At 66.4% G+C, this 57,671-nt stretch carries 48 protein-coding genes and 2 pseudogenes (1 of these 50 cut by a window edge); 33 read left to right on the top strand and 17 right to left on the bottom strand.

Features of this window, described 5'->3' with window-relative positions:
* Positions 1–1,754, bottom strand: partial view of a phosphoenolpyruvate carboxylase gene (gene ppc / locus QFZ23_RS04525; protein ID WP_306920789.1) — the 5' portion only. It extends 1,057 nt beyond the left edge of the window; the window shows 1,754 of its 2,811 coding nt (coding positions 1–1,754); it begins with the start codon at positions 1,752–1,754; its stop codon lies off the left edge, out of view.
* Positions 1,755–2,078: 324 nt separating this feature from the next.
* Here ppc and QFZ23_RS04520 point away from each other — a divergent pair, with 324 nt between their 5' ends.
* Positions 2,079–2,897, top strand: coding sequence for a DUF1684 domain-containing protein (locus tag QFZ23_RS04520; RefSeq protein ID WP_306920788.1), 819 nt, complete (start codon positions 2,079–2,081; stop codon positions 2,895–2,897).
* 62 nt (positions 2,898–2,959) lie between these two features.
* On the opposite strand, the gene QFZ23_RS04515 is transcribed toward QFZ23_RS04520, so the two are convergent.
* Entirely contained in the window at positions 2,960–4,156 is a 1,197-nt protein-coding gene (locus tag QFZ23_RS04515; RefSeq protein WP_306926660.1) for an acyl-CoA dehydrogenase family protein, read from the bottom strand.
* Positions 4,157–4,233: 77 nt separating this feature from the next.
* On the bottom strand, positions 4,234–5,052 hold the full coding sequence (locus QFZ23_RS04510; protein ID WP_306920786.1) for an SDR family NAD(P)-dependent oxidoreductase: 819 nt from the start codon (positions 5,050–5,052) through the stop codon (positions 4,234–4,236).
* A 175-nt stretch (positions 5,053–5,227) separates the two neighbouring features.
* On the opposite strand from QFZ23_RS04510, the pseudogene QFZ23_RS04505 reads away from it, so the two are divergent.
* The 4 genes and pseudogenes from QFZ23_RS04505 (at position 5,228) to QFZ23_RS04490 (ending at position 10,452) form a co-directional block, all read left to right on the top strand.
* Positions 5,228–6,485: pseudogene (locus QFZ23_RS04505) on the top strand (glycoside hydrolase family 76 protein).
* A 163-nt stretch (positions 6,486–6,648) separates the two neighbouring features.
* The gene (locus QFZ23_RS04500; RefSeq protein WP_306920783.1) at positions 6,649–7,695 is read left to right on the top strand and encodes an iron ABC transporter substrate-binding protein; all 1,047 of its coding nucleotides are present in this window, start codon (positions 6,649–6,651) and stop codon (positions 7,693–7,695) included.
* A 4-nt stretch (positions 7,696–7,699) separates the two neighbouring features.
* Positions 7,700–9,292 (top strand): ABC transporter permease, encoded by a 1,593-nt coding sequence (locus tag QFZ23_RS04495; RefSeq protein WP_306920780.1) that lies wholly within the window; start codon positions 7,700–7,702, stop codon positions 9,290–9,292.
* Entirely contained in the window at positions 9,289–10,452 is a 1,164-nt protein-coding gene (locus QFZ23_RS04490; protein ID WP_306920779.1) for an ABC transporter ATP-binding protein, read from the top strand. Before QFZ23_RS04495 ends, QFZ23_RS04490 begins: the two co-directional genes overlap by 4 nt.
* 47 nt (positions 10,453–10,499) lie before the next feature.
* Here QFZ23_RS04490 and QFZ23_RS04485 read toward each other — a convergent pair whose 3' ends face one another.
* Positions 10,500–12,206, bottom strand: a complete 1,707-nt coding sequence (locus tag QFZ23_RS04485; RefSeq protein ID WP_306920777.1) for a glycoside hydrolase family 32 protein — start codon at positions 12,204–12,206, stop codon at positions 10,500–10,502.
* A 133-nt stretch (positions 12,207–12,339) separates the two neighbouring features.
* On the bottom strand, positions 12,340–12,942 hold the full coding sequence (locus QFZ23_RS04480; RefSeq protein WP_306920775.1) for a YdeI/OmpD-associated family protein: 603 nt from the start codon (positions 12,940–12,942) through the stop codon (positions 12,340–12,342).
* Between the two features lie 120 nt (positions 12,943–13,062).
* On the opposite strand from QFZ23_RS04480, the gene QFZ23_RS04475 reads away from it, so the two are divergent.
* The 6 genes from QFZ23_RS04475 to QFZ23_RS04450 all read left to right on the top strand — a co-directional run bounded on the left by QFZ23_RS04475 (position 13,063) and on the right by QFZ23_RS04450 (position 18,922).
* Positions 13,063–13,791 (top strand): VOC family protein, encoded by a 729-nt coding sequence (locus QFZ23_RS04475; protein ID WP_306920773.1) that lies wholly within the window; start codon positions 13,063–13,065, stop codon positions 13,789–13,791.
* 118 nt (positions 13,792–13,909) lie between these two features.
* Positions 13,910–14,449, top strand: coding sequence for an NUDIX hydrolase family protein (locus QFZ23_RS04470; protein WP_003798527.1), 540 nt, complete (start codon positions 13,910–13,912; stop codon positions 14,447–14,449).
* Between the two features lie 85 nt (positions 14,450–14,534).
* Positions 14,535–15,638: a DUF6707 family protein gene (locus tag QFZ23_RS04465; protein ID WP_306920770.1), complete on the top strand. Its 1,104-nt coding sequence runs from the start codon at positions 14,535–14,537 to the stop codon at positions 15,636–15,638.
* A gap of 81 nt (positions 15,639–15,719) precedes the next feature.
* Positions 15,720–16,445 carry an SRPBCC domain-containing protein gene (locus QFZ23_RS04460; RefSeq protein ID WP_306920768.1) on the top strand — a complete coding sequence of 242 codons (726 nt, stop codon included), beginning with the start codon at positions 15,720–15,722 and terminating at the stop codon, positions 16,443–16,445.
* A 33-nt stretch (positions 16,446–16,478) separates the two neighbouring features.
* Entirely contained in the window at positions 16,479–17,792 is a 1,314-nt protein-coding gene (gene tgt / locus QFZ23_RS04455; protein WP_306920766.1) for a tRNA guanosine(34) transglycosylase Tgt, read from the top strand.
* 185 nt (positions 17,793–17,977) lie between these two features.
* Entirely contained in the window at positions 17,978–18,922 is a 945-nt protein-coding gene (locus QFZ23_RS04450) for a hypothetical protein (protein WP_306920765.1), read from the top strand.
* A 97-nt stretch (positions 18,923–19,019) separates the two neighbouring features.
* Here QFZ23_RS04450 and QFZ23_RS04445 read toward each other — a convergent pair whose 3' ends face one another.
* The gene (locus QFZ23_RS04445) at positions 19,020–19,715 is read right to left on the bottom strand and encodes a queuosine precursor transporter (protein WP_306920763.1); all 696 of its coding nucleotides are present in this window, start codon (positions 19,713–19,715) and stop codon (positions 19,020–19,022) included.
* A 180-nt stretch (positions 19,716–19,895) separates the two neighbouring features.
* On the opposite strand from QFZ23_RS04445, the gene QFZ23_RS04440 reads away from it, so the two are divergent.
* The gene (locus QFZ23_RS04440) at positions 19,896–20,777 is read left to right on the top strand and encodes a hydroxymethylpyrimidine/phosphomethylpyrimidine kinase (protein WP_306920761.1); all 882 of its coding nucleotides are present in this window, start codon (positions 19,896–19,898) and stop codon (positions 20,775–20,777) included.
* Positions 20,778–20,916: 139 nt separating this feature from the next.
* On the opposite strand, the gene QFZ23_RS04435 is transcribed toward QFZ23_RS04440, so the two are convergent.
* On the bottom strand, positions 20,917–22,191 hold the full coding sequence (locus QFZ23_RS04435; protein WP_306920759.1) for a serpin family protein: 1,275 nt from the start codon (positions 22,189–22,191) through the stop codon (positions 20,917–20,919).
* Positions 22,192–22,315: 124 nt separating this feature from the next.
* Here QFZ23_RS04435 and QFZ23_RS04430 point away from each other — a divergent pair, with 124 nt between their 5' ends.
* On the top strand, positions 22,316–22,723 hold the full coding sequence (locus QFZ23_RS04430; RefSeq protein WP_306920757.1) for an iron chaperone: 408 nt from the start codon (positions 22,316–22,318) through the stop codon (positions 22,721–22,723).
* Positions 22,724–22,833: 110 nt separating this feature from the next.
* On the opposite strand, the gene QFZ23_RS04425 is transcribed toward QFZ23_RS04430, so the two are convergent.
* Together QFZ23_RS04425 and QFZ23_RS04420 are read right to left on the bottom strand one after the other, a co-directional pair.
* Positions 22,834–24,582, bottom strand: coding sequence for a pyruvate dehydrogenase (locus tag QFZ23_RS04425; protein ID WP_306920755.1), 1,749 nt, complete (start codon positions 24,580–24,582; stop codon positions 22,834–22,836).
* A 225-nt stretch (positions 24,583–24,807) separates the two neighbouring features.
* Positions 24,808–26,199 carry an MFS transporter gene (locus QFZ23_RS04420; RefSeq protein WP_306920754.1) on the bottom strand — a complete coding sequence of 464 codons (1,392 nt, stop codon included), beginning with the start codon at positions 26,197–26,199 and terminating at the stop codon, positions 24,808–24,810.
* A gap of 297 nt (positions 26,200–26,496) precedes the next feature.
* On the opposite strand from QFZ23_RS04420, the gene QFZ23_RS04415 reads away from it, so the two are divergent.
* From QFZ23_RS04415 to QFZ23_RS04405, 3 genes are read left to right on the top strand one after another with little or no spacing between them, the layout of a single operon-like run.
* The gene (locus QFZ23_RS04415; protein ID WP_306926658.1) at positions 26,497–27,165 is read left to right on the top strand and encodes a response regulator transcription factor; all 669 of its coding nucleotides are present in this window, start codon (positions 26,497–26,499) and stop codon (positions 27,163–27,165) included.
* Positions 27,162–28,604, top strand: coding sequence for a sensor histidine kinase (locus QFZ23_RS04410; RefSeq protein ID WP_306920753.1), 1,443 nt, complete (start codon positions 27,162–27,164; stop codon positions 28,602–28,604). Before QFZ23_RS04415 ends, QFZ23_RS04410 begins: the two co-directional genes overlap by 4 nt.
* A complete protein-coding gene (locus QFZ23_RS04405) occupies positions 28,597–29,607 on the top strand; it encodes a TAXI family TRAP transporter solute-binding subunit (RefSeq protein WP_306920752.1) in 1,011 nt (336 codons plus the stop codon). Before QFZ23_RS04410 ends, QFZ23_RS04405 begins: the two co-directional genes overlap by 8 nt.
* Positions 29,608–29,681: 74 nt before the next feature.
* On the opposite strand, the gene QFZ23_RS04400 is transcribed toward QFZ23_RS04405, so the two are convergent.
* A complete protein-coding gene (locus QFZ23_RS04400; protein WP_306920751.1) occupies positions 29,682–31,196 on the bottom strand; it encodes a helix-turn-helix transcriptional regulator in 1,515 nt (504 codons plus the stop codon).
* A gap of 160 nt (positions 31,197–31,356) precedes the next feature.
* On the opposite strand from QFZ23_RS04400, the gene aceA reads away from it, so the two are divergent.
* The gene (gene aceA, locus QFZ23_RS04395; RefSeq protein WP_306920749.1) at positions 31,357–32,688 is read left to right on the top strand and encodes an isocitrate lyase; all 1,332 of its coding nucleotides are present in this window, start codon (positions 31,357–31,359) and stop codon (positions 32,686–32,688) included.
* 96 nt (positions 32,689–32,784) lie between these two features.
* Complete coding sequence (gene aceB / locus QFZ23_RS04390; RefSeq protein ID WP_306920747.1) at positions 32,785–34,455, top strand: malate synthase A; 1,671 nt, start codon at positions 32,785–32,787, stop codon at positions 34,453–34,455.
* A gap of 190 nt (positions 34,456–34,645) precedes the next feature.
* On the opposite strand, the gene QFZ23_RS04385 is transcribed toward aceB, so the two are convergent.
* The 4 genes and pseudogenes from QFZ23_RS04385 to QFZ23_RS04370 form a co-directional block, all read right to left on the bottom strand.
* Positions 34,646–35,839: an MFS transporter gene (locus QFZ23_RS04385; RefSeq protein WP_306920745.1), complete on the bottom strand. Its 1,194-nt coding sequence runs from the start codon at positions 35,837–35,839 to the stop codon at positions 34,646–34,648.
* 163 nt (positions 35,840–36,002) lie between these two features.
* A complete protein-coding gene (locus QFZ23_RS04380) occupies positions 36,003–36,752 on the bottom strand; it encodes a ThuA domain-containing protein (protein WP_306920743.1) in 750 nt (249 codons plus the stop codon).
* Position 36,753: 1 nt separating this feature from the next.
* On the bottom strand, positions 36,754–37,848 hold the full coding sequence (locus QFZ23_RS04375) for a Gfo/Idh/MocA family protein (RefSeq protein WP_306920741.1): 1,095 nt from the start codon (positions 37,846–37,848) through the stop codon (positions 36,754–36,756).
* A 106-nt stretch (positions 37,849–37,954) separates the two neighbouring features.
* A pseudogene (locus QFZ23_RS04370) lies at positions 37,955–39,179 on the bottom strand (ROK family transcriptional regulator).
* Between the two features lie 175 nt (positions 39,180–39,354).
* Between QFZ23_RS04370 and QFZ23_RS04365 the strand changes: the two are divergent.
* The 11 genes from QFZ23_RS04365 (at position 39,355) to QFZ23_RS04315 (ending at position 51,053) form a co-directional block, all read left to right on the top strand.
* Positions 39,355–40,440, top strand: a complete 1,086-nt coding sequence (locus QFZ23_RS04365; protein ID WP_306920738.1) for a Gfo/Idh/MocA family protein — start codon at positions 39,355–39,357, stop codon at positions 40,438–40,440.
* Positions 40,437–41,267 carry a hypothetical protein gene (locus QFZ23_RS04360; RefSeq protein WP_306920736.1) on the top strand — a complete coding sequence of 277 codons (831 nt, stop codon included), beginning with the start codon at positions 40,437–40,439 and terminating at the stop codon, positions 41,265–41,267. The genes QFZ23_RS04365 and QFZ23_RS04360 overlap by 4 nt, the downstream gene beginning before the upstream one ends.
* Positions 41,268–41,361: 94 nt before the next feature.
* Positions 41,362–42,690 carry an ABC transporter substrate-binding protein gene (locus QFZ23_RS04355; protein ID WP_306920734.1) on the top strand — a complete coding sequence of 443 codons (1,329 nt, stop codon included), beginning with the start codon at positions 41,362–41,364 and terminating at the stop codon, positions 42,688–42,690.
* A 10-nt stretch (positions 42,691–42,700) separates the two neighbouring features.
* Entirely contained in the window at positions 42,701–43,675 is a 975-nt protein-coding gene (locus tag QFZ23_RS04350) for a carbohydrate ABC transporter permease (protein ID WP_306920732.1), read from the top strand.
* Entirely contained in the window at positions 43,675–44,568 is an 894-nt protein-coding gene (locus QFZ23_RS04345) for a carbohydrate ABC transporter permease (protein WP_306920730.1), read from the top strand. The genes QFZ23_RS04350 and QFZ23_RS04345 overlap by 1 nt, the downstream gene beginning before the upstream one ends.
* Before the next feature lie 58 nt (positions 44,569–44,626).
* Entirely contained in the window at positions 44,627–45,379 is a 753-nt protein-coding gene (locus tag QFZ23_RS04340; protein WP_306920728.1) for a sugar phosphate isomerase/epimerase family protein, read from the top strand.
* Entirely contained in the window at positions 45,376–46,503 is a 1,128-nt protein-coding gene (locus tag QFZ23_RS04335; RefSeq protein ID WP_306920727.1) for a Gfo/Idh/MocA family protein, read from the top strand. The genes QFZ23_RS04340 and QFZ23_RS04335 overlap by 4 nt, the downstream gene beginning before the upstream one ends.
* Before the next feature lie 8 nt (positions 46,504–46,511).
* Positions 46,512–47,720 (top strand): Gfo/Idh/MocA family protein, encoded by a 1,209-nt coding sequence (locus tag QFZ23_RS04330; RefSeq protein WP_306920725.1) that lies wholly within the window; start codon positions 46,512–46,514, stop codon positions 47,718–47,720.
* Between the two features lies 1 nt (position 47,721).
* Positions 47,722–48,723, top strand: coding sequence for a sugar phosphate isomerase/epimerase family protein (locus tag QFZ23_RS04325; protein WP_306920723.1), 1,002 nt, complete (start codon positions 47,722–47,724; stop codon positions 48,721–48,723).
* A gap of 28 nt (positions 48,724–48,751) precedes the next feature.
* Positions 48,752–50,029: a family 16 glycoside hydrolase gene (locus QFZ23_RS04320; protein WP_306920721.1), complete on the top strand. Its 1,278-nt coding sequence runs from the start codon at positions 48,752–48,754 to the stop codon at positions 50,027–50,029.
* A gap of 1 nt (position 50,030) precedes the next feature.
* Positions 50,031–51,053 carry a Gfo/Idh/MocA family protein gene (locus QFZ23_RS04315; RefSeq protein ID WP_306920720.1) on the top strand — a complete coding sequence of 341 codons (1,023 nt, stop codon included), beginning with the start codon at positions 50,031–50,033 and terminating at the stop codon, positions 51,051–51,053.
* Between the two features lie 99 nt (positions 51,054–51,152).
* Here QFZ23_RS04315 and QFZ23_RS04310 read toward each other — a convergent pair whose 3' ends face one another.
* The gene (locus QFZ23_RS04310; RefSeq protein ID WP_306920717.1) at positions 51,153–52,193 is read right to left on the bottom strand and encodes a glycosyltransferase family 4 protein; all 1,041 of its coding nucleotides are present in this window, start codon (positions 52,191–52,193) and stop codon (positions 51,153–51,155) included.
* 180 nt (positions 52,194–52,373) lie between these two features.
* On the opposite strand from QFZ23_RS04310, the gene QFZ23_RS04305 reads away from it, so the two are divergent.
* Entirely contained in the window at positions 52,374–53,093 is a 720-nt protein-coding gene (locus QFZ23_RS04305; RefSeq protein WP_306920715.1) for a DsbA family oxidoreductase, read from the top strand.
* Between the two features lie 69 nt (positions 53,094–53,162).
* The gene (locus tag QFZ23_RS04300; protein WP_306920713.1) at positions 53,163–53,813 is read left to right on the top strand and encodes a TetR/AcrR family transcriptional regulator; all 651 of its coding nucleotides are present in this window, start codon (positions 53,163–53,165) and stop codon (positions 53,811–53,813) included.
* A 19-nt stretch (positions 53,814–53,832) separates the two neighbouring features.
* Here QFZ23_RS04300 and QFZ23_RS04295 read toward each other — a convergent pair whose 3' ends face one another.
* Both QFZ23_RS04295 and QFZ23_RS04290 read right to left on the bottom strand, forming a co-directional pair.
* Positions 53,833–54,507, bottom strand: coding sequence for a LytR C-terminal domain-containing protein (locus QFZ23_RS04295; RefSeq protein ID WP_306920710.1), 675 nt, complete (start codon positions 54,505–54,507; stop codon positions 53,833–53,835).
* Positions 54,500–54,799 (bottom strand): type II toxin-antitoxin system VapB family antitoxin, encoded by a 300-nt coding sequence (locus QFZ23_RS04290; protein ID WP_043417724.1) that lies wholly within the window; start codon positions 54,797–54,799, stop codon positions 54,500–54,502. Before QFZ23_RS04290 ends, QFZ23_RS04295 begins: the two co-directional genes overlap by 8 nt.
* 148 nt (positions 54,800–54,947) lie before the next feature.
* On the opposite strand from QFZ23_RS04290, the gene QFZ23_RS04285 reads away from it, so the two are divergent.
* Positions 54,948–55,877, top strand: coding sequence for a hypothetical protein (locus QFZ23_RS04285; protein WP_306920706.1), 930 nt, complete (start codon positions 54,948–54,950; stop codon positions 55,875–55,877).
* Between the two features lie 144 nt (positions 55,878–56,021).
* On the top strand, positions 56,022–57,608 hold the full coding sequence (locus QFZ23_RS04280; RefSeq protein WP_306920704.1) for a stealth conserved region 3 domain-containing protein: 1,587 nt from the start codon (positions 56,022–56,024) through the stop codon (positions 57,606–57,608).
* Positions 57,609–57,671 lie beyond the last annotated feature (63 nt).

Here is a 57,671-nt window from a genome sequence, read left to right as displayed (position 1 = left end):
AGCATGACTTCCTGGACGTCCCCGCGCAGGCGGACCAGCTCGCGGTAGGACGGGTCGGACAGCAGCTCATCCACGATTTCCGCCGAGGCCCGCAGCTCCTCAACCGTTTCCAGCAGTGGCGCGAAGCCGATCTTGGCGTACGGAGCATCACCGAAGAGGCTGACCAGGCCGGCCTCGCGCGCCAGGACCGCGGCGGCCAGGACGTCGTCGGCGCCGCGGGTCATGGAGATGATGTAGGTCTCGATGACGTCCGGGCCGTAGGTGCGCAGGGCACGGCGGATCTCCCGGAAGACGTCGTACGTGCCGTCAGCGGCGCCGTCGAGCTTGATCGGGTGGCCGGACAGCGGACGGCGGGAGGCGAGCTCCGCGCTCAGCACCTCGAGACGCTCGCCCCGGGTCAGCTCGGCATAGCGGATGCCGGGACCACCGAGGCGGTCCATGAGCTGCCCGACGGCGTCATGGTGGTGGTCTGCGTGCTCGCGGATGTCGAGGGTGGCGAGGTGGAGGCCGAAGGAGGCGATGGCCCGGCGGACACGTGCCAGCGCGCCGTCCGCGGCGAGGGACGCCGAATGGTTGCGCAGAGACAGTTCCAGCAGCTCGAGTTCGCCGATGAGCTCCTCGGTGGAGGTGTAGTCGCGCCCTGCCTCATGCTTGGATCCGGCGGCGACCCGCTTGCCGGTGTTAATGAGCTTGGCCTTGATGCAGGTCAGCTTCAGCCGGTAGGGCTCCTGGGCGTTGAGCTCCAGGATGCGGCTGTCCAGTCCGGGCAGCTTCTCCAGGTCGGCGTCGATCGAATCGAGCAGTGCCTGGTCGGCGCCGGCGAGGGCCGTGGAGTTGGACAGGATCGAGATGAGCTCATCGATCATGGAGATGCTGATGCGCACCGCGTTCTGGTTCTGGAGCTGCAGGATCTCATGGGTCACCGCCGCGGTGACGTTCGGGTTGCCGTCGCGGTCACCGCCGATCCAGGAACCAAACCGAATCGGGGCGTTGTGGGCCGGCAACGCAACGCCGTGCTCGCCGAGGAGTTCCGAGAAATCCGTGAGCATCTCCGGCAGCGCGTCCGTCAGGATGCTGTTCAGGTAGTAGATGGCGTTGCGGGCCTCGTCCACGGGTGTTGGCCGGACCTGGCGCAGCTCGTCCGTCTGCCACATCTGGTCGATCATCTCCGACAGCTGGCGGTCCTGCCGGCGCCGGGCGCTGGTGCCCTCCTCCGTGGGCTGGGCCAGGACGTCCGAGAGCTTGCGGATCTTGTCCAGCACGGAACGGCGGGAGGCCTCGGTGGGGTGCGCGGTGAAGATCGGCCGCACGTCCAGTTCGTTGACGACTTCCTGCAGCACCGCCGGGCCGGCCTGCCCCGCGATATCCTCGACGGCCTTGGCCAGCCAGCCGTCCTTCTCCTGCCGGTTGCGCAGCCGCCGGACCCGGTGGACCTGCTCGGCGGCGTTGGCGAGGTGGAAGTAGAAGGCGAAAGCGCGGACCAGGTCGGTCGCCTGCCCGAGCGGCAGGGAGGCGAGCAGCTCCCGGACCTGGGCAACGACGTCGTGCGCGCTCCACGGGCCGGTGGCGTCCGCGCCGCCCCGGGCGGCTTCCTTGGACTCCTTGGTGAGCAGGCGCACCTGCTCCACGAGGTCAAGGAGTTCGGGGCCGTGCTGGCGGACCAGCGATTCACCCAGCAGGGTGGAGACCCGGCGTACGTCCGCGCGGAGTTCGGCGGCGAGATCTGTTTCTGAATTCATTGCAGTGTCAGCCATGGAAACTATCTTTCGAGTGTTTGACTTTGGCTCGTACACTGCGCTGGATACTGTGAGCCTGGTTACTGTTCCTATGGGATGTTACCCGGAGCCGGCCGCAGCCTGGGAATATGTCTCAGATGCTGTCCTGCCCTTGAACTCCGCCCGCCGGGCGCGGTAAAGGGCCACGTTCAACCCCATCGTGAGCGGGTAAAAGCCCAATTCCAAGGCTACGCCGGCCGCCCGCAGTCCGGCAGTCAAAAGGAGGCAGCAGCTGCGGAATGAAGTCCCGCCGCGGCGGGTTGACCCCTAAGCTGGCCAGACCGACACCCACCTGGAGGAACCATGAGCACCGCACCAGACGCCCAGCTGGAGCGCTGGCGCCGCTTCCGCAGCAGCCGCAACACCGCCCTCGCTGCGGACTACGGCTGGCTGACGCTCACGTCGTTCCAGTGGTTGGAAAGCCAGCCGTCCGCCGTCGACCTCGCTCCCGGGTTGTGGTCAACCGACGGCACGACGGCGGCGCTCACCGCCGCGGCGTCGGACGGGCTCACGCTGGTCGAAACGGGAGAGCCCGTGGACGGCACCATCACGGCGCAGCTCGCCGACGAGGAGTCCCTGATGTGGGTGCAGTTCGGCGGCGCGAACGGCAAACAGGTGGTGGTGGAGCTGGCCATGCGGGCCGATAAATATGCCATCCGCACCCGTGATTCGACGTCGCCGGTGTTCACCGAGTTCGACGGCGTGCCTACCTTTGACTACCGCCCGGACCTGGTGGTTGAGGCGCGGTTTGAGGCGTTTCCCGAGCCTGAGGACGTTCCGATCGCCACCGCAAACCCGCTGGTGGACGGGGTGCACCGGAGTGTCGGCGAACTGGTGTTCCGGTTGCCGGGGAAGGACCACGAGTACCGGCTTCACGCCGAAGAGGAGAAGCTCGGGGCCCTGACCGTCACGTTCCACGACGAAACCAACGGCGAAATGACCGACGAGTGGCGCAAGGTCTCCACTGCGCGCCCCAGGCCCGACGGAACCGTCATCCTGGATTTCAACCGCGCCATTAACTACCCCAGCGCCTTCACGCCCTACGGCACCTGCCCCATGCCGGTGAAGAACAACAGCCTGGACGCCCGGATCGAAGCCGGCGAAAAACAGCCCGCTCTCTGAGCGAGCCACAGCGCGAACGTACACTTAAGCCCACCCGTGAGTGCGAGGGCGGACACGAAGGCTCAGGCGATCGCGGAGACGCCGGTGACTGCGCGGCCCACGATCAGCGTGTTGATCTCGTACGAGCCCTCGTAGGTGTAGATGGCCTCGGCGTCGGCGAAAATCTTGGCCATCCGGTAATCCGTGACGATGCCGTTGCCGCCCAGGATGGACCGGCCCATCGCCACGGTTTCGCGCATCCTCGCCGACGTGTAGGACTTGGCCAGTGCCACCTGCGCCATTCCGGCACCCTCTTCCTGCAGCTGCGCGATCCGGACCATCATGCCCATGCTCGCCACGGCGTTGCCCAGCATGGACACCAGCTGCTGCTGGATGAGCTGGAACCTCGCCAGCGGACGGCCGAACTGCTGGCGTTCTACGGCGTACTTCCGGGCGACGTCGAACGCGGCCAGCTGCTGCCCCACCGCCTGCCACGCCACCATGATGCGTGAACCGCGGAGCAGCTCATTGGTGTCTTCGAAACTGCCGATGCCGGCGAAACGGTCGGCCTCGGCAACCCGGACGTCCTCGAAAACGATGTCCGCGTTCTGCACGGTGCGCAGGGCGATCTTGTTCTCGATCCGGCTCCGGCTCACCCCGGGCAAGCTGGCGTCCACAATGAAGCCGCGGACCGCACCGTCGGCTTCATCCCGCGCCCACACCAGCATGTAGTCGCAGAACGTCCCGTTGCCGATCCACCGCTTGGCGCCGTTCAGCACCCAGCAGTCCCCGCCGGCGTCGGCCTCTCCGGTACGGCTCGATATCCGGTGCGCCCGCGTCTCCATGCCGCCGGCGACGTCCGACCCGTGATCCGGTTCGGTCAGGGCAAACGCGCCGGTCGTCTTGAGGTTCGAGGCGTCGTCGAGGTACCGGCGGCGCTGGTCCTCGGAGCCGAAGCGGTAGAGCGACTCCACGAAAAGGTCGTGGTGGACCAGGAAAAATGTGGCGATCGAGGTGTCCACACGCGTCATCTCCGCGATCACCAGCCCGGCGAACAGGTGGCTGTAGCCGCGCTGGGCCGGCGTGCTCAGCTCCAGGGCGGCCAGCTTGGGGAGGAGATGCGCCGGAAATTCGGCCTTGTTCCACCAGTCCCCCGCGAACGGCGCGATCTCCGCGGCCAGGAACTCCCGCAGCTCGCTCAGCTTCCGTTGCTCGGCGGCGCTGAGCAGCGACTCGTAGCCGAAAAAGTCAGCGGTGGGCAGGGTGTCGACGGCGGGCATCGCCTGCCCGGCCCCGCCGGGTTTGCTGCCGCCCACGTCCGCGCCGCTCACGTCGGTGGCGCGAAGTCCGGTCCCGCTCACTTCGGGCCCATCCGGATGGCGCCATCGAGGCGGATGGTTTCACCGTTGAGCATGGCGTTCTCCACGATGTGCGCGGCGAGGTTGGCGTACTCGGCGGGCCGGCCCAGGCGGGACGGGTGCGGTACCTGCCGGCCCAGTGACTCCTGGGCATCCTGGGGCAGTCCGGCCATCATCGGGGTCTCGAAAATCCCGGGCGCGATCGTCACCACACGGATGAGGGACCGGGCCAGTTCGCGGGCCAGCGGCAGGGTCATGGCGGCCACGCCGCCCTTGGACGCGGCGTAGGCTGGCTGGCCGATCTGCCCGTCGAACGCGGCCACTGAGGCGGTGTTGATAATGACTCCGCGTTCCTCCCCGCCGAGCTCGGTAGCTGCAGGCTCGGTGGCGGCCATCGCGGCGGCGGCCAGCCGGACCACGTTGAAGGTCCCGACCAGGTTGATCTGGATGACGCGCTGGAAGGTCTCCAGCGGCAGTACGCCGTCGCGCCCCAGGACCTTGCCCGGCGTGGCGATGCCGGCGCAGTTCACCACGATCCGCAGCGGTCCCAGGCCGACGGCGGCGTCGACGGCGGCCTGCACCTGCTCCTCGCTGGTCACATCCGCAGCAACGAAAACCGCCTTGGGGGCTGCCGACTGGTGGCCCGCAAGCTTCCGCGGGCCGGCCGCGTTCAGCTCGTCGGCGTACGCGGCACCGGCCGAGGAGCCGAGGTCAGCGAGCACCAGGGAAGCGCCGGCGTCGAACAGCCGCCGGGCCGTGGCGGCGCCCAGGCCGGATGCACCGCCCGTGATGAGCGCGACGGAACCCTCGATTTCCATACATCCTCCTTGATGCGGAACCCTGTCGATGCGGATCCGGATCCCGGCCGCGAACGTTAGTTAGTGAATGTTAACTGAAATGGGCGGCGGATGCATCCCGCAGCGCACGGTTCGTCAGGCTACCAGCGCCCCACGCCGCACGGTCGGCGGGCTGGCAATTCGTTAGGCTGGCCGCATGACCCAGCCCGATGCTGATGCCACCCCGGATGCCACCCCCGCCCCCGCAACGGCCTGGGCAGAGCGGGCCGACGAGGCTGCACGGTCGGTAACGCACCTGTTCGGCCAGCGGCTAGCCTTCCTGCCCGGGACGCACATCGCCGCCACTGCCCGGCCCCGCCGGCCGCATCGAGAACCTCCGCCGCCCATGGCACTACTGGTGGCAGGCGCATTACCTGGACTGCCTGGCGGACGCGGGTTTCCGCGAACTTGGGAGGGCGGGTCGGCCGCCGAAAAAGTTCGACGGCGATACCCGCCCCAGCGCCGGCCAGCTCGCGTCGCGTCTGGTCAGCGGCATCCGGCTGCGGAATTTCCTGACGTTCGTCAACCACTACTACGACGACATGGCATGGCTGGCACTGTCTACACTCCGGCTGGAGCGGCTGGCCGAAGAGAGCAGCATGCCCAGCCCCCGGCGGCAGGAGAGAATCCGCAAGAGTCTCACGCTGCAGTTCGACTCGGCGTCCACCGACGACCTGGGCGGCGGCACGTTCTGGAGCACCAAACGGGACTTCAAGAACACCCCGGCCACGGCGCCGGTGGCGCTTTACTTTGCACGCACGGGCAAAACCGCCAAGGCGCAGGCCCTGCTCGACTGGCTGGATGCCCGGCTGTTCGACCCCACCCGCGGGCTCTACCTGGACGGGATCCGGGTCCGCAGCACCGGTGAAACCGTGCTGGAGGACGCAATCTACACCTACAACCAGGGGCCCGTCCTGGGCGCCCTGCTGGAGCTCGGAGGCGCCGCCAACCTGGAACGCGCCTCAACTGTGGTCCGCGCGGTGGCAACACACCTCACCCTGCCGGAGCCCACCGCCGGCCCCGGCAACCCCGCCAACAGCATGGTTCTCCGCTGCGACGGAACCGGCGACGGCGGGCTGTTCACCGGCATCCTCACCCGATACCTGGCCCTGGCCGCCAACGACCAGCGGCTGCCGCGGGACGTCCGGACCGCCGCCGCCGGGCTGGTCACCGGCACCGCCGGCGCCTTCTGGTCCGGCCGCCGGCTGATTACGGCAGGCGAGCCGCTGGCCCGGCATGGCCGGGCCGGGGACCCCATATTCTCTTTCGAACCGAAGCGGCCGGCGGGCGGCACCTATCCGCCGGGTACCGCCGTCGAACTTTCCACCCAGCTTCAGGCCTGGACGGCCCTGGAGGCCGCAGCGTCAGTAGCAGCCGCGTCGGTGGCAGCGGGCATCACGGAAAACGGCAATTAGGACACGCAACAGTATCGTAATTGATGTGATCCTCATCACTTAAACCCCTTTGTGGCTTGGTGCTTAGGTTTGGCTAACCTACAGTTTTTCGAGTGAGCTTCACCTAACTTCCCCAGCTCACGAAGGGCCTCGCCCACGAGACTTTGCAGAAAGAAGCACCCCGATGAAGATCCGCATCAACGCGCTGGCCGGCATCGCGATCGCCGCCACCGCAGCCCTCGGCCTGTCGGCCTGCGGCTCCAGCACCTCTCCCGCAGCCTCGTCCTCCGCTGACCCCGCCAAGGGCGAGATCACGGTCTACAACGCCCAGCACGAAAGCCTCACCAAGGAATGGGCGGACGCGTTCACGGCGGAAACCGGCATCAAGGTGACGCTGCGCCAGGGTGACGACACCGAGATGTCCAACCAGATCGTCCAGGAAGGCGCGGCCTCGCCGGCGGACGTCTTCCTCACCGAAAACTCCCCCGCAATGGCGCAGGTGGAGAACGCCGGCCTGTTCGCCGACGTCGATAAGGACACGGTGGCCCAGGTTCCGGCGGAGTTCCGCCCGAGCACGAACAAGTGGACCGGGATTGCCGCCCGCTCCACCGTCCTGGTCTACGACAAGAATAAGATCTCCGAGGACAAGCTGCCGAAGTCCATGCTGGACCTGGCCAAGCCGGAATGGAAGGGCAAGTGGGCCGCTTCCCCCAGCGGCGCCGACTTCCAGGCCATCGTCTCCGCCCTGGTAGAGCTCAAGGGCGAAGCCGCCGCCGAGGAATGGCTGAAGGGCATGAAGGAAAACTTCACCGCCTACAAGGGCAACAACACCGCAATGAAGGCAGTGAACGCCGGCGAGGTTGATGCCGCGCTGATCTACCACTATTACTACTACGGCGACCAGGCCAAGACCGGCGAGAACTCCAAGAACGTCACGCCGTACTACTTCAAGAACCAGGACCCAGGCGCGTTCCTCTCCATCTCGGGTGGCGGCGTCCTGAAGTCATCGAAGAACGCTGAGAAGGCCCAGGCTTTCCTGAAGTTCATCACTGGCAAGAAGGGCCAGGAAATCCTGCAGAAGGGCACCTCCTTCGAGTACGCCATCGCTTCCGGCGTTCCGGCCAACGAGAAGCTGGTTCCCGTCAAGGAACTGCAGGCTCCCACGGTGGATCCGGCCAAGCTCAACTCCAAGAAGGTCACCGAGCTGATGACCAAGGCAGGACTGCTCTAATTCTGTGATCTCGCAAGTATCGGCGCCGGAGACATCCGGTGGCACGACGACGGCGGGCCGGGGCAAGCGCCCCCGCCCGCCTTTCGGCGTTTCAACAGTGGCCATCCTGGCCGTGCTGATCGCCCTGTTTTCCCTCCTGCCGCTGGGCTACGTCGTGTTCATGACCGTGGCCACGGGCTGGGACACCGCCATTGAACTGATTGTCCGCCCGCGGGTCGGCGAGCTCCTGCTCAACACCGTGCTCCTGATTCTGCTCACGGTGCCGCTCTGCCTCATCCTGGGTGTGGGCGGCGCATGGCTTGTGGAACGGACCACCCTGCGCGGGAAGAAGGTCTGGGCCGTGCTGCTCGCGGCTCCGCTGGCCATCCCGGCGTTCGTCAACAGCTATGCGTGGGTTTCCGCCGTGCCGTCACTGCACGGCTTGTTTTCGGGCGTGCTCATTGCCACGCTCTCCTACTTCCCGCTCGTCTACATCCCCGCCGCGGCGACGCTGAGCCGGCTGGATCCTGCCGTGGAACAGTCGGCTGCGTCCTTGGGCCTGGGCGCCTGGCGGTCCTTTTTCCGGGTGGTCCTGCCGCAGCTGCGGATCGCGATGACGGGCGGCGCGCTGCTGGTGGCACTGCACCTGCTGGCCGAGTACGGCGCCTTCGCGATGATCCGCTTCGACACGTTCACCACCGCCATCATGGTGCAGTACCAGTCCACGTTCAACGGCACGGCCGGCACCATGCTGGCCAGCGTGCTGGTGTTCTTCTGCCTCCTTCTGCTCCTGGTCGAGGTGCGCAGCCGCGGCACGGCGCGGTACGCCCGGGTGGGATCCGGTGTCCAGGCCAAGGCCCTGCGCCTGCCCCTGCACGTCTACCAGGTGCCGGCCCAGCTGGCCCTCCTCGCCCTGACCCTGCTTGCCTTCGGGCTGCCGCTGCTGTTCGTGCTGCGCTGGATCATTGCCGGAGGGGCGGACATCTGGGCCGCCGACGAATTCGTTCCGGCACTGTGGCAGACCCTCGTCTATGGGCTGGCCGGAGCCGGGGCGACCACCGTCGTCGCCTTCCCCATGGCGTACCTCGCCGTCCGGCACGCCAGCTGGTTCAGCAAAGCGCTGGAGCTCTCCAATTACGTCACCAGCTCCATGCCGGGCATCGTGGTGGCCCTGGCCTTCGTCACCGTCAGCATCCGGCTGGTCCCGGACGTCTACCAGACGGCGGGAGTCCTGGTGGCCGCCTACGTCCTCCTCTTCGTGCCGCGCGCGCTGGTGAACATCCGTGCTGGCCTGGCCCAGGCACCCAAGGAACTTGATGAGGCGGCGCAGGCCTTGGGAACCCCTCCGCTGCTGTCCTTCATCCGCGTGACGCTGCGGCTGACCGCCCCGGCTGCAGCCGGCGGCGCGGCGCTGGTCTTCCTCGGCATCGCCAACGAACTGACCGCCACGCTGCTCCTCTCCCCCAACGGGACCCGGACCCTGGCCACCGCGTTCTGGAGCAAGAGCAGCGAAATCGACTATGCCGGCGCGGCGCCCTACGCCCTGCTCATGATCGTGATCTCGGCGCCCATGACCTATTTGCTCTTCCAGCAGTCCAAGAAAGTAGCGGGACAGTGACCGAACAATCCCCGTCCAGGCTTCCGGAACCGCGGATCTCACCATCCGTGGCGCCAAGCACCAACAGCCACCTGGAGATCGACGCCGTCACCAAGAACTTCGGCTCGCAGGCCGTCCTCAAGGGTGTAAACCTGTCGGTGGCCAGGGGTGGAACCACCGCGATCGTGGGCCCCTCGGGTTCGGGCAAGACCACCCTGCTCCGGCTCATCGCCGGCTTTGAACACCCGGGCACCGGCAGTATCTCCCTGAACGGCTCCCCGGTGGCGGGCGACGGCGTGTGGAAGCCGGCGCACAAGCGCCATGTCGGCTATGTGGCGCAGGACGGCGCCCTGTTCCCGCACCTGACCGTGGGGCAGAACATCGCCTTCGGGCTCAGTGCCGCAAAGCTGGACGGCGGCCGGCGCGCGGTTAATGCGCGGGTCAACGAATTGCTCGAGATGGTGTCCCTGGACACCGCCATGGCCAAGCGCCGGCCGCACCAGCTCTCCGGCGGCCAGCAGCAGCGCGTCGCCCTGGCCCGGGCACTCGCCCGCGAGCCGGAGCTCATGCTGCTGGACGAGCCGTTCTCCGCCCTGGACGCCGGGCTGCGCGTCGCCACCCGGCGGGCGGTGGCAAAGGTCCTCAATGAGGCCGGGGTGACCACAATCCTCGTCACCCACGACCAGGCCGAGGCGCTGTCCTTCGCGGACCAGGTGGCCGTCATGCGGGGCGGCAAGCTGGCACAGATCGGCAACCCGTTCGTGGTGTACACCCGGCCGGCGGACCGTGCCACTGCCGAGTTCCTGGGCGACGCCGTGATCCTGGATGCCTGGATGGAGGGCTCACTGGCCACCTGCTCACTGGGCGGGATCCCCGTCCGGCGTCCGCCCGCGCAGGGCCGCGTCCAGCTCATGCTGCGTCCGGAGCAGATCCGGATCGCCGAGGACGGGCCCATCCGCGGCGTGGTGGTGGATACCGACTACTTCGGCCCCGAAACCACCGTGCGGCTCAAGCTCGCCGTGCCGCCCAAGCTGGCCGGCGCCATGCCCGACCACCGCTATCCCGGCGGCGGTGAAGTGATCACGATCCGGCACTGGAACGCCTCCATCGCCCAGCCAGGCACGGAACTATGCCTGCGCGTGGTGGGGGAAGCCGTGGCCTTCCCGCCCGAGTCCGAGTGACGTTCGCCTGAGGTTCGCCTGCGGCCAGCGCATCCGTTCTGGCCTGCCTATCGCGCGTCCAGCACGGTGGCCAGCGGGGTGTATTTGAACGACTTCAGCGTCAGCTTCCCGCCGGATGTGGCGGCGTTGACCGCAGGCTGCCCGGACCGCGGCAGCACCACGGAGGTCAGGGTCTGCTCCCCGCCGTTCACGAAGACCTCCACTGAGGAATAGTCCACGAAAATTGTCAGGTCCACGCTGCCCCTGGCCGGCGCACTGCCGTTGCGTGGCGGGCTCTGCGCGCTCCTCCGGTCAGTAAAGAGCGGTCCGAGGGCCTCCGCGCCCGGCACCACTGCCGCCCTGCCTACCCACGCCGTGCCTGCGTCAAAGTCATAGCCAACCGTGGCGTAGTCTTCCCCGCCGCTGCCGAGTTTCAGCAGGGCCTCCGTGCCGTCGTCGTCCGGTCCACGTTCCAGGGTGACATCCAGCCGGTAGGCGCCGCCTGCGGGCGCGGGAAGCTCTCCGGCGCCCTCCGGGGTGAGCGCCCTGCTGCCGGCCGCCTTGGCCTCGCCGTCCAGCGCGGAGAGGGCGGCGGTGGGCGTGGACACGAGCCTGGGCCGGCCCTGCACGGTCTTCAGGCGGATGTCCCGGACGATGGAGTCAGCACCGCCCTGCCAGTCCGTGGTGGGCAACTGCCGGGCGTACGTCCAGTTGTTCATCCAGCCGATCGCGTGGCGGGACGCCAGCCGTTCGTTTTCGGGCAGACGTGGATCGTCCCAGGTGACGGCGGCATAGAAGTCGGCGCCGGCGTCGAGCCACTGGTGTTGGTCCTCCGTGGGGGTGAACGTGGTTCCGTCAAAGGTCCCGGTCCAGTAGGCCACTCCGGTGGTTCGCCTTTCCCCGGTGCCATTCGCGCTGGCGGCCAGGACCCAGGTGCGCTTGGCGGGGTCGCCGTCGACATCCAGCTGGAAGAGGTCGGGGCATTCGAGGATCCCTAGGCCCTTTCGCTCGAAGCCGGACACGTAACGCCAGTCCTTCAGGTCCTTTGAGGTGTATAGGCCGATCTTTTCCCCTTCGGCCAACGCCATGACCCACTGTCCGCGGGCCTCGTCACGGATGATCTTCGGATCACGCCAGTGCTGCGCGCCGGGGTTGTCCATGACCGGATTCCCGTCGGCGGCCTTGAACGTGTAGCCCTTGTCCTTGGAGTAGAACAGGGACTGCCGCTGCACGCCCTTGTCCTGCTGGGTCAGAATGGCGACGACCGCGTCCTTGCCGAAGCCGGCGGTGTTGTCCCGGTCCACCACGGCGCTGCCGGTCTCAATGTCCCCGAGCCCGTTCTTGAACTTCTCAATGGCAACGCCCTCGTCCTTCCAGTGCACCAGGTCCGTGCTGGTGACGTGGAACCATTCGGTGCCGTTCCCCTCGGGGTGGTCCGCGTTGTAGAGGTAGTAGTAGTGCCACACCCCGTCCAGCAGGAACGGCCGCTGCGGATCGTTCATCCACTCTTTGGCAGGAGTGAGGTGGTAAGAGGGCCGGAACTGTGAAGCGCCCTCCGGCCGGCTGAACGATTTCGGGGCTGCCGGGGATTCACTCTGCGTTCCACCGCCTTGGGGTCCGCTGCTTTGGGGTCCGGCACCGCCCTGCGTTCCGCCGTCTCCCGAACGCCCGGCCAGGCCGATCACTGCGGCCGCGGCCAGCACCAGAGCCAGGGCCACCGCCACCGCAATCCACCGCCCGCGGGGTCCGAGCGTGCGTAGGGAAAACCGCTGCATGTTCGCCGTTCGTGTTGGGAGTTGGCACCAATTTTAGCGCGGGCGGCCTTTTCGATGCCCCGCACTGGATTGCTCGGGGCCACGCACACCTGCTTTCGACAGGCTCAACCAGAGGAATTCTGCCCGGTGATACTCAGTCCCGGACGGCCGGGCGCTTCTTCTGCGGATACGGCGTCTCGCCGCGGGCCAGCATCTCCACAAATCCGGCAATCTTCCGCTCCCGGGTGGCGGCCTGCTTGACCGAATTGGTGCGGTAGATGAGCGCATAGCGGTTCACCGAGGTCAGCACGTCGAACATGGCCTGCGCCTCGGGCACCGCGGCGATGGCAGCGGCCAGATCCGCCGGGACCTCCGCCGTCGCCTGTCCTGAATAGGCGGCCTCCCAGCGCCCGTCGGCCTTGGCGGCGTCGACGGCGGCCCTGCCGGGAGCGGTCATCTTTCCTTCCGCTTCGAGACGGGCCACGTGGCCGACATTCCGCTCCGACCAGGGGCTCTTGGCACCCCGGCGGGTCATTCGCTGGAGATAACTCCCGTCGTCGCGCTTCTTGACCTGGCCGTCGATCCAGCCGAAGCAAAGCGCCTCGTCCAGGGCGGCGTCGTAGTCGAGTTCGGTGACGTTGCCGCCCTTCTTGTGCAGGACCAGCCAGACGCCGGGACTGTCGCTGTGGTGGGATTCCAGCCACGTACGCCACGCGGCGGCATCGGCCACCAGCAGTTCCTCGAGTTCCACAGCCATGCGCCTATTCTGCCCCCAGCGCTGGGTGATTCAACCCGGTGCCACGCGATTCAAGACGTGGCATCATGGCCATGTCGGCGCCGTTTCGGGATCCAGGTGTTTCGAGTTCGAGGAGAGAGCATGCTTCGTGTCCGCCCCATCCACTTCACGTCCCGGGTTGACCCCTGGGAGCGGCTCCTCACCGACCTGGGGATGATCAAGACCACCGACCAGGGTTCCTGGCGGGAGTACGACGCCGGGGCGGGCCGGCTGGCGCTGCACCAGGCCGAGCCGGGCGCTGCGGAGGACGGCGTCACGCACTTTGGCGTGGAGGTCGGCGACCTCGAGGAGTTTGCCCGGCGCACCAACCAGTCCGGCGCGGAATCCGACTCCTCCTCCGCCGAACTCGTCCGGGCGGACCACGGCGATTCCTGCCGGATCACCGGCGCGGACGGCTTCAGCTTCTTCGCCGACAAGGCCGCCCACGGTGCCAACTGTGCGGATGCGGATCCGGCGCTGGCCGTGGTCGAGGTGTGGTTCAGCGAGGACGTGACAGCCGCTGCCCAGGCGCTGCGGGACATCGGAGCGCGGTTCCGGCCCGTCCCGGACGACGACGAAACCGCCGACTTCACCGCCAAGAACGGCGGCGTGCTGATGGCAAGGCCCGGCACCGGCCCGGCGCACGCAGGACTGGGATTCGAGTACGCCGGGGACCTTGACGCCCTGCGGGACCGCCTCACCGCCGCGGGACACGACGCGACGCTGACCGAGGAGGCCTTCGGACGCACCCTGCATGTGCCGCACCCGGACAACGACAGCGCGGCGGCGCAGCGGGCACCGCTCTGGATCTCCGCCCGGCGCCCTTCCTAGCCCCAAGCGGCGCGGAGCGCTAAATCGAATGGCGAGATCTCGTCGCTTTGCCCTCCGCCAAGCGTCGGGATCCCACGCCTCGGCGGCCGGACCTGTGCTGATGGGGTAAAAATGATTCATGAACGTGCGCACCCCTGACCCCAACCCCGGCTGGCTCTCGGACGAGGATCTCTTCGAAGCCAGAGGCCGGCTTCCGATGGTCTACGTGGAGGCGGTGCCGGTCCGGCTGGATCCACTCGGGTTCGTGAATGAGGTGGGCACGCTCCTGCAGGCGGACGAGGACGGCACCATGGTCCGGTCCCTCGTCTCGGGCCGTGTGCTCTACCGCGAGACCATCCGCGCCGCCCTGCTGCGCCACATGGAAAAGGACCTCGGCCCGCTGGCATTCCCCCAGCTCCCCATCAGCCCGGTGCCGTTCACCGTGGCCGAATACTTCCCCGCACCCTCCCACACAGGGTTCACCGACGACCGCCAGCACGCTGTGTCACTGGCCTACATCATCCCCGTGACCGGCGAATGCGAACCCCGCCAGGACGCGCTGGAGCTGACCTGGATGACGCCGCAGGAAGTGCTCAGCGACGGCGTGCAGCTCGAGTTCACCGGCGGACGCGGTGCCCTGGTCCGGCAGGCCCTGGCCTACGCCGGCGTCGGCAGCTGACGCCCGGACGCCCGCGCCTCCCCGACTTCGCACCCTCTCCTTTGTAGACTGTTGGGCGGACCGCAAGAGAACTTAAGGACTCCCGATGAACCACCCTGCAGCTGCCAAGACCTATCGTGAACAGCAGGCGGGCTCTCTGCGGGCGGGCGACCACCTTCTCCTGCCGGACGGCGAGCGGTCTGCGGAAATCCACTCCGTGGAAGTCGAAACCGATGATTTCGGCAGCCCTGCCATCATCCTTGCGACCCTCACCGGCGGAGGCACGCTGCGCATCGCTGCCGGCTCGTCCGTCCGGATCCCGGGGCCCGCAGTTGACGACTTTCCGTCCCCGGAAGCTGCCGCCAATGCCGCTGTAAAGACTGCTGCTGTCGTCGAAGATGCTGCCATCGCAGACGGCGCCGGAACGGCGGACGGTGGTGCCCAAATGGCGGACGCCCAGGCGTCCGACGCCGGCACTCCCCTTTCCGTAGTGGGGAACGAAGCAGCTGGGGAGCCTGCGCGGACGGCGCCTGCCGCCGTCGTCGTCCCTCCGCTGCCGTCCACCACCCCGGTGGTGATCGGCCCCAGCGCGGACGACCTGGCCCTCATCCCGGAGCCCTCCGGGACGCCTGAATCCGTGGTGGAAGCCGTGGCGGAGGCCCATCCGGACTCCGTCGGGGTGCAGCTGCTGGCCGACAAGCTGGTCAAGGGCATCAACACCAAGTCCGGCAGCTGCCTGAAGGACCTGAGCGACCTCGCCCACGAGCTGTTCATCATGCTCAAGGACGCCGAGGCGTCGCTGACGGTGGCCGACCTGCTGAACGTGCTGCCCTTCGACGGCAACCCGGGGCGCTGGGGGTCGGTGGAGGCGTCCCTCGCGCTGTCCAGCTACGTGTGCCGGCAGACGGGACGCAAGGACCGCGCCGCCGTGTATGAGAAGCTGCTCCGGGCGCCGGACAACCAGGAGACGGATCCCTTCAAGGCACGGATGCAGGCCCGGGTCCGGCAGCGCTCACTGAACGAGCCGAACCTGTACGACAAAGAGATTTTCCGCTCCATCGACAACTCCAACCATGAGGCCGAGCGCGAGTGGCGGCTGCTGCGGCTGGAATCGCTGCTGTTCCTGCGCGCCCACGGCGGATCACAGACCATCAGCCCGTCCGAGCTCGAGCGGCGGATCGCGAACGAACTGGAGTCCGTGCGGGGCTAAGGGGCCCTCCGGTACCGATGCCGCGTTTTCCACCGGAAGTTCCCCTAGCCCGGGTTGCGGCCCTAGTTGTAGATTCAGGCCATGACGAACAATCTCAGCGTTGTGATCAATTCGGACGCGCCACAGGTTTGGACGATGCTGCGTGAACCCTCGAAAGTCGCGCAATGGCATGGCTGGGAGGCCGACGAGCTGGCGGCGGAAATCAACGAGATCTACTTCAGCAAGAACGTGGTTGAAGGGCCGGACCACACCACGCTGACGGTCAACAACGGCGACGTCTTCACGCTAAAGCCCGTGCCCACCGGAACCGAGGTCAGCGTCACCCGCGCCGGTGTGGACCACAACTCCGAATGGGCCGCGTGGGACGAGGACATCACCCAGGGGTGGCTGATCTTCCTGCAGCAGCTGCGGTTCGCGCTGGAGCGCCATCCCCACGGCAAGCGCCGCACCTGCTACTTCTCCGTCCCCGGCGCGGACGGCTCCGCCATCGAGAAACTCGGCCTGAAGGATATCCCCGCCGCCGGCGAAGAATATTCGCTGACCTTGGGCACCGGCGAGGAGGTCTCGGGCAGGGTCTGGCACAAGACCAACCACCAGGTGGGGCTCACCGTACACAGCTACGCGGAGCACGGAGAAGGCCTGCTGATTGTGGCTGACCAGCCCGTGATCCCCGAGAAAAGGCCCGACGGCGGCTCGATGGTGATCCTCTCGCTGTACGATCTGGGCGCCGGCAGCATGGAAACGATCCGTTCCCTCTGGGACGACTGGCGCTCTGAGAACTACCCCACATCAGAGCCCATCCAGTGAAGGTTCGCCGCTGTTAGCTGGCACACTTGAACCGTGTCAGCCAATCCTGAACCGCCTTCCCCTTCTGTACCGGTGCCGGCCGCCCGCCAGTCGGAGTTCTCCTTCCGGGTGGGCAAGCGCCTCAATGAAACATGCCGCCCTGCCCCCGAGCAGGCGACCGCCAACGGAGGCGGGTTCCTGGGCCGGACCGGTACCATCACCACGCCGCACGGCGAGATCCAGACGCCGGCATTCATCGCCGTCGGCACCAAGGCCACCGTGAAGTCCGTACTTCCCGAGTCGATGGCTGAACTCGGCGCCCAGGCCCTGCTGGCCAACGCCTACCACCTTTACTTGCAGCCCGGCCCCGAGATCCTGGACGAGGCCGGCGGCCTGGGCGCCTTCATGAACTGGCCGGGCCCCACCTTCACTGACTCCGGCGGTTTCCAGGTGATGAGCCTGGGCTCGGGGTTCAAGAAGGTCATCGACATGAAGACTGCGCCATCCCCAGACCAGGCCCTGCCGGATGACGCCGTAGCCGCCGGAAAGGAACGCCTGGCCCACGTGGACGACGACGGCGTGTGGTTCAAGAGCCACCTCAACGGGGACCGCCACCGCTTCTCCCCCGAGATCTCCATGCAGGTCCAGCACCAGATCGGCGCGGACATCATGTTCGCATTCGACGAGCTCACCACGCTGCAGAACTCCCGCGGATATCAGGAGGAGTCGCTGGAACGCACACGGCTGTGGGCGGTCCGCTGCCTGGAGGAGCACTTCCGGCTCACTGACGAACGCGCGGGCAAGCCATACCAGGCCCTGTTCGGCGTGATCCAGGGCGCCCAGTACGAGGACCTGCGCCGCAAGGCCTGCCGTGATCTCGGTGCCATGGCCTTCGACGGCTACGGGATCGGCGGAGCCCTTGAGAAGGAGAACCTGGGCACCATTGTGCGCTGGTGCAACGAGGAACTGCCCGAGAACAAGCCGCGGCACCTGCTGGGCATCTCCGAGCCGGACGACATCTTTACGGCCATCGAGAACGGGGCCGACACCTTCGACTGCGTATCCCCCACCCGCGTGGCCCGCAACTCGGCGTTCTACACGCCCGACGGCCGCTTCAACCTCTCCGGTGCCAGGTACAAGCGCGACTTCGGTCCGCTGCAGGACGGCTGCGACTGCTACGCCTGCCGGAACTACTCGAGGGCCTACATCCACCACCTGTTCAAGGCCAAGGAGATGCTCTCCGCCACGCTTATTTCCATCCACAACGAGCGCTTCGTGGTGAAGATGGTGGACGACGCCCGGCTGGCGATCGAGTCCGGCGACTTCTTCGAGTTCAAAGCCGAGACGCTGGGCCGGTACTACTCCTAGAGTTGGCCCCCAGCCGCGCCGCGCCGGTTCGAGCCCGCCCACGTCGGGCCGCCGTCGAACTCGCCGGAAACGAGCCAGATCGCCGGAAGGTTACGGCGACCTCGCACGATTCCGGCGAAGTCGCGTTTTCCACATAACGACGGCGGTGCCTCCCCGGATCTTCGGCGGCACCGGAAGCTGGTTGCATGCCGAAGAACAACACTCCCGTGCTCCCGCCCACCGGAAACCTCTGGCGCACGGACCAGCTCATCGATCTCGGCTTTGGCTCCCGGTCGATCAAGTCCTTGCTGGATTCGAGTTCCCTCGTCCGGCTGCGCTACGGCTGCTATCTACGTGCCAGCGTGTGGGATGCCCAGTCCGCCCGTGTCCGGAGCCGCCAGCTGATTTACGCGCATGCGCACGGAACGCGCACGACGTCGACCGGCGCCTTCGTCTACAGCCACACTTCCGCCGCCCGCCTGCACCGCCTCTATCTCTGGAACGTGGACGACGCAATCCATGTTCTGCAGCACGTCCGCCCGTCGAGTGAGCGCCACGGCAAGGATGTGCGGTGCCATACGCGCCCGTTCTCCGACTACGACGTGACCGTAGTGGGCGGCCTGCGGACCACGTCGCTGGAGAGGACGGCCGCAGATTGCGCCATGATGCTCAACTACAGGCAAGCGCTGATCGTGATGGACCATTCGCTGCGCCGCGGCGCCGACCGCTTCCTCCTGCAGGCGATGGCAGATTCATTGGACGGGCAGCGGGGTGTCCGGACTTTCCGCCGGGTACTCGAAACGGCCGACGCCCGTTCGGAATCGCCCGGCGAGACGCTGACACGGGAGCTGATCCTCCGCCTGAAGATGCGGCTTCCCGAGCCGCAGGTTGAGGTGCTGAGCCGAGCGGGGAAGCACCGTCTGGACTTCGCTTGGAAGGAGGAGAAGGTCGCCCTCGAGTTTGATGGCAAGGCTAAATACTTCGACTTCCAACCCACCAACGAGGTGCTCTTCCAGGAACGTCTCCGCGAAAAGGCCCTGACGGAGGAAGGATGGCTCTTCGTCCGGGTCGAGTGGAAGGACCTGTTCAACGAGGCACAGTTCAAGAACCGTGTGCTCCACGCCCTGGCTGGCCGCCCCCGCAAGTTCTGAGCCCGGGTTCGCGGGCAGCGAGGTCGCCGGAAACCTGCGAGTTCGCCGGAACCTTCCGGCGACCTCGCACGGTTCCGGCGACCTCGGCGCCGCAGGACTACGCCCCGTAGCTCGGTTCGCGCTTCTTGACCCAGCCGATGACCAGGGTGGTGACGGGAACGAAGAGGAACTCCACGAGGGTCTTGTAGAGGAAGCCCACCAGCACGTAGTTCACAAACATGCCAAAATCGCTGATGCCGATCACCGAGGCCGCGATGCTGCAGAAAATCAGCGTGTCCACGAATTCCCCGGCCACCGACGAGCTCATGATGCGGGCCCACAGCGACTTCTCCCCTGTGCGGGCCTTCATCCTGACCAGGATCCAGGAGTTGATGGTCTGTCCGGCGAAGAACGCAAGGAGCGAGGCCAGCACGATCTGTGGAACCGGGCCGATGGCGCCTTCGAGGGCGGCCTGCTTGGCGGTGCCGAAGTCGTCGTCGAAGCCAGGCAGCGCAATGATCACCCAGTAGCAAAGCGAGGCGAAGACGGACAGGGCAAACGTGGTGACGATGGCTTTCCGGGCAACCTTCAAGCCGTAGACCTCACTGATAACGTCGCCCAGGATGTACGCCAGCGGGAACAGGAAGAAGCCGCCGTCCGTAACGATTGGACCCAGCGCCACACCCTTGGAAGCACCAATGTTGGACAGGATCAGCACCACGGCCATGACCGCAAGCATGGTGCCGAAGTAGGGGGAACCGACCGAGGCGAATTTCGGCGCTGCTTTCGGCACGGAGGACTGGGCGGTGGTCATGGGTTTTCCATTCGTAGTGGTTCGCTCGGCTGCCTGTCCCCACGAAGGGAGATGGCAGCCGGCTGTATTAGCACTGGACGGGTCCCGCGGCTGGCCGCCGAAACCGCCCTCCATTCTCGCATCATCAAACTGTTCATGAGCACAATGCCTGCGCTGCACGGCCGGTGGCAGGTTGGGGGCATGACTTCCACCGCGTTCGACTCTTCTGCTCTGGCGTCCGACGCCGTTTCCGCCACCACCGCCGCGCCCGCGGTCGTCCTGACCATCGCCGGTTCGGAGGCGACCGGCGGCGCCGGAGCCCAGGCCGACCTGAAGACGTTCCAGGAACTCGGCGTTTTCGGCATCGCCAACCTCACCTGCATCGTCTCTTTCGATCCGAAGAATGGCTGGAACCACCGCTTCGTGCCCGTGGATCAGGAAGTCGTCGCGCACCAGCTGGAGGCGACGACGGCGGCCTACGGTGCCGCTTCGGGCGCACCTTCCGTGCTGGACACTGTGAAGATCGGCATGCTGGGCAGCCCTGCCACCATTTCGACCGTCGCCTCCGCGCTGGCGTCCGGCGCGTTCAGCAACGTTGTCCTGGACCCGGTGCTGATCTGCAAGGGCCAGGAGCCGGGTCATGCCCTGGACACGGACCAGGCACTGAAGGCTCAGATCCTGCCGCTGGCCTCGTTCGTCACGCCCAACCACTTCGAGGCCGAGTCGCTGTCCGGCCTGGAGATCACCGACGTCGAATCCCTCAAGGCTGCGGCAGTCCGGATCCACGAGCTGAGAGGAGCCGCGGTGCTGGCCAAGGGCGGCGTGCGCCTGTCCGGTCCCGACGCCGTCGATGTCTTCTACGACGGCGAAACCCTCGAGGTCCTGAGTGCCCCGAAGGTGGGCGAGGTGGCGGTCTCCGGCGCCGGCTGCTCGCTCGCTGCGGCGGTGACGGCTGAGCTGGCCAAGGGTGCATCGCCGCTGGAGGCAGCCCGGACGGCGAAGGACTTCGTGACCGCAGGCATCCGCAACCGCGTGGCCTCCGGCGCCCCGTTCGACGCCCTCTGGCAGGGCGGCCCGCGCTAGGCCTTGGCCGGAATGCTTCCTCACCTTCGCACGAAAAACCCCAACCCTTCCTCACCTTTCGCACGAAAAACCCCAACCCTTCCTAATGCGTTGGGGAAGGGTCCCGGTTTTCGCTGCAGGACCTGAGGAAGGGTTTTGGTTAGGAGCGGGGGTCGGCCACTGTTCCCATGAAAAGAGGCAACCCGCTTTCAACGTGCACGATCTGGTAGTGGAACGGCCGGTCGAAGTCGATGGTGTGCTCGGGCTGGGGTGGCGCGCTCGTCACCCTGCCGTTGATCTGGGTTACTGCAGCGGCCACGGTTCCCTTCTCGGCGACCGTGATGTTGGCGGTCTGCGCCGCCTGCGTAATGGTCATTTTCGGCTGGATCGCGTTGAAGTCCTCAGTGGTGGTGAGGGTCTTTTGCAGGCCGGCGGCTTCCAGAACCGCGCGTAGGTCGAAGCTGCATTTGTGGTCCCAGCGAGGCAGCTGAATCTGCACGGTCTCCAGAGGCGCGGTGTCCAAGGCACTCGCGATTTCCGTGAGCTGTGGCCCACTGAATAAGGCATCCGCCCCGGCGTCCGGCAGGACCAGACGCATCACGAACCCCTCAGCATACGGAAGGTCCGCACCCCGCCAGCCGGCCCCTTCGGCGTACTTCATCTTCAGCAGGTTATGCATGGCCGGGACGTCGATTTGCTCGCCGCCGGCGAGGGTGAAGGGCAAATCCGACGTTGAGCCCGGGTCAAACGGGAACTGCCAGGCCGCCGCAAAGTACAGGGCGTTGAGCAGGCTGAACGTGTTCCGGGGGTCGTACTTTGCGGGCGCTTCCTTGATTCGGCCGCCCGTGTTCCTGTCCACCCAGGCATCGATCGCGGGCTTGGTGGCGCCCTCGTCGCTGAAGTCCACCGGATATACGCCAGTTCCATAGTGCCTTGCCAGCGTGGTGAGGAATGGCTCGCCTGTTGGCACCGCCTTGTCCACGAACAATCCGTTGGCGGCATGCATGACAGGCCTCCGCGGCGGGTTGTCCTCGTCCACGGCGCCGGGGTCGCCGTCGAACTTCGCCAGGGAGGCGAGCACCGCGTTCATGGCCTCATCCCGTCTTTCCTCCGGGAAACCCACAACACTGTCCAACTCGGCAGCTGTTTCCCCGGACGCGCCGGCCCGAAGCATCGCCAGCGCAACCAGCAAGCTTCCGGGCGAGGACACCACGTTCCCTCCTGAACCATTGCCGCCGCCGGCCAGCAGTGCCTGGCCAAGCCCCAGGGCGGAGTCCCGGAACGCGCGGAACTCAGCGGCATAGGCCGTGCCATCCACCGATACCCGCTCCACGTCGTCGGCCTTCAGCATTCCAGGCACCGGCGCCGAACACGCCGTTGCGAGTACGACCGCGGCCGAGGCCGCCACCATCTTGGCCATTCGAATCCTGTTCATTGCAGTCCTCGGCTCATCCGGAGAACACCGTATGTCCACAGTCAACCAGCGGGCGCTGACAGTATCGATGCCTGGCCGGTCACGGCTTGTCGTCGGTTTGGTCTCATCTCTGACGCTCACATTCGTGCCCGGGCGTATCCTCAGGGCATCCCGGCTGATCGTGGAGGAGCGCGGCATGGCCCAGCATTTCGACAGCGTTGACGAGTACATCGCGCAGTTTCCCGCCGATGTGCAGGATGTCCTTCAGGAGGTTCGGCGCAGGTGCCGTGCGGCTGTGCCGGGTTCCGGCGAAATGATCAGCTACGGCATCCCCACGGTCACGCTCGGCGGCAAGTATGTGGTGTATTTCGCGGGCTGGGCGCACCATATTTCGGTCTACCCGGTGCCATCCGGCGACGACGCTTTCCAGGCTGAGATCGCGCCCTTCCGGGCCGCCAAGGGCACGCTCAAATTCCCGCTAGGCAGGCCGCTCCCCTACGGGCTCATCGAACGGACGGCGGCGCTTCTCGCCGCTGAGCGCCGGGGGCAGTGACTGCCGTCTGCGCCGCCCGCCGTCGAACGCGGACGACGGCGGAAGCGGACGACGGCGGGCAGGCCCGCCGTCGCCCTCGGGAACCTGCCGGCAACTATCGCCCCCACACACTACCGCCGCGGAATGTTCCGAAGGTTGCTGCGCGCCATACTCACGGCCTCCCCGGCGCCACGGTTCAGGACCACCTTGGACATCGCAGTTGCGAACCCCAGGACCTGGGAGCTCTTGATCTTCGGCGGAATGGAGAGCGCCTTCGGATCCGTGATGAGTTCCACGAGCGACGGCCCCGGATGGGCGAAGGCCTCCCGGTAGGCACCTTCGATCCGGGCAGGATCGGTGACCCGGACAGCGTGGAAGCCGAGCGCGCGGGCAAGGGCGGCGTAGTCGGCGTCGGGCACGTCCACACCGAAGTCCGGCAGGCCGTCCACCAACATCTCCAGCTTGACCATGCCCAGGGTGGAGTTGTTGAAGACCACCACGTTGACCGGCAACCGGTGCGCGGCCACCGTGATGAGCTCGCCGAGCAGCATGGACAGGCCGCCGTCGCCCGAGACCGAAATAACCTGCCGTCCGGGGTAGGCCAGCTGCGCGCCGATCGCGTGCGGCAGCGCGTTGGCCATGGAGCCGTGAAGGTACGAGCCAATCAGCCGGCGGGTGCCCAGCGGGTTGATGTAGCGGGCGGTCCAGACGTTGCACATGCCGGTGTCCGCGGTGAAGACGGCGTCCTCCGCCGCCGCCTGGTCCAGCAGGGACGCCGCGTATTCCGGGTGGATCGGCTGCTTCTTCTCCACCTTGCGGGTGTAGGCGCCCACGGCCTTATTCATCAGCCGGTCATGCTTCTTGAGCATCTGGTTGAGGAAGCGGCGGCTCTTCTTCGGAGCCAGCAGGGGCATCAGCGCGGCGAGCGTGGGCAGCACGTCGCCGTGGACGGCGATGTCGACGTCGGTCCGCCGGCCCAGCCGGTGGGCGGCACGGTCAACCTGCGCCGTGCGCGTTCCGGGCAGGAACTGGTCGTAGGGAAAATCGGTTCCAAGAAGCAACAGCAGGTCCGCGTCCTCGATGCCCTCCGCCGCGGCGCCATACCCCAGCAGCCCGGTCATGCCGATGTCGTAGGGATTGTCGTACTGCAGGAAGTCCTTGCCGCGCAGGGTGTGGCCGACCGGCGCACCGATCAGTTCCGCGAGCGCGATCACCTCGTCATGGGCGCCCTGCGTGCCCGCCCCGGCGAAGATGGCAACCTTGTCCGCCGCATTGATGGCATCAGCGAGCTCACTGATGCTTTCGGCGGCCGGGACGAGCGTTGCGGGTCGGAAGGCCGCAGGCAGCGGCGTCTCCCCCGTTGCCTCCAGCCCGGCTATATCGCCGGGAAGGGTGACGACGGCGACACCGCCCAAAGCGACGGCGTGCTGGATGGCGCTGTGCATCACCCGCGGCGCCTGTTCCGCCGTGCTGATGAGCTCCGAGTAGACGGAGCATTCGTTGAAGATCCGGTCGGGATGGGTTTCCTGGAAGAAGCTGCTGCCGATCTGCTTGCTCGGGATGTGCGAGGCGATGGCCAGAACAGGCGCGCCCGAGCGGTTCGCATCGTACAGGCCGTTGATGAGGTGCAGGTTGCCGGGGCCGCAGGAGCCGGCGCAGACGGCAAGCTTTCCTGTCAGCTGGGCCTCGGCTGCGGCGGCGAAGGCTGCGGCTTCCTCGTGCCGGACATGGATCCAGTCAATGCCGCCTTTGGCCGCTCCGCCGGTCTGCCGTACTGCGTCGACGATGGGGTTCAGGCTGTCCCCCACAATGCCGTATATCCGCTGCACGCCGGCAGCCTGGAGTTGTTCTATGAGCTGGATTGCGAGTTCCTTGGCCATGCGTACACTCCCGGGTCGGATCCTTGCGCTGACATGGCCCAATATAGCCCGCACCCCCGGGCCCTGCCTGGGAGCTCCCAGCTCGTCCGGAAGCCCCGGCTCTGCTTGGCAGCGTGGCAGGGCAGCACCCACGGACGACGGCGGCGGCAGGCTGCAGCCCCTAGGGTCACCGCCCGGGCCGGCCAGCCGCCGTCCTCCTTTGGGGGACGCTCAGCGAACTAACCGCTAGGCGTCCAGTAGGTCCTTGTCCCGCTCGCCGTCTTTGCGGTCCGGCGACCAGGCGTGGCCCTGCTCGTGGTCCAGGTGGGTGGACTTCTTGTTCCGCAGGCAGAAAATGTAGACCACCAGCGATACGGCGATGGCCACGGTGACGTAGGTGAAGAAGAGGTCCACCTGGTCGGACTTCTGCAATGCGGCGCCGATCAGCGGGACGGTGCCGCCGAACAGGGAGTTGGCAATGGCGTAGCCCAGGCCTACTCCGAGCGCGCGGATGGAAGCCGGGAACAGCTCGGCCTTCACGAGCGCGTTGATGGACGTGTAGCCGCCCACGATCAGCAGGCCGCCCATCATCAGCAGGAAGGCGGTGAAGGGATCCTTGGTACCGGCCAGGGAGGAGAGCAGCGGCCACGTGAAGAGCACACCGGTGATGCCGAACCAGAGGAGCAGCGGCTTGCGGCCAACCTTGTCGGAAATGATGCCGTAGACGGGCTGGAGCAGCATGAAGATGAACAGCGCCCAGAAGTTGATCACAGACGTGTCCGTCTTGGCGATGCCTGAGGTGTCATTCATGAACTTCAGGATGAAGTTGGTGTAGGTGTAGAACGCAACCGTGCCGCCCAGAGTGATGCCGATGCAGACCAGCAGAGGCTTCCAGTGCCGGGTGAAAAGCAGCTTCATGGTGCCCGGCTGTGCTTCGCCCGTGGCCGGAACCCGGGCGGCCCGAATCTGGTCTGCGGAGACGGTCTCTTCCATGGACCGGCGGAGCCAGAGAACAACCAGTGCAGCAACGCCGCCCACCGCGAACGGGATGCGCCACCCCCACTCGTTGAGCATCTCCTTGCCCAGGACGTTCTGCAGGATCACGAGGATGAGCAGTGCCAGCATCTGGCCGCCCACCAGGGTCACGTACTGGAAGCTGGAGAAGAAGCCACGGCGCTTGGAGGTGGCCGCCTCCGACATGTACGTGGCACTGGTACCGTACTCGCCGCCCACCGAGAATCCCTGGAGAATCCGGATCAGAACCAGCAGGACCATGGCCCAGATGCCGATGACGTCCTGGGTGGGCAGCACGGCGATGGCAAAGGATCCGGCGGACATCAGCGTCACGCTGAGGGTCAGGGCCGCTTTCCGGCCGTTGCGGTCGGCGTACCGGCCGAAGAACCAAGCGCCGATGGGACGCATCAGGAACGACGTCGAGAACACCGCCATCGCTTCCAGGCCAGCTTGGAGTTCATCCTTGGAGTTGAAGAAGTGGGCCTGGAAGTAGGCGGCGAAGACGGTGTAAACGTAGAGGTCGTACCACTCCACGAGGTTTCCGGCGGAGCCTTTGAGGACGTTGCCGACGGCTCGTCGGGTTTGTGCTGCCTCATTGAGCGGCGCGGCGTGCTGGGTGCTCATCGATGAACCTTCCTTAGCATGAACGGCCTCCCGGAAGCGCGGAGGACCCTATCCAAAGTAGGGGTGATCCAGCGCACAACCAACGCAAACGGGATTTCCTAACACTTCCTTAGGTTTCGGGAAGGGTCTGTTGTTGTGGCGGGCGGCTCTGCTCCTGCGGCGGGCGAAAAAGCCGGCAAAGCGGTAATCTCCAGAAGCGGGACTGCGCAGCCGGGCTCAGTGGCCGGATCTTGCAGCGGGACTGCACCGGTCGGGTTCAGCAGCCGGGTTTTGCATCAACGGACAAGGGACATGGCCATGGAAGTGCTCATCGTCGAGGACGACGACGCCATGGCCGGCGCCCTGACCGCTGCCGTCGCCACCGCCGGCCATAAGACCACGCGGGTGTCCCGCGGAGCTGATGCGCTCCTGACACACCGCAGATTCGAGGTGATCCTCCTGGACCTGGGGCTGCCCGACATGGACGGGCTGGAGGTGCTGCGGAAGCTTCGTCAGGTCACCGACTGCCCCATCCTGATCCTCACTGCGCGCGACGACGAGCGCAGCGTGGTGCTCGGGCTGCGCTCCGGTGCTGATGACTATCTGGTCAAGCCGGTCAAGCTCGTGGAACTGCTGGCGCGGATCGAAGCTGTCACCCGGCGTGCCGGGCGCAGCAGCGGGAACACGCCGCACACCGTCGTCGTGGACGACCTGGAAATCGACCTGGACCGGCGGACAGCCACCAAGGCAGGGGAAATGGTGCCGCTGACCGCCACCGAATTCGAGCTCCTGGCCCTTCTGGCCCGCCATGCAGGCTCCGTGGTCACCCGGGAGCAGATCCTTGACGCTCTGTGGGGCGATGCTTTCCTGGCTTCCTCACGGTCACTTGACGTGCACCTGACGGGGCTGCGGGCGAAACTGCAAAAACCCGGCTTAATCATCAATGTCCGCGGCGTGGGCTACCGGATCGAAGCGGATCCGGTGTGAGGCTTCGTGTTCTCGGCATCCTCAGCGTGCTCTGCCTGCTGCTGGTCTTCCTGGTGTCCGGCACCATACTGACCTCCGCTGCCAGGGAACTCACCCAGGAACTCCAGATCAACCGGGTGGCCTCGCTGAACCGGCTGGCGCAGGTGGCCTATGACGCCGCCGGCGACGGTGACACATCGCGGCTGCAACGAGAGATGGACACCTACTCCGGACTGTACGGAGAAGGCATTGTGGTCCGGCTCCAGCAGGGCACCGTGCGTTCGGGCGGACTCAGGGAAGACCGGGCTGATGTACAGGAGGCGCTGACCCGGGCGCAGCTCAACCTCAATGACACGTCCTTGGCCACGCTGCAGCCCTTCAGCGCCGGCTCAGAAGTCATTTCCCGCTCCTTCGGCAGTGCCAGCCAGGTTCTGGGCGCCGTGGTCATGGACGTGGACCTCCATACGGCCCGGCAGAAGCTGCTGGAACGGTGGGTGGTGGTGGCTGCTGCCGCTGCTGTCCTCGCGGCCGTCCTGCTGCTTGGTGCCGCCCGCGTAACGGGCTGGGTGCTGCGCCCTGTGCACCGGCTGAACGCGGCCGTCACAGAACTTGAGGAAACCGGACGGGCCGGGCGGCTGCCGGAGGAGGGGCCGCCCGAGCTGCGGGAACTGAGCAGGTCGTTCACTGCAATGGCGCAGACCATGAGTGCCAGCATCGAATCGCAGCGCCAGCTGATAGCCGACACGTCCCACCAGCTGCGCAACCCGATAGCGGCCCTGCGGCTGCGCCTGGACGTTCTTCAGCTTGAGCTGAAGACGGCCCGGGAGCATGACGCCGCGGCCAGCGCCCTCGCAGAGCTGGAACGCGTGGAGGAGATCCTGGACGGAGTGCTGAAACTGGCCGCAGCCGAACACCGGGTATCTGAAGACTCGGCCCGGCCGTTCAGCAGTTCACCCTCCGGAAAAGCTCCCGAGCCGGTGGACCCCTATCCCGTCCTGCAGGGGGAAGCGGAGCGGGCAGGGGCCGCCGCACAGCGAGCCGGTTCACGGCTCGTCCTGGCAGAACCGCCCCAGCCGCCTGTGTTGGTGGCCTGCCACCCCGCGGAGCTGGCGCAAATGGTTGCGGAACTCCTCAACAACGCGATTAAGTACGCCCCCGCGGCCACAGTGACGGCAGCGGTCCGAGTACACCCGGACACCGTAACAGTGGAGATTTCCGACGACGGGCCAGGACTTTCCGCCGAAGAACGCACCGCCGCAACCACCAGGTTCTGGCGGGCACAGCGGCATTCCACCGTCCGCGGCACCGGCCTGGGAATGACGATTGTGGGCAAGCTCGCCGCTGCCAACGGCGGACGGCTCGTGTTGGCCGAAGCCGAACCGCGGGGCTTGGCGGCCCGGATCGAATTCCCTGCCCCCGCTCACGCGGCCGAGCCCTGGAAGGACCGTCCCGATGCCTGAGGCTGTTGGGCTGCCGGCTGCCCTGCCGCGGCGGGCTGTCCTTAAGGCCGGCCTGACAAGTGGATTTCTGGCGCTCCTGCCGCCTGCCCTGAATTCATGCACGGGCAAGAACCGTCCCGGCCTGCTGACCGTCGCGGGCGGCGAGTCGGGCGGGTTCTATCTGGAGTTTTCCACCCTCCTCGCAGCGTCGCTGGAACGGCACGGCGTGGCCGACCACGCCAAGGCGCTCACCACCGGCGGCAGCCTGGATAACCTGGCTGAGGTGCTGGCTGGCAGAGCCACCTTTGCGGTGGCTCTTGCCGATTCCGCCGCCCAGCAGAACAGCCTGCCGGATCGCCCTGCAAAGGTGGCGGCGCTCGGGAAGGTCTACGAAAACTACGTGCACTGCGTGGTGCGGAAAGACAGCGGGATCCGCAACTTTTCGCAGCTCGCCGGCCGCCGGGTCGCCGTAGGGCAGCCCGGATCCGGAACGTCGCTGACGACTCCCCGGCTCATCGAAGCGGCCGGCCTGAACACATCTCCGGAGGGTGCGGCACCCACGGCAGGCGCCGTCGTCGTCGTGAGCCTGGGGCTGAATGATGGCCTTGCCGCGCTGAAGGCGGGGTCGGTGGATGCACTGTTCTGGTCGGGCGGCGTGCCCACGGCCGCCATTGCCGCCGCTCAGCAGGACGTGCCGCTGGCGCTGCTGGACCTGTCAGCCCTGCTGCCAAGGCTGCGGCAGCGCTATGGCGCCTACTATGACCGGGTACTCATTCCCGCGGGCAGCTACTCCGGAGTTCCCGCGGTGTGGACGGTGGGTGCAGCCAACCTCCTCCTCTGCCGCGAGGACCTGGACCACGACACGGTGAAGCGGACCGTGGACCTGCTGGTGCACTATGCCGGAGAACTGATACCGGAATCCAGCCTTGGCGTGCAGTTCCTCAGCCCCGAGACCCTCATCAACACTGCCGGCATACCGCTGCATCCCGCAGCGGCCGCGGCATACCGGGAACTGCACGGGTAAGGGAGCGTCCTGCCCCAGCCGACCACGCGTGATAGGCGTCGCGGGAAAGCCTGCGGGATCTGCGGGAGCGTTGGTCAGCTCCCCGAGTGGGCCTGCAGGAACGTGTACACCTCGGTCTCGTCCACGCCGGGGAAGGCACCCGGGGGCATGGCAGCCAGCAGGTGGGAGTGGGCCCGGGCGGACGGCCAGGCGTTGCCCGCCCACTCGGATGTCAGCGCCGCGGGCGGCCGTTTGCAGCAGTTGGGGTCGGGGCAGTTGGACGTTGCCCGGGCCGTCGTTTCCCGTCCGCGGAACCACTTCACGTGCTGGTACGGGACCCCGATGCTCAGCGAGAACTGCCCGCTGGCCGACCGGTCCGTGCGTGCGGTGCACCAATACGTGCCCGACGGCGTGTCCGTGTACTGGCTGTACGCGCTGAACTTGTCCGGCACATCGAACACGGCGCGGGAGGTCCAGGCCTTGCAGGACGGCTGCCCCTCGATAGCCCCTGTGTGGTCCTGCGGGAAGTTCACGCCGTCGTTTTCGTAGGCCTTGTAAATGATCCCGCTCTGGTGGGTCTTCTGGAAGTGCGTGGTGATGCCCAGGTGCTTGGTGGCCAGGTTGGTGAAACGGTGGGCGGCGGTCTCGTACGACACGGCGAAGGCGTCGCGGATGTCCTCCACCGCGATCTCTTTCGCCGCCTTGGCTTTTTGCAAAAATTCCACGGTGGCCTGCTCCGGCAGCAGGAGCGCCGCCGCGAAATAGTTCGTGGCCACCCGCTGGGCCAGGAAATCACCGTAGTTTCGGGGCGTCTCATGTCCCAGGACGTAGTGGCCCAAGGCCTGCAGCAGCACGGAGCGGGGGTCGTGGTCCTGCCGCTCACTCTGCGTCAGATAAATTTTGCGGTTCTTCAAGTCGGTCACCGAACGGGTGGAATGCGGCAGGTCGCCCACGTGGTGGAGGGTGAATCCGAGGTGCTCCGCGATGTCTGCGATGACGTGCTGGCTCAACGGCCCGGTTGTGTAACCGACCTCCTTGAGCACCTTCTGCGCCTCGGCCTCGTACTCCGGGAAGTAGTTGCCGCGTTCACGCATCATGGCCCGCAGTTCACCGTTCGCGCGGCGGGCTTCTTCCGGCGTGGCCACCTGCTCATTCATCTTGCGTTCGAGCTCCTGAAGCAGCCCCACCTGGGCCTCCAGGACATCCATCGGCAACCGCGAGCTGATGCGGATTTTGGGCAGGTTCAGGGACTCGTACAGAGGTCCGCGCTGGTAGCGTTCGAGCTCGATTTCCAGGCCTGCCCGGCGGCTGGGCGGCTCGGCTCCCAGCAGCTGGTCGATGCCGACGCCGAGCGCCCCGGCCAGGTGCTGCAGCAGCCCGAGTTTTGGTTCCCGCTTGCCGTTCTCAATGAGGCTCAGCTGGCTCGGCGCGGTCCCGACGGCGGCACTCAGGTCGTCGAGCGTCAGGCCGGCCTGCTTGCGCAGGTGGCGCACCCGGCGGCCCAGCGCAATTACGTCCAGTTCGGCCGTCGGCGGTGACGACGGCGGCTGCGAAACTTCCCTGTTCCAGCTTGAAGGCGACATTTCTGAAGAATACGTGAAGAAGTGCATTTCTTTCCAGCTTTCTCCTCTAGAAAGCGCTTCGGAAGTGCAGAAAAGTAGGTGTCACGAAGGAAAACCCTCCGGAAACTGGCCGGACCTGCAAAGGCGCAGGGACGGTCAGCCCGGAAAAACTTCCCGGAATGGCCCGGGAGCTAACAAGGAGACAAAGATGACTGCAGCATTTGAGCCCACCCAGCAGACGCCCGAACAGCAGGCCGCCGCACTGGAGCTCGAGTGGGCTGCCAACCCGCGCTGGGAAGGCGTCACTCGGGACTACTCGGCTTCCGACGTCGTCCGTCTCCGGGGCCGGGTCTCCGAAGAGCACACCCTGGCCCGCCGCGGGTCCGAGAAGCTGTGGAAGCAGCTCACCGAGGAGCACAAGGAAGGCAAGTACACCAACGCCCTTGGTGCCCTGACCGGCAACCAGGCCGTCCAGCAGGTCAAGGCGGGCCTGCGCGCCATCTACCTTTCCGGCTGGCAGGTTGCCGCCGATGCCAACAACTCCGGCCACACCTACCCTGACCAGTCGCTGTACCCGGCGAACTCGGTCCCCACGGTGGTCCGCCGCATTAACAACGCCCTGCTCCGCGCCGACCAGATCGAGTTCTCCGAGGGGATCCAGACCGTTGAGGACTGGCTGGTACCGATTGTCGCCGATGCCGAGGCCGGCTTCGGCGGACCGCTGAACGCCTATGAGCTGATGAAGTCCATGATCCAGGCCGGCGCGTCGGGCGTTCACTGGGAGGACCAGCTCGCTTCGGAGAAGAAGTGCGGCCACCTCGGCGGCAAGGTCCTGATCCCCACCCAGCAGCACGTCCGGACCCTGAACGCGGCCCGCCTGGCCGCTGACGTCGCCGGCACCCCGTCCGTCGTCATCGCCCGCACCGACGCCGAGGCGGCCACCCTGATCACGTCAGACGTCGACGAGAGGGACCAGGAATTCATCCTCCGCGAAGGCGGACAGCCGGTCCGTACCCCGGAGGGCTTCTACAAGGTCCGCAACGGCATCGAACCCTGCATCGCCCGTGCCAAGGCCTATGCCCCGTACTCGGACCTCATCTGGATGGAAACCGGCACCCCGGACCTTGAGCTGGCCCGCAAGTTCGCCGAAGCCGTCAAGGCCGAGTTCCCGGACCAGATGCTCTCCTACAACTGCTCCCCCTCGTTCAACTGGCGCAAGCACCTGGACGACGCCACCATCGCCAAGTTCCAGCGTGAACTCGGCGCCATGGGCTTCACGTTCCAGTTCATCACCCTGGCCGGATTCCACGCCCTGAACTACTCGATGTTCGACCTCGCCCACGGCTACGCCCGCGAAGGCATGAGCGCCTACGTCGAACTCCAGGAAAAGGAATTCGCCTCCGAGTCCCGCGGCTACACCGCAACCAAGCACCAGCGCGAAGTCGGCACCGGCTACTTCGACGACATCTCCACTGCGCTCAACCCGAACGCATCCACCCTGGCTCTCGTGGGATCCACAGAAGAAGGCCAGTTCCACTAAGACTCTCCCCAACTAGATGGCAGTAGTTGCCGTTTTGGACCCTCAAAACGGCAACTACTGCGAGTCAGTTGGGGAACCACTCAAGGAGCCACTCCAATGAACAGCTTCACTGACAACTTCACCATCAATGGCATTACTTTGACCGCGCAGCCCATCTGCCGGCAGGGCGAGGTGCTGACGCCGGATGCTTTGGCCTTCATGGCGCAGCTGCACAAGGCAACCGCCGGGCGGCGTGCAGAACTGCTGCGGGCGCGTCGTGCCCGTCGGGAGGACATCGCCCGGGGCCAGGACCCCCGCTTCCTGCGGGAGACCGAGTCCGTCCGGAACGATCCGAACTGGCGTGTCGCTCCCCCGGCTCCCGGCCTGGAGGACCGGCGGGTGGAAATCACCGGACCCGTGGATAAGAAGATGACCATCAATGCCCTGAACTCTGGCGCCAAGGTGTGGCTGGCGGACATGGAAGACGCCTCCACGCCGTCGTGGCGGAATGTCATCCAGGGCCAGCTGAACCTCACGGACGCGCTGGAGCGCCGGATCGACTTCACCTCCCCCGAGGGCAAGGAATACAAGCTCCGCCCGGCCAGCGAACTGCCCACCATCGTGGTCCGTCCCCGCGGCTGGCACCTGCCCGAAAAGCACATGCTGATTAACGGCGAACCGATCGCCGGCGGCCTCGTGGACTTCGGCCTGTACTTCTTCCACAACGCCCGCCGCCTCCTGGCCCAGGGCAAGGGCCCCTACTTCTACCTGCCGAAGATCGAAAACCACCTCGAAGCCCGGCTCTGGAACGACATCTTCATCCTCGCCCAGGACCTGCTCGGCATCCCGCAGGGCACCATCCGCGCCACGGTGCTGATCGAAACCATCACCGCCTCGTTCGAGATGGAGGAAATCCTGTACGAACTCCGGGACCACGCCGCAGGCCTAAACGCCGGCCGCTGGGACTACATCTTCTCCCTCATCAAGAACTTCCGCACCCGCGGCCCGCGCTTCGTCCTGCCGGACCGCGGACAGGTGACCATGACGGCCCCGTTCATGCGCGCCTACACCGAACAGCTGGTCCGGGCCTGCCACAAACGCGGCGCCATGGCCATCGGGGGCATGGCCGCCGCCGTTCCGAACCGCAAGGACGAAGCCGCCAACGCCAACGCCTTCGAAAAGGTCCGCGCCGACAAGACCCGCGAGGCAGCCGACGGCTTCGACGGCTCCTGGGTGGCCCACCCCGACCTGGTGCCCGTCTGCCGCGAAGTGTTCGACTCCATCCTCGGCGATAAGCCGAACCAGCTGGACCGCCTCCGCGAGGATGTCACGCCGGACGACCGGGCCCTCATCAACGTCGCGGCCACAACCGGCACCATCACCGAACAGGGCATCCGGAACAACATCGAAGTGGGCATCCGCTACATCGAGTCCTGGCTGCGCGGCAACGGCGCGGTCGCCATCCACAACCTCATGGAGGACGCCGCCACCGCCGAAATCTCCCGCTCGCAGCTGTGGCAGTGGATCTACTCCCGCGCCATCACGGACCACGGCGAGATCATTAGCCGGGAATGGGTGGAGGAGATGCTGGACGAGGAGTTCGCCCGGCTGGAGCGCTTCGACGGTGACCGCTTTGCCGATGCCCGCGACATCTTCGAGGAGGTCACGCTGAGCGACAAGTTCCCCAGCTTCCTGACGGTTCCCGCCTACGCCCGGTACCTGCACGAAGCCCGCGAGGGCATCGACGCCACGGCCGAGGCCATCGAGGACGAGCTCGTCGCCGCCTAGAGCCGGCACAGATTTCCGTCTGCCGGGCTGCCCCGCCTTCGCAACAGCACCCCCGAAATCCGGGGAGGCAGCCCGGCAACGGAACCCACCATTTCATGATCGCGAACTGGCAGCTAACAACCCACATTTGAGGGCGTTAGCTGCCAGTTCGCGCTTGGGTTCAAGAGAATGTACGACGGCGGGACGGCGGCTAGCGCTGGCGGGGCACCTGCCGTACGGACAGCGTTATTGAAATGACGAACGCCAGCACGGACCCGAGGATCACCAGGAGGGGCGTGGACCAGGTGCCCGAGGTGCTGTGGACGTAGCCCACCACAGTCGGAGCCAGCGCCGCCACGCCGTAGCCCACACCCTGGACGATCGCCGACATCCGGCCCGCGGACGCCTGGTCCCGGGCGAGCTTAATGATGGCGATGAAGATGAGTGTGATGCCGCCGCCCTGCGCCACTCCCCCGAGCGAGGACCACAGCCACCACAGCTGGGGAACGAACAGCAGCCCCAGCGGAACGGTCAGCCACATGGCACCCAAGGTGACCGCAACCGCCGTCGTACTCATGAACCGGGCCGCAAGCGGCACACCCAGGCTGCCCGCGATGGCCATGATCTGGAACAGGGAGGAGCCTGCCCCAGCGGCTGCCGACGTCATGCCGAGTTCATCGGACAGCAGGGAGGGCAGCCAGGCGGTCACGCCGTAATAGGAGATGGCCTGGCCAGCGAAACCGACCGTCAAACCCACCGTGATCCATCGCGACGCCGGGCGGCCGGCCGCCTTTGGGCCGCCGGAGCCGTCGTCCGCAGCGGGGATGAAGGCACGGCGCCCGGAGGCGAAAATCCAGAAGCCGAGGGCCGCGATGGCGAAGGCCGCAGAGCCCGCAATGGCAGCCCGCCAGCCCGCCAGCTCGGCCAGCGGCGCCGTGACCACGGAAGTAGCAAACGAGCCGACGTTCAGGGCACCCGTATAGATGCCCATGGCGGTCCCCTGGCGCCGCGGTGAGAAATCCCGCCGGATGATCAGCGGCACCGCGATGTTGCCCACGGTGATGGCCAGGCCGAGGATGACCGTACCTGCCATCACCATCGCCCCGCCGCCGGCCGAACGGACCGCCACGCCGGCGAGGACGCCCGCGAGCGTGAGGGTGATGGCCATTTCAGCGCCGAGCCGGCGCCCCGCGAGTGAGGCAAGGGGCGCCGCGAGGGAGAAGCACAGCACCGGGATGCCGGTCAGCAGGCCGAGCTCAACGGGCGAGAATCCCAGCTCCTGCTGCATCGGGCCCAACACCGGGGCCACGGCCACGAAGGGGCCGCGCATGTTGAGGGCAATGAGGCCGATGCACGCGAGCAGGATCCAGCTGCGGGGAACCGCGGTTCCGACGGTGCCTCTCATGGGGCGCAGAGGGCAGGGTGCCGGGAGCCGAAAAGGGGTTTCATCTCCTCATTGCTATCACGCGGGGCCTAAAACGTTGGAAAAACGGCGCCCGCGGGGCCAGAAGTGTCCGTTCGCGCTTGACCGCGGGGCCTTAAGTGTCTGTGCGCGCTTAGAGGGGTTCTTAGGGAGCCTGCAGGAACCACTCCCGCGGGGCGTTGCTGACGCCCGGTGCCTCGCGGAACCGGCCCGGCTGCGCCACCCATCCCACGCCGTTGGCGATTACCTGCTGGATCTGCGGCTGGTGGTACACGGGGTACTCCTGGTCGCCCGGGCTGAAGTAGAAGATCCGGCCCCTCCCCCGCGTAAACGTCACGCCCGAGCGGAACACCTCGCCACCTTCGAAGGAGCTGATGAAGATGAGGTCGTCGGGCTCGGGAATGTCGAAGAGCTCGCCGTACATCTCCTGCTTCGGAATGACGATGGGGCTTTCCACGCCGGCGGCGATCGGATGCGACGGCTTCACCGTCCAGACGAGTTCCCGCTCGCCCTCGTTCCGCCATTTCAGCGAGCACGTGGTGCCAAGCAGCCTGGTGAAGATCTTGGCGAAGTGCCCGGAGTGCAGGACGATCAGGCCCATGCCGCCCAGGACGTGCCGCTGCACCCGGTCCACAACCTCGTCCCTGACGTCGCCATGGGCCACGTGCCCCCACCACAGGAGAACGTCCGTGGCAGCAAGGGTCTCTTCGGACAGCCCGTGTTCCGGATCAGCCAGCGTGGCCGTGGAGATGCCGGAATCCGGGTAGAAGGCCCTCAGTCCGTCCGCGACGGCGCCGTGAATGCCGTTGGGGTACATCTCGGCCATGGTTTCCGGCTGGTTGTTCGCCTCATGGACGCCTTCGTTCCATACCAGGATGTTGAGTTTTTCGGTCATGTCAGAGCCTCACTTCGCGCTGTTCGAGGGCGGATTTGTAGCAGGCGTCGAGCACCAGGGCCCGGGTCAGGGCGAGTGAGCCGTCGTGGGCTCCCCATACGGTTTCGCCGCCGCGGACGGCGTCCACAAAGTCCTCCACCACGGCCTGGTGCGCCCGGCCCGGCTCCGCCACCACGACGTAGTCGGCGTTCTCGCCGTCCTTTTCCTTGAAGATCCGGACATCTGCGACCGGGACGTTGGAGGCCCCGACGGCGCGGAGTTCCGCTCCGCCGTCGGTCCCGTAAACGGTGAAGTCCATCAGGTCCTCCTCGTCCCGGTAGGCTGCCCAGCCGGCTTCGAGGATCAGCGTGCGGCCGCCTTCAAGACGGATGAACGCCGACGCGAAGTCCTCCACCTCAAACTTGTGGGAGGACTTCATGGCGGTGTAGCGGGCGTTGCCGCCCAGGCCGCGGGGGCCCAGCTCGGAATGCGTCGACGCCGAGACGGAGAGGACCCTGGGTTCGCCCAGCAGGTGCAGGGCATAGTCCAGGACGTGGACGCCGATGTCGGCCAGCGGGCCGCCGCCTGCCAGGGCAGGGTTGGTGAACCAGCTGCCCAGCATTGGGATCCCCTGCCGGCGGAGCCACGAAGCCTTGGCGTAGTACGGCCGGCCGAGTTCGCCGTCGTCGATAATGCCTTTCAGCTTTTGGATGTCACCACGGCGGCGGTGGTTAAAGGCCACGTCCAGCACGCGGCCGGCTTTGCGCGCCGCTTCCACCATCTGGAGGCCTTCCTCGCCGTTGCGTGCCAGGGGCTTTTCGCTCAGGACGTGCAGCCCGCGTTCAAGCGCTGCGATGGCAATCGGGGCGTGCAGGAAGGTTGGCACGGCCACGCTGACTGCGTCGAGCCCGTCGAGTTCGATCAGGTCCTCCCAACGGGCAAACGTGTGGGGGACGCTGTACTCGTCCTTGATGCTCTTAAGCAGGTCCTCTTCCATCGCGGCGACCGCAACCAGCTCCACGCCGTCGATGTTCTTGTAGGCCCCGATGTGCTGCTGGCCGGCCCAGCCGATCCCGATGACGCCAACCCTCAGGGGAGCGTTCTTCTGCTTGCTCACTTTTCAAGACTCCGTTTTCGCTTGGATGTGAAAGTTGGTCTCCCTGTGTCCGTAAACCCATGGGCCTGCGGGCATTGGGCTGCGGCCACCGGCCCGCGTGCGCTGGCTACCCCGTGGCCTGCAGCGTGGCTTCAATGACCGTCGGGGACAGCACGTGCTGGGTGACCATCTGGCTCGCGCCCAGCACGGCAGCCTGGCCGCCCGCCATGGACAGGCCGATGCGCAGGTGCGTGGTGGCGAGCGGGAGCGACCTGCGATAGACCACTTCGCGCACGCCCGCCATGAGGTGTTCGCCCGCCTGGCCGAGGCTTCCGCCCACGACAATGACCGAGGGATTCAGGAGGTTCACCACCGTGGCAAGCACATCGCCCACGTCCCGGCCGGCCTGGCGAAGGGCCTGAATGGCCTGCAGGTTACCCCCAGCCACCAGGCGGAGGACGTCGGCCCCGCTCTCTGCCTCAACTCCTTGTGCCGCCAGTGCCCGTGCCACGGCAGGACCTGACGCCAGTGCCTCGAGGCAGCCGTAGTTGCCGCACGCGGCACAGGACGTCGTCGCCCCGGGGCACCCGGACGTGGCCCAGGTCCCCGGCGGTGCCGTTGGCGCCGCGCTGCAGTTCACCGTTGCTGATGATGCCGGCCCCGATGCCTGTGGCCACCTTGATGAAGAGGAAGTTGTCGTGCTCGGGCCAGTGGGCTGTGCGTTCGCCCAGGGCCATGATGTTGACGTCGTTGTCCACCAGCACCGGGACAGGGAACGAGCGCTGGACGTGGCTGACCACGTCGAACCCGTCCCAGCCCGGCATGATCGGCGGCTTCACGGGCATGCCGGTGGCGTGCTCCACGGGCCCCGGCAGGCCGATCCCGACGCCGGCAAGATCCTGCGTGGTCCGTCCCGTCTCCACGAGCAGCGACGTCGCCTCGGCCACGAGCCGGCCCAGCACTGCCTCCGGCCCCTCGGCCACGTCCTGGGCCAGACGCCGTTCACTAAGGATGTTTCCACCCAGGTCAGTGACCGCGATGATCACGTGGGTGGCACCGACGTCGACGGCCAGCACTGCCCGGGCGGCAGGTTTGAAGGCAAAGCGCGACGGCGGCCTGCCGCCGCTCGATGTTGCCTCGCCGGCGGGGCCCACCAGCCCTGAGGCAATCAGCGCATCGATGCGGGAAGCCACCGTTGAGCGGGCAAGCCCGGTGGTCAGCGCCAGTTCGGCGCGGGTTCGGGCCTTGCCGTCGCGGAGCAGCTGAAACAGGTCGCCGGCGCGGGACAGGCTGCCCGTGCCGTCGGCGGAAACCGGCTCCGCAGTCTGGCCATTACCCGTTCGTGGACTCATGGCTTCAGTGATAGCACGAATGCTTCTGAGTGTCACAGGACACAAAGAATGTCGATAACTTTCTGACTTTTGCTTGACGCTCGTCAAAAGTGGACCTAGGTTGAGCTGTGAGCCGCATCACCGTGGAATACCGGTCGCGGCGGGCAGAGCTTTTTCCGGCGATTACAAAGAGGTAATGACCTTGTCGAGCCAGCACCTACCAGGGGCGCCTCTTGGCGTCGGCATCCTGGGCGCGGGGCCTGTCACCCAGGCAATCCACCTTCCGTCCCTTGCCAGACTCACCGACATTCTCGAGGTACGGCACATCATGGACGTGGATCCGGCCGTGGCCGAATCCGTTGCCGGCAGGGTGGGCGCCCGCTTCAGCACCAGCATGGAGGAACTGCTGGCCGATCCGGACGTGGACATCGTTGCCATCTGCAGCCCGCACCAGTTCCATGCCGCCCAGGTCATCGCCAGCTGCCGGGCGGGCAAGAAGGCGGTGCTGTGCGAGAAGCCGTTCGCAATGACCGGGGAGGAAGCAGCGGGCATCTCCGCCATCTCGGCCGAGACCGGCGTCCCCATCATCGTCGGCGCGATGCACACCTTCGATCCGGGCTGGCTGGCAGCCGAAGCAGCCTGGGGGGATCTGCCGGAGCAGGTCCACACCGTCCGCTCCTCCATCGTCCTTCCGCCCAACCCGCGCTTTGAGGACTTCGCCACCGAGATCGTGGGCCGGGTTTCCATGCCGGAGCGGGACGCCACAGACCCCGAGGTCATCAAGGCCATGCTCCGGGGCGGCGTGATGGGCCTGGCCATCCACGATCTGCCCCTGGTCCGCCGTTTCGCCCCCGACTTTGCGTCCGTGGAGGTCCTGCACGCCGAAATCGCGCAGCCGTTCGGCTATGTTATTTCGCTGCGCGCCGGGGCTGTGGCCATCGAGCTGCGCGCCGCCATGAACGCCACCTGGGAACCGGCATGGGTGTTCGAGGCCATCGGCGACGACGCTGCGCTGAAGATCAACTTCACCCCCTCGTATGTCCACGCCGGGTCGGCCACCGCCCAGCTCCGGAAGGCGGGGCAGACCCTGTTCCTCGGCCCCTACGGCCACAACGGCTACGAAGGGGAATGGCGCACACTGGCCGAGCTGGCCAGCGGTGCTGCTCAGCCACCGTCGGCCGAAACGCTGATCCATGACCTTGAGTTCGCCCTGTCCATCGCCGACGGCGCAGTCGGCCTCGTGGACGCCGGCGCCACCGCAGCCGAGGAGGTCAGCGCATGACCGCGCAGCTGTCCCTGTACGCGGACCCGCAGGCCGAGGCAGCCGGGTCCGTGGCCGCCGTCGCCGCTTCCCTCCCCCTGTCCTTCGGTCCGGCCCCGGCCGAAGGGCCCGCTCAGGCCAGTTCGCCCGATGTCATCGCCATCGCCGGCCACGCCGGCTGGACGCAGCGCGCGGCCGACGCGATCCGTAGCGGCGCCAGGGGTGTGGTTGTCTCCTCGCCGGTACCCGAGGACGTGGAGCTGCTGGCCGCTGCCGCAGCCGAGACTGGGTCGGCAGTGGTCCTGGACCAGCGCTGGGCCGGGAACCCGGCCATCGCCGGGTCCGGCGAAAAGGTTCACGGCGTTATTGCCGACGCGGTCCAAGACGCCATGCTGCTGGACTCGGTTGCCGTGGCACCGCCGGGGACCGAGCCCCTGCAGCTGCTGACGGAACAACTCTCCGTCATCGTGCAATGTGGAATTGAGCTGCGGAACCTTCGAATGATCCAGCGCAGCCCCAACGGCTACACAGTGGCCGCCATCCTTCCCAACGGAGCACCTGCAGCGCTGCAGGGCATCATGAGCTCGGCGTTGCCGGCCACCGCCAGCGTCTCTGTCCTGACGTCCGCCGGGAGCGCCGACGTCGTGCTCCCGGACCCCGCAGCAGCGTGGCCGGCGGAAGTCCGCGCCGTCACCGCGGAGGGAGCGACGACGCTTCCCACGCTCTACGAATCGGCTCACCGGACCAGCTGGTCAAGGGTCCACTCGCACATCTCATCCGGCAACACCGCCAACGATCTGGCGCAGTTCACCGCGGCCACGTCCCTCCTCAGCCAGCTCATAGGCTAGACAGTTTTCCCAGCAATCCAGCGTCACCTTCACCATCCACTCATCGTCGAGAAGGGACCGGGCATTGAGCAGCCCGGGCCTGAAAGGAAACACCGTGTCTGCTAAACCCTCCATCGCATCTTCCGCTTTTTCCCGCCGTGGATTCCTCGGCTTCGCTGCCGCTGCTGCGTCCGCTCCCCTCCTGGCCGCGTGCGGCGGCGGTTCGGCAACCCAGGGCGGTGGAGGCGGAGCCGGCGGGACAGTCAAGTTCTGGGACATGCCCTGGGCCACCCCCGCCTACAACGACGCCGCCAAGAAGATCGTTGAGGGCTTCTCCGGAGCCAACAGCAGCAAGGCCAGCTACCAGCTGATCCAGTGGAACAACTTCTACCAGACGTTCTCTTCGGCTGTTGCGTCCAAGACCGGCCCGGCGGTGTCCACCGGCGGCGGCTTCCAGGCCTTCCAGTTCGAGCAGCAGGGACAGATCGCGTACGCCGACAAGGTGGTCGATGAACTGAAGAAGAACGGCCAGTTCGATGACTTCCTCCCGGGTGTCCTCGAGCCGTTCAAGACGGACAAGGGCTACGTGGCGGTTCCGTGGCAGCTGGACATCCGGCCGCTCTGGTACCGCAAGTCCCTGTTCGAAAAGGCCGGCGTGGATGTGCCCAAGGACTGGGCAACCCTCCTCGAGGCCGGTAAGGCGATGAAGAACATCGGTGCCGTGGGCTTCGCCACCGGCTCGGGCGCCGGAAACAACATCGGCAACCACCTGATGATCATGATGATGCTCAACAACGGCGGCGGTGTCTTCACCACGGACGGACAGCTGGACGTCATGAACGACCGCAACGTCGAGGCCGTCGAATTCCTGCTGGAGCTCGTCTCCAACGGCGTCATCGACCCGGCGGCGGTCAGCTACACCACGGACAACCTCAACGCCCAGTGGAAGGACAAGAAGGCCGCGTACGGCATGCTGACCCTGGGTGTTCCGGAGCGCGTGGGCGACACCTCCGGCGACATCGTGGTGGCCAGCCCCATCGCCGGTCCCCACGGGGACAAGGCAGCCTTGATCTTCCCGAACAACATCATGATGTACACCAACACCCCCTCGCAGGAGGCCTCCGAGGCGTTCCTGGTGTACTACCTCGGCCAGATCAAGGAACTGTGGCGCCAGAAGCTGATGAACGCGCTTCCGGTGTTCAAGTCCATCACCGAACTGCCCGAGTTCAAGCAGGACCCGAACAACGTCAAGATCGTCAAGGAATACCAGCCCATCGGAAAGACCTTCGCGGCGCAGGGCAACACGCTCAGCGCCGACCTGGCAGTCCTCGACGGCGGCCAGGCCCTGAACCAGCTGACGCAGACCATCCTCACGGGCAAGACCGACGCCAAGTCCGCCCTGCAGGCCTTTGAGTCCGGGCTCCGGTCCACCATCAAGAAGTAGGCCTGCCGCCATGACGTCCACCACTACACAGTCCGGCCTCGCCCGGGCCCGGCGGGGCCTTGCCCCCGGCGGGCCCGGAGGCGGCGGATCCCCCAGCACCACCAACCGCAAGAGCAGACTCTCGGCACAAACCACCCGGACCTTCTTCTGGCTCCTGATTCCCTCCGTGGTCCTGCTCGTCCTCATCCACGGCTACCCCCTCGTGTACGCCGGGGTCCAGGCCACCCACGACGGCAACCTCATCCAAACCGGCAACTTCGTCGGCGCCGACAACTTCGCCACCGTCCTGTCCTCGCCCGCGTTCTGGAAAGCAGCCCAGTTCACCCTGTGGTTCACCATCGTCGGCGTCTTCGGTTCCTGGCTGGTCGGCCTGGGCCTGGCCCTGCTGCTGCGCACCAAAATCCCCGCCGGCGGCACCTTCAAGGTCCTGCTGCTCCTGCCCTGGGTGGTGCCGATCGTGGTGTCCTCCACCGCGTGGAACTGGCTGGTCGCCACCCCGGACAGCCTCATCCCTTCCCTGTTCCGCAACCTCGGCCTGGGCACCCCGCTCTTCCTCGCCGACCCCACCCTGGCCGCCCTCATGGTCATGGTTTTCAAGGTCTGGGTTAGCTTCCCGTTCATGATGATGATGATCTCCGCCGCCCTGGCCTCCGTGGACACCACCGTCTACGAGGCCGCCAGCATGGACGGGGCCACCCGCTTCCAACAGTTCAGCCAGATCACCCTGCCGCTGATCGCCCGCTCCACCTACATCAGCTGGATCCTGATGACGATCTTCTGCGTCAACGACTTCCCCACCATCTACCTGCTCACCGGCGGCGGGCCCGTGGATGCCACCACCTCCCTCGTCGTCCTGGCCTACCGCACCGTCTTCCAGGACTTCGCCACCGGTCCCGGTGTCGCCATCGCCTTCCTCATGACCCTCACCCTCGTGGTCGTCTCCGTTCTCCTCTACCGCCAGATCCGAAAGTCGAGCGTCGAATAATGAGCGCAGTACTCCACGCCCACCCCGAAACCGGCCCTGCCCTCGGAGTCACCACCGCCGGCAAGCCCCGCCGCGCCCTCTCCGAAGCCGGCATGCGCGGCCGCTGGTGGCGCTTCACCGCGATCCTCGCCATCACCGCCGTCGTCCTGGTGCCCATCATGGTCACCGTGCTCCTCGCCTTCACCCCCGGGCCCAACAGCACCGCCACCGGACTGACCTTCGAGAACATCAGCAACGTGTTCTCGAAGACCCTGGCCGGCACCTGGCTGCAGAACAGCCTGGTCACCACCCTCTGCACCGTCGTCGTGTCCGTCGCCGTCGCCGCCCCGGCCGGCTACGTCCTCTCCCGCGGACGCAGCAAAGCCGTCTCCGGCTACTCCCTGCTGCTGTTCGTCATGCAGTCCCTGCCCATCATCACCTCCGTGGTGCCGCTGTTCATCCTCTTCGCCAACATGGGACTCGTGGACAACCTCCTGGGCCTGACCATCATCTACGTCGGCTCCACCATGACCGTGGCCACCTGGATGATGGCCGCCTACTTCGATTCCATCCCCATCAGCCTCGAGGAAGCCTCCTGGATCGACGGCTGCTCCGTCTTCGGTTCCTTCACCAAGGTCGTCTTGAGGAACTCTCTGCCCGGTGTGCTCTCCACCGCGATCTTCGCCTTCCTCCTCGCCTGGAACGACTACCTCGTCGCCATCGTGTTCCTCCGCTCCAACGAAATCGTCACCCTCCCCATGGGCGTCCAGTCCTTCTTCCAGCAAAACAACACCGACTGGTCCGGCGTCATGGCCCTCGCCGTCGTCATGATGCTCCCGCCCATCATCGTCTTCGCCACCCTGAACAAATACTTCAGCGTCGGCGGCATCGGCGGATCCCTCGCCGGCCGCTAGGCGGTCCTGAACCACAAACCCTTTTTCGAGAACAAACCAACTCCCGCAAAGGAACGAAATGTCTTACTCACTCCAGCTGTACACCCTGCGCAACGCCATCCAGGAGGACCTGCCCGGTACCATCCGGAAGGTCGCGGAGATCGGCTTCACGCAGGTTGAGCCGTACAACTTCGTGGCCACGGCCAATGAGCTCGGCGCCGCGCTGAAGGAGAACGGCCTCACCGCCCCGTCCGGCCACGCGCCGCTGCTCAGCCAGGACCAGGACGAAATCTTCTCTGCCGCCAAGGGGCTCGGCATCGGCACGGTGATCGAACCGTACATCACCGCCGAGCACTGGCAGAACGCCGAGGACATCCAGGCGACCGCGGCAAAGCTCAACGCCGCCGCCAAAAAGGGTGTCGAATACGGCATCCGCGTCGGCTACCACAACCACGCCTGGGAACTGGAGTCCGCCATGGAGGGCAAGACGGCTCTGGAGTACTTCGAAGGGCTGCTGGATCCCGAACTGGTCCTGGAGGTGGACACCTACTGGGTTGCCGTGGGCGGCAAGGACCCGGTGGAGATCCTGACCAAACTGGGCGACCGGGTGAAGTTCATCCACATCAAGGACGGCCCGCTGAACACCGACACCAAGGCGCAGCAGCCGGCGGGCCAGGGCAGGATCCCGGTGTGGGACGTCATTAACGCAGCAAAGTCGCTTGAGGTCGGCGTCGTGGAATTCGATGACTACTCCGGGGACATCTTCGACGGCATCACCCAGTCGCTTGCCTTCTTGAACTCCGCAAAGGCCACTGAAGGGGCACAGGCATGAGCGGCGCATCCACGCCGTCTTCCCTCCGGGGGCCGGTCGGCGTCGGCGTCATCGGCGCCGGCAACATCAGCAAGCAGTACCTGGACAACCTGACCGTCTTCCCGGACCTTAAGGTCCACGTCATCGCCGACCTCTTCGAGGAGGCTGCCGAGGCGCGGGCGAAGGAATACGGCATTCCGGAGTGGGGCGGCGTGGACGCCGCACTGAACCATCCCGACGTCGAAATCATCGTCAACCTGACCATTCCGGCAGCGCACGTGGAGGTGGCCACCGCCGCCGTCAACGCCGGCAAGCATGTCTGGACCGAGAAGCCCTTCTCGCTGGACCGCGAATCGGGGCTGGGGCTGCTGAAGACGGCCGACGCGGCGGGCATCCGCCTCGGCACCGCGCCGGATACGTTCCTGGGCGCCGGCCTGCAGACCGCACGCCGACTCATCGAACGCGGCGACATCGGCACCCCGCTCACCGCCCTGACCACCTTCCAGACCCCTGGACCGGAATCCTGGCACCCAAACCCGGCCTTCCTGTTCCAGTACGGTGCCGGGCCGCTGTTCGACATGGGCCCGTACTACCTCACCACCCTGGTCCAGACGTTCGGGTCGGTCCGGAAGGTCGCCGCCGTCGGATCAAAGGCCAAGGAAGTCCGCATCATCGGCTCCGGTCCCAGGGCCGGCGAGGAATTCACCGTTGACGTCCCCACCCATGTCTCCGCGATGGCCCATTTCGAGGGCGGCCAGTCCTCGCACAGCGTCTTCAGCTTCGAGTCACCGCGCCTGCGGATGGGATTCGTGGAGATCACCGGCACCGAAGCCACCATCTCGCTCCCGGACCCCAATTTTTTCGACGGCGACATCAAGCTCTGGCGCGCCGGCGACGAGGACTGGACCGTCATCCCCGCCACCGGCCCGGCCAACGGCCGCGGCATGGGCGTGCTGGACATGGCACGCTCCATCCGCGCCGGAGTTCCGCACCGCGCCACCGGCAACCTCGCCTATCACGTCCTGGACACCATGGTCTCGATCTCCGAATCCGTGGAATCCGGTACTTTCGTCGACGTCGAAAGCTCCGCCCCCGCGTCCGCAGCCCTCCCCGAGGACTGGAACCCCACCGCCCCCACCCTCTAGGAATACCAATGACTTCCCACGAATCCCCCGGCACACCGCCGGGAGCCAACCGCCCTCTGGGTGTGGCGATGATCGGCTATGCCTTCATGGGCAAGGCCCACTCGAACGCGTGGCGGAACGTCGCCAGCTTCTTCGACGTCCCGGCCTTCGAGCAGAAAGTGCTCGTGGGGCGGGACGCCGGGCAGGTCACCGCGGCCGCGGCCAAGTATGGCTGGTCCGAGTCCGCGACGGACTGGCGTTCAGTCCTGGAACGGGACGACATCGATATCGTCGATATCTGCGCCCCGGGCTGGATGCACGCCGAGATCGCCATCGCCGCCCTCGAAGCCGGGAAGCACGTGCTCGTGGAGAAGCCATTGGCCAACACCCTCGCCGAAGCCGAGGCCATGACCGAGGCGGCGCGGGCGGCCCGGGTCAACGGCGTGCAGTCGATGGTCGGATTCAACTACCGCCGCGTGCCCGCCCTGGCACTGGCCCGCGAACTGATCGCGGAGGGCCGCCTCGGCACCGTGCGGCATGTGCGTGCCGCGTACCTGCAGGACTGGCTCGCGGACGCGGAATCACCAATGACCTGGCGGCTGAACAAGGAAACCGCCGGGTCCGGCGCCCTCGGGGACATCGCCTCCCACGCGATCGACCAGGTCCTGTTCCTCCTCGGAGACTCCGTCACCGAGGTCTCCGGCCGGCTCCACACCTTCACCAGGGTCCGGCCCGGACAGCACGGGCCGGAGGACGTGACGGTCGACGACGCCGCCTGGGCCACGCTGTCCCTCGCCTCCGGGGCGATCGCGTCAGTCGAGGTCTCCCGGGTGGCCACCGGGCAGAAGAACTCCCTGAAGCTGGAGATCTACGGTGAGAGGGGCACCATTCTCTTCGACCTGGAGAACCTGAACGAGCTCGGCTTCCTGGACGCCACCGTCCCGGTGCGGGAGCAGGGCTTCCGCCGGATCCTGGTCAACGAACCCGACCACCCCTACCTGGATGCCTGGTGGCCGCAGGGGCACATCATCGGCTGGGAACACACCTTCACGCACGAGATCCGTGACTTCCTGTCCGCGATCGGCACGGGTGACGCGCCGTCGCCGTCGTTCGAGGAGGGCCTCGCCGTCCAGCGCGTGCTCGCCGCCGTCGAGGAGTCAGCGGCAGCGAAAAGCGCTTCCATCCAACTCGTCCAGCCCACCGGCGCCGCAGCCGCCACACCAACCGAAGGAGCCTGATATGCCCCGCCCGTACACCCTGTTCACCGGCCAGTGGGCCGACCTGCCCTTCGAGGAAGTCGCCAGGCTCGCCTCCGGCTGGGGCTATGACGGCCTCGAAATCGCCGTCTCCGGCGACCACCTGGACGCCTGGCGCTGGGACGAACCCGGCTACGTCGAGTCCAAACTCGCCGTCCTGGAAAAGTACAACCTCAAGGTCTGGGCGATCTCCAACCACCTCAAGGGCCAGGCCGTCTGCGATGACCCGATCGACTTCCGCCACGAAGCGATCGTCGGGTCCAAGGTCTGGGGCGACGGCGACCCCGAAGGCGTCCGGCAGCGCGCGGCCGAGGAAATGAAACACACCGCCCGCCTCGCCAGAGCCCTCGGCGTGGACACCGTCGTCGGCTTCACCGGCTCCTCCATCTGGCAGTACGTCGCGATGTTCCCGCCCGTCCCGGAAAAGGTCATCGACGCCGGCTACCAGGACTTCGCCGACCGCTGGAACCCCATCCTGGACGTCTTCGACGAATGCGGCGTCCGCTTCGCCCACGAAGTCCACCCGAGCGAGATCGCCTACGACTACTGGACCACCGTCCGCACCCTCGAAGCGATCGGCCACCGCGAAGCGTTCGGGCTGAACTGGGACCCCTCCCACTTCATGTGGCAGGGCATCGACCCCGTCTCCTTCATTTGGGACTTCAAGGACCGGATCTACCACGTGGACTGCAAGGACACCAAGCTGCGCCCCACCGGCCGGAACACCGTCCTCGGCTCCCACCTGCCCTGGGGCGACCCCCGCCGCGGCTGGGACTTCGTCTCCGCCGGACGCGGCGACGTCCCCTGGGAATCGTCCTTCCGCGCGCTCACCGCCATCGGCTACACCGGACCCATCTCGGTGGAATGGGAAGACGCCGGCATGGACCGCCTGCACGGCGCCCCCGAAGCCCTCGCCGCGCTCAAGAAGTTCGACTTCCCCGCGTCGCAGACCAGCTTCGACGCCGCCTTCAGCACCAAAGACTGACCCGGAAACCGCCAAAGGAATTGCACCTATGGAACCGGTCACGGAAGAAAAGCGGTCCCGCCTGACCCATGCCGCCGCCGTCGGGGATTTCCTGGACGTCTGGCGCTGGGACGACTGGAACGAACTGCGGATCCGCTGCGTCGGGCCGATGCCTGTGATCACCACCTGGGTCAACGGCCTCAAGGTCGCAGAGCTGGACACTGCCACGCTCGAATCCCCCAACTATGATCCCGAGGCCATCTTTCGAGTGCTCGGCGACCGGGGGCACATCGCCCTCGAGGTCCACGACAACGATGCCATGTCCGGCGAAGCCCGGTGGGGAAAGGGCACAATGCCGGTGGCGGAACATCCGCATCAGGGAACTGAACCCCGAATCCGAGAGGCACGCGCAATGATCCGCACACTTCGGGCCGGACAGCGGTGTGAGGTCTGGATTGCCTCCGTTACCGGCGAGCGCGACCTGGTTTTCGCCACCGAGGACGTGCTCCTGGAGGCGCCCAACTGGACGCTCGACGGCGGGGCACTGGTCTTCAACGGCGACGGGAAGCTGTGGACGTTCGACGTTGCCGGCCGGAGCATCCGCCAGGTCCCGCTTACCGGGATCCCCGACCTCAACAACGACCACGTCCTGGACCCTGACGGCGAGCACATCTTCCTTTCGGCCAACGACGGCCACATCTACCGCGCGGCCCTGGCTGGCGGACAGGCCGCACGCATCACCAAGGACGACGGCTCGTTCCACTTCCTGCACGGCGTCAGCCCGGACGGCCAGGAACTGGCCTACGTCGGCATCGAATCCGGCGAATTCACCCAGCCGGGCCGGCTCCGGACCATTCCTGCCGGCGGCGGCGCATCCACACCCATCAGCGTCAACGGCCACTGCGACGGGCCCGAATACTCACCGGACGGCGAATGGCTGCATTTCAATACCGAGGCGTTCACCAGCAAGCCCGGCCATGCCCAGCTGGCGCGCGTGCGTGCCGTCGGCCGCAGCTCATCCAACGCCACCGGCGACAGCGGCGCCGAGCAACTCCTCAAGAGCGACACCGTCGACTGGTTCCCCCATCTCTCGCCCGACGGCCGTCTGGCCAGCTACATCCGTTTCCCCAGCGGCACGGTGGGCCACCCAGCGGACCTGCCGGTCGACGTCGTACTTGTCTCAACCGATGACTGGGCCGCGCCGCTGCAGAGCTGGGCCCTCTTCGGAGGCCAGGGGACGCTCAACGTCAACGGCTGGGCGCCCGATTCCACCCGGTTCGCGTACGTCGCGTACCCCCTCGCCACCGCCGATTCGATAAAGGACTAACGTGACCAACCACCCCAATGGCACCTCCGACGGCCACATCCGCTGGGGAATCCTCGGCACGGGATTCATCGCGGGCCTGCAAACGCAGGACCTGGCCGAGAACGGCTTCACGGTGCAGGCCGTCGGTTCCCGCAACGCCGCATCGAGCAGGGCCTTCAGTGAAAAGTTCGACATTCCCACCGCACATGCAAGCTACGAAGCATTCGTCGCGGACCCGGACGTCGACGTCGTTTACATTGCCTCACCGCACACGTACCATCATGCCCACGCGCTGCTCGCCCTGAACGCCGGAAAGCACGTGCTGGTGGAGAAGCCGTTCACCATCAACGCCCGGGAAGCGCAGGAAATCTTTGCGCTGGCTGAGGCCAAGGGGCTCGTGGCACTGGAGGCCATGTGGAGCCGCTTCCTCCCCCATATGGCCCGCCTCCGCGAGATCGTCGCTGAGGGCTCACTCGGGCAGATCCGGAAGGTCACGGCCAGCCACAACCAGAACCTTCCCAAGGATCCCGCGCACCGGCTCAACGATCCTGCCCTGGGCGGCGGTGCCCTGCTGGACCTCGGCGTCTACCCCGTGTCCTTTGTCTTTGACGTCCTCGGCACACCGGACACCATCCGGGCCAGCGCCTCCATGACGGCCACGGGCGTGGACCGGCAGACGGCAGCGATCTTCGAGTACCCGGACGGACAGCAGGCAATCGTGGACTGCGCCCTGGACACCGCTTCAAACAACCGCGCCGCCATCATCGGGACGGAGGGGTGGATCGACATCGAACCCACCTGGTACAACCCGACGCCCTTCACCCGGTTCGACAATGCGGGCAAGGTCCTGGAGAGCTTCGACCAGCCGGTGACCAGCAGGGGGATGCAGTACCAGGCAGCCGAGATGGAAGGCCTTATCCGGGCCGGCCGCACCGCGGGTACGGTTCTTCCCCCGGGTGAGAGCGTGGCAGTCATGGCCGCGATGGACGAGATCCGCCGCCAGATCGGCCTCAAGTACGACGCCGACGGGAACCCCAATGACTGAAACTGTCCAGTCCCGGATCACCGAACTGCAGCTGCACGAGGAAGAACTCGTCTTCCCCGGATTCGACCACCACGATGCGTTCCTGCAGACGGCCGCAGGCTAAGTGCCGTGGCGGCGCTCCCCGGTGTGTCCGCCCACAATCTGTTCATAGAGCGCCAAGTGGTCCGCCACCATGCGGGCCGAGCTGAAGCGCTGCTCCACCGAGGCGCGGCAGGCCTCACGACTGAGGCCTGCGGCTTGGGCGGCGAATCCTGCCAGCTGGTCGACGCTGCCCAGGTAACCCGTGACGCCATGCTCCACTATTTCCGGAGCAGCACCGGCAGGGGTCCCCACAACGGGCGTTCCGGTGGCCAGCGCCTCAATCATCACGAGGCCGAATGGCTCCGGCCACTGGATCGGATTCAGGAACGCGAGCGCGCCGCCCACCAGTTCGTATTTCCCAGCGTCGGACAGCGGCCCCGTGAACTCCACGTCGGGTCCCAGCGCCGGCTTGACGACCTCGTCGAAATAGCCCTGCTCCTCAGGGCCCTGGATCCGGGCGCTGATACGCAGAGGGATTACGGCGGCACGTGCGATGTGGATTGCTTCGAGGATGCCTTTGTCCGGGGACATCCGTCCGACAAAACAGAGATAACCGCCGTTCCCCTGGCCCACCGGAACGGACGCCACATCCATGCCATGGTGGATCACCTTCGCCACCGGGACTTCCGGCGACCGGCTGACCTGGTCATGGGAGATGGCAATGATGCCGGTGGTCTTTCCGATTGCGCTGTACAGGTCCACGGCCTGCGGGGCCAGGCGGATGTGGATGGTGGTGACCACCGGGACACCGGCCGGCCGCTGGGCATACAGCGGACCGCTCATGGTGTGGTCGTGGATGATGTCCACGCCTGCCATGCCGTCGTAGGCCCTGATGATGTGGCTCAGCTCCGACAATGCGAAACCCATGTCCGCCGGTTCCGAGGGACGCATCCGTGGAGCCAGGGGAACGGGACAGGTGCTGTCGGACGGGGCTGCCAGCAGGACGTCATGCCCGGCCGCGGCGAACCCGCGCGCAAGGCTGTCCACCACCCGTTCGGTGCCGCCGTACCCGGATGGCGGAACCGGGATCCACGGTGCCGATATCAGTCCAATGCGCATTTTGCCTCCCACGTGTGTACGGCCTGACCGCCGGGAGTTAGTCCAAACAATATGGCCGGGCCTGCCGCCAGACAAGGGCTGCGGGAAGCCCGGCTCTCCCAGACAACACTGTTCAGCCGGCGTGACCAAAGCAACTGTCGGCGCAGGAATGCCCGGGAGGGCCCGGGAGTTGTCGTAGGCATGAAGATTGAGATCTGGTCAGACGTCGCATGCCCCTGGTGCTACATCGGCAAGCGCCGGTTCGAGGCCGCCCTCGCCGAGTTCCCGCACCGCGACCAGGTGGAGGTGCAGTGGCGCAGCTACCAGCTGGACCCGACCCTGCCCGAACACTACGACGGCACTGAACTGGACTACCTCAGCACGCGCAAGGGCCTCGCTCCCGCCCAGGTCACGCAGATGTTCGACCATGTAGCAGCCCAGGCCAAAGGTGAGGGCCTCAACTACCGGTTTGACGCCGTCGTGGTTGCCAACAGCTTTACGGCCCACAGGCTGATCCATCTGGCTGCCGCGCACGGCAGGCAGGATGCGGCCAAGGAGCGGCTGCTCAGCGACCACTTCGAGCACGGCAAGGACATCGGCAGCCCCGACTACCTCGCGTCGCTTGGCGCGGACCTTGGGCTCGAGGCAGACGACGTTGCCGAGCTGTTCAGCACCGACAAGTACGCCGACGACGTCCGCCGCGACTTCGCTGAAGCCCGCGCCCTGGGCATCAGCGGCGTTCCGTTCTTCGTGGTCGACCGCAAGTACGGGCTGTCCGGAGCCCAGCCTGCGGCGAGCTTCACCATGGCCCTCGAGCAGGCCTGGCAGGAGTCGCACCCGCTGGTTATGGTCGGCAACCAGGCCGACGCCAACGACAAACCAGGTGCCGAGGCGTGCGGCCCGGACGGCTGCCCCGTCTGAGTTTTGGACAGCTGAGTGTACAAAAACCCGGACCGGAGGTTTGGTGACAGATCGCGGTAAAGTGTCCCTATGCCACGGATCTCGGCCCCCAGCAACGCTGCCCAACGCGCCGAGACCCAGCGCCGCATCCTGAACGCCTTCGGTGAGCTCCTCTTCTCCCACGGCCTGCCCGGGCTCACCATGACGGACGTCGCCCGGCACGCAGGGATTGGCCGTACGGCTGTCTACAACTACTACGCCGACATCGAAGAGCTCCTGATCGCCTACGCGCTCGTGGAGACGGAACGGTTCATGACGGGACTGCGCGAGTCGCTGTCCCGGCTGGACAATCCGGTGGACCAGCTGGCCCTGTACGTGCGTGCCCAGGTGGAGGATCTCAGCCGCCGCCATCTGCCCCCGGGTCCGGCCATGGGCTCAGTCCTCTCGCCGGCATCGTTCGCCAAGCTGGCGGACCACGTGGGCGGGCTCAACGACATGCTGCAGGACATTCTTCGCGACGGCATGGACCAGGGCTACTTCCCGGTGGCCGATCCCCTGCAGCAGGCGCAGCTGATCCACGGCACCCTCTCCTCGAGCGCCGCCCGCGGCGGCGACGCCACCGAAGACCTGGAGGAAAGAATTTCCCGGACAGTCCGCTTCATCCAGTTGGGCGCCGGGGCAAGGTTCGACGACGGCGGCCGCCCCTTGCTCCTGCAGCCGCCGGCCGCTGCGGCCGGCTAAGGGTCAGCCGGCCGAGTCCTCAGGGCTTGGCGCCCTGGGTGGGCATGACAGGCCACTGCGAGTCGTCGGCGACGCGCCGGCTCTCACGCGGGCAGCTGAGCTGGCCCGGCGTCTGGTCAACAAGCTGCGGCTTGATTAGGCCGCGGTAGTCGCTGGCCAGGATCACGTCCACGCTGGCGTCCTTGCGCCCGTCCTGGAAGTAATCGGAGCCCGGCAGATTCCGCTGGACGGTGAAGGCCGCCGACTGTCCGGCAGCACCGGAGACGACCGCCGCCACGCCGCGGTATCCGGTCTGCGTGTTGGCCACGTTGCCAACAACAAACTTCCGGACCTTGAACTCATTAGCTGCCGCCTTGGCCAGGCCGTTGCGGCTCGTGGCGTTGAGGACGTTCACCTTCACCTTGGCGGGCGGCGTGTAGTCGAAGGTTGTGGCGGGGCAGACGGAGGAGTTCTCCTGGGCCTGGATGGCGGACGGAAACTTGATCTGCCCGCTCATCACCCCCATCGCCCCCATGACTCCTGCGACAATGAGGCCCAGCAGCAGCACGAGCACCACACCGTGCAGGATCCGGCGGCGCAGCCGGCCGGGGTTCTCCCCGTGTTCGTCGTCTTCGACGAACGTGGCCCTGAGCTCCGGGCCGGTTATGACGCGGTGACCGTGGAGAACGGTCAGGTCTTTGGGTTTTCTAGCCATCGATCACAAGCACCCTTGCATGTATGGCGGTGCGCTGGTGGAGTGCTGTCCTTACCGCCCGGTGCAGGCCATCCTCCAGATAGAGAGTGCCCTGGTACTGCACCACGTGGGGAAAGAGGTCGCCAAAGAAAGTGGAGTCCTCGGCAAGGAGCGCTTCAAGGTCCAGGGTCCGCTTGGTGGTCACAAGTTCATCCAGCCGCACGGGACGGGGCGGAAGCGCCGCCCAGTCTTTGGGGGTACTGAAACCATGGTCGGGGTAAGGGCGTCCCTCGCCCACAGCTTTGAATATCACCCTGCAAGCGTAAGCAACTGGCGGGTTCTAGGGAATGTGGAATCAGCGCGCCGCGGGAGGTTGTAGCCAAACAGTAACTATGTGTCACATGCTGGCCTCTACCCGCCGTCTGGGCGGATCGGCCCGTGCCGGCTGACAGAATGGAGCCATGACTGCTCCTTCAGCGAACCCCGCCACCGGGTTCGGCGCCCACACGCCGTCGGCACCCGCCCTGGCCCTTCTCCTGGACGTCGACGGCCCGGTCGCCAGCCCGGTGACCAGGGATGTGAAACCGGAAATCATTGCCGATCTGGTGGCCCTCGCGAACGCCGGGATACCGGTCATATTCAACACCGGGCGTTCGGATGCGTTCATCCGCGAGCAGGTCATGGCGCCCATGATCGCAGCCGGAATGCCCGGCGGAACGCTGATCCACGCCATCTGCGAAAAGGGCGCCGTGTGGTTCAGCTACACGGCTGCCGGCCCCGGACCCATCCACGTGGACCACGAGCTTGCCGTGCCGGCGGCCTACGGCGACGATATCCGGCGCATGGTGGCTGAGGATTACGCGTCCCACATGTTCTTCGATGAAACCAAGCGCGCCATGGTGTCGGTGGAGCAGCATATCGAGGTGCCCAGCAGTGAGTACCTCGCCGAGCAGAAGCTGTTTGATGCCGAGGCCCTGGAGCTCATGGAGCGCTACGGTTTCGGCGTGGTACGGCTGGAGCACCACGCACCGAACTCCGACGACGAGATTGACTACCGCGTGGACCCCACCATCATTTCCACGGACATTGAGTCGGTCCGGCTGGGCAAGGACCTCGGCGCAAGCCGCGCGGTGGAGCTCCTGGCGGCCCAGGGAATCACGCCGCAGGCCTGGCGGACGGTCGGCGATTCCCGCACGGACTACGCCATGGCCGATTGGCTTCACCACAACGACCACCCCGTGAAACACGTCGACGTCCGCCCTGCGGACGGCGTCCCGGCCAAGCCCTACGACGTTCTCACCGCCGTCGACCTGGGTATGCCGGAAACGGTCATTCACGACGACGCCGGGGCGGCGTTCCTGTCCAGTTGGCGTCAGGCGCTATTCGGCTGAGCCCGCTGCCGCGGCCGCGGGATAAGGGCCAGAGCACAGAGTGGCGGGCCACCGCCCTCCCGCTGCCCGACATGTTTTATCGGCAGGACTATCATGCAAGTAAGACTTCACCCCTAGCAGCTTGGGAGAAACACCATTACCGACGTGACGGTTCAGGACGACATCTACTACGGCGGTCAGGCATCCGAGGACGTACCCGCGCTCGCGGAAGTAACGTCGCCGGCGGCTGTGGCGCGCCTCAAGCACCGCCCCGACGTCGTTCGCCGGTCAGGCCGGTATGCGCTGATCAACGACACACGGACGCCCTACCAGGCCATGGTTGAGGACCTGCTCTTCCTGCGGAATGTGCTGGACGGGGCCGGGCTGGATTACCTGCTGGTCCGGGGCAACAACGACCGTCCGGTGATCGCCCTCGACTGGAAGGACCGCAAGAAACTGCGGTCCGCCCTTGTGGACGCCTGCCGGAACGAGCCTTTCTACTCTATGACCGTGGACGCGAAGAAGAAGACGTCCGTCCTCGTGGCCGACGGCGAACTCTCCGTCAACCGGCAGGCACGCATCTTCCGGTTGTACCGCCCGCGGGTTGAGCCCTACGGCGGGTTCGAATTTGGTGCCTCCGCGGGCGTCCAGGTGGAGCTGTGGAGCTTCCTGGGCAACGAAGTAATCCTGCCGATCGAGAACTCCCTGACCCGCCGCACCATGATGGCGCACGACGCCGTCCGCGGAACGGTTGAGCGCTATGGCCACACGTGGCCCACCATCGAGAACATGTTCGCCGACCACGCAAGCGACATCAGCTTTGATATCGACATGGTCTTCTCCTGGGTGGACGGCACCTCCCCGGAGTACATCGCCGCCCGCCGTGCCCGGATGGCGGGAGCCGTCCTTGGCGAAGGCGACGACCACGAGGCGCGCTACCGGCAAATCAATGAGCTCAAATACGCGCTCCGGTCGGTGTACATGTTCGCACCGTGGGTCCGCCGCATCTTCATCGCCACGGACTCCCCCGCGCCGGAATGGCTGAACGACCACCCGTCCGTGACCATTGTCCGGAGCGAGGAGTTCTTCGCCGACCCGTCGGTGCTGCCCACGCACAACTCCCAGGCCGTGGAGTGCCAGCTGCACCACATCGAGGGCCTCTCCGAGCACTTCCTCTACTCCAATGACGACATGTTCTTCGGGCGGCCTGTCGGCCCGGACATGTTCTTCACACCGGGTGGCATCACCAAGTTCATCGAGGCGGAGACCCGCATCGGCCTCGGCGACAACGACGCCGAACGCAGCGGCTTCGAAAACGCGGCCCGGGTCAACCGGAAACTGCTCTGGAACCGCTTTGGCCGGATCACCACCCGCCACCTGGAGCACACGGCGGCCCCGCTACGGCGCAGCCTGGTTGCCCAGATGGAGCAGGAGTTCCCCGCGGAGTTCGCGAACACTGCCGCCAGCACATTCAGGGCCGCAGACAACATCTCCGTCACGAATTCCTTCTACCACTACTACGCGCTGCTGACCGGCCGGGCCGTAACCCAGACGGCAGCAAAGGTGCGCTACGTGGACACCACGCTCCGGTCGGGACTGAACTACCTGCCCAAGCTGCTGACCAAGCGCAACATGGACTTCTTCTGCCTCAATGACGGCAGTTTCCCGGAGGTTCCGGCCGACGAACGTGCGGAGCTGGTTACGGACTTCCTGGAGAAGTACTACCCGATCAAGGCGCCCTGGGAAAAGTAGGCTCCAGATCGCAGAAAACCCCGCCGGATCTGACCAGTTCAGATCCGGCGGGGTTTTCTTGTA

The organism is Arthrobacter globiformis, assembly GCF_030818015.1.
Classification (GTDB): domain Bacteria; phylum Actinomycetota; class Actinomycetes; order Actinomycetales; family Micrococcaceae; genus Arthrobacter; species Arthrobacter globiformis_C.
The sequence above is the reverse complement of the archived record's forward strand: the minus strand, read 5'-3'. Positions and strand labels throughout refer to the sequence as shown.

Coding starts and splice junctions, on each gene's coding strand:
- QFZ23_RS04520 (WP_306920788.1), top strand. CDS start 2,079: ATGAGCACCGCACCAGACGCCCAGCTGGAGCGCTGGCGCCGCTTCCGC.
- QFZ23_RS04515 (WP_306926660.1), bottom strand. CDS start 4,156: ATGCCCGCCGTCGACACCCTGCCCACCGCTGACTTTTTCGGCTACGAG.
- QFZ23_RS04510 (WP_306920786.1), bottom strand. CDS start 5,052: ATGGAAATCGAGGGTTCCGTCGCGCTCATCACGGGCGGTGCATCCGGC.
- QFZ23_RS04500 (WP_306920783.1), top strand. CDS start 6,649: ATGAAGATCCGCATCAACGCGCTGGCCGGCATCGCGATCGCCGCCACC.
- QFZ23_RS04485 (WP_306920777.1), bottom strand. CDS start 12,206: ATGCAGCGGTTTTCCCTACGCACGCTCGGACCCCGCGGGCGGTGGATT.
- QFZ23_RS04480 (WP_306920775.1), bottom strand. CDS start 12,942: ATGGCTGTGGAACTCGAGGAACTGCTGGTGGCCGATGCCGCCGCGTGG.
- QFZ23_RS04475 (WP_306920773.1), top strand. CDS start 13,063: ATGCTTCGTGTCCGCCCCATCCACTTCACGTCCCGGGTTGACCCCTGG.
- QFZ23_RS04470 (WP_003798527.1), top strand. CDS start 13,910: ATGAACGTGCGCACCCCTGACCCCAACCCCGGCTGGCTCTCGGACGAG.
- QFZ23_RS04465 (WP_306920770.1), top strand. CDS start 14,535: ATGAACCACCCTGCAGCTGCCAAGACCTATCGTGAACAGCAGGCGGGC.
- QFZ23_RS04460 (WP_306920768.1), top strand. CDS start 15,720: ATGACGAACAATCTCAGCGTTGTGATCAATTCGGACGCGCCACAGGTT.
- QFZ23_RS04450 (WP_306920765.1), top strand. CDS start 17,978: ATGCCGAAGAACAACACTCCCGTGCTCCCGCCCACCGGAAACCTCTGG.
- QFZ23_RS04445 (WP_306920763.1), bottom strand. CDS start 19,715: ATGACCACCGCCCAGTCCTCCGTGCCGAAAGCAGCGCCGAAATTCGCC.
- QFZ23_RS04440 (WP_306920761.1), top strand. CDS start 19,896: ATGACTTCCACCGCGTTCGACTCTTCTGCTCTGGCGTCCGACGCCGTT.
- QFZ23_RS04435 (WP_306920759.1), bottom strand. CDS start 22,191: ATGAACAGGATTCGAATGGCCAAGATGGTGGCGGCCTCGGCCGCGGTC.
- QFZ23_RS04425 (WP_306920755.1), bottom strand. CDS start 24,582: ATGGCCAAGGAACTCGCAATCCAGCTCATAGAACAACTCCAGGCTGCC.
- QFZ23_RS04420 (WP_306920754.1), bottom strand. CDS start 26,199: ATGAGCACCCAGCACGCCGCGCCGCTCAATGAGGCAGCACAAACCCGA.
- QFZ23_RS04415 (WP_306926658.1), top strand. CDS start 26,497: ATGGAAGTGCTCATCGTCGAGGACGACGACGCCATGGCCGGCGCCCTG.
- QFZ23_RS04405 (WP_306920752.1), top strand. CDS start 28,597: ATGCCTGAGGCTGTTGGGCTGCCGGCTGCCCTGCCGCGGCGGGCTGTC.
- QFZ23_RS04400 (WP_306920751.1), bottom strand. CDS start 31,196: ATGCACTTCTTCACGTATTCTTCAGAAATGTCGCCTTCAAGCTGGAAC.
- aceA (WP_306920749.1), top strand. CDS start 31,357: ATGACTGCAGCATTTGAGCCCACCCAGCAGACGCCCGAACAGCAGGCC.
- aceB (WP_306920747.1), top strand. CDS start 32,785: ATGAACAGCTTCACTGACAACTTCACCATCAATGGCATTACTTTGACC.
- QFZ23_RS04385 (WP_306920745.1), bottom strand. CDS start 35,839: ATGAGAGGCACCGTCGGAACCGCGGTTCCCCGCAGCTGGATCCTGCTC.
- QFZ23_RS04380 (WP_306920743.1), bottom strand. CDS start 36,752: ATGACCGAAAAACTCAACATCCTGGTATGGAACGAAGGCGTCCATGAG.
- QFZ23_RS04365 (WP_306920738.1), top strand. CDS start 39,355: ATGACCTTGTCGAGCCAGCACCTACCAGGGGCGCCTCTTGGCGTCGGC.
- QFZ23_RS04360 (WP_306920736.1), top strand. CDS start 40,437: ATGACCGCGCAGCTGTCCCTGTACGCGGACCCGCAGGCCGAGGCAGCC.
- QFZ23_RS04350 (WP_306920732.1), top strand. CDS start 42,701: ATGACGTCCACCACTACACAGTCCGGCCTCGCCCGGGCCCGGCGGGGC.
- QFZ23_RS04345 (WP_306920730.1), top strand. CDS start 43,675: ATGAGCGCAGTACTCCACGCCCACCCCGAAACCGGCCCTGCCCTCGGA.
- QFZ23_RS04340 (WP_306920728.1), top strand. CDS start 44,627: ATGTCTTACTCACTCCAGCTGTACACCCTGCGCAACGCCATCCAGGAG.
- QFZ23_RS04335 (WP_306920727.1), top strand. CDS start 45,376: ATGAGCGGCGCATCCACGCCGTCTTCCCTCCGGGGGCCGGTCGGCGTC.
- QFZ23_RS04330 (WP_306920725.1), top strand. CDS start 46,512: ATGACTTCCCACGAATCCCCCGGCACACCGCCGGGAGCCAACCGCCCT.
- QFZ23_RS04325 (WP_306920723.1), top strand. CDS start 47,722: ATGCCCCGCCCGTACACCCTGTTCACCGGCCAGTGGGCCGACCTGCCC.
- QFZ23_RS04320 (WP_306920721.1), top strand. CDS start 48,752: ATGGAACCGGTCACGGAAGAAAAGCGGTCCCGCCTGACCCATGCCGCC.
- QFZ23_RS04310 (WP_306920717.1), bottom strand. CDS start 52,193: ATGCGCATTGGACTGATATCGGCACCGTGGATCCCGGTTCCGCCATCC.
- QFZ23_RS04305 (WP_306920715.1), top strand. CDS start 52,374: ATGAAGATTGAGATCTGGTCAGACGTCGCATGCCCCTGGTGCTACATC.
- QFZ23_RS04300 (WP_306920713.1), top strand. CDS start 53,163: ATGCCACGGATCTCGGCCCCCAGCAACGCTGCCCAACGCGCCGAGACC.
- QFZ23_RS04295 (WP_306920710.1), bottom strand. CDS start 54,507: ATGGCTAGAAAACCCAAAGACCTGACCGTTCTCCACGGTCACCGCGTC.
- QFZ23_RS04285 (WP_306920706.1), top strand. CDS start 54,948: ATGACTGCTCCTTCAGCGAACCCCGCCACCGGGTTCGGCGCCCACACG.